This window comes from Amycolatopsis deserti, from assembly GCF_014653945.1.
GTDB lineage: Bacteria > Actinomycetota > Actinomycetes > Mycobacteriales > Pseudonocardiaceae > Amycolatopsis_E > Amycolatopsis_E deserti.
Genome location: NZ_BNAU01000008.1, coordinates 55,800 through 111,883 on the forward strand (window position 1 = coordinate 55,800; position 56,084 = coordinate 111,883).

At 73.1% G+C, this 56,084-nt stretch carries 57 protein-coding genes (2 of these 57 cut by a window edge); 20 read left to right on the forward strand and 37 right to left on the reverse strand.

Annotated elements, in window-relative coordinates; genetic code table 11:
• The 3 genes from IE290_RS29490 to IE290_RS29500 form a co-directional block, all read left to right on the forward strand.
• Window positions 1-286, forward strand: partial view of an APC family permease gene (locus IE290_RS29490; protein WP_191247968.1) — the final stretch only. The gene continues 1,745 nt to the left of window position 1, outside the view; only the last 286 of its 2,031 coding nucleotides appear in the window; its start codon lies beyond the left edge, outside the window; it ends in the stop codon at window positions 284-286.
• On the forward strand, window positions 283-1,479 hold the full coding sequence (locus IE290_RS29495; RefSeq protein ID WP_191247969.1) for a class I SAM-dependent RNA methyltransferase: 1,197 nt from the start codon (window positions 283-285) through the stop codon (window positions 1,477-1,479). The genes IE290_RS29490 and IE290_RS29495 overlap by 4 nt, the downstream gene beginning before the upstream one ends.
• A gap of 133 nt (window positions 1,480-1,612) precedes the next feature.
• Entirely contained in the window at window positions 1,613-2,755 is a 1,143-nt protein-coding gene (locus IE290_RS29500; protein WP_191247970.1) for a DUF2786 domain-containing protein, read from the forward strand.
• A gap of 681 nt (window positions 2,756-3,436) precedes the next feature.
• Here IE290_RS29500 and IE290_RS29505 read toward each other — a convergent pair.
• The 3 genes from IE290_RS29505 to IE290_RS29515 are packed head-to-tail and all read right to left on the reverse strand — an operon-like array spanning window position 3,437 to window position 6,728.
• A complete protein-coding gene (locus IE290_RS29505) occupies window positions 3,437-4,183 on the reverse strand; it encodes a succinate dehydrogenase/fumarate reductase iron-sulfur subunit (protein WP_191247971.1) in 747 nt (248 codons plus the stop codon).
• Complete coding sequence (locus IE290_RS29510) at window positions 4,180-6,108, reverse strand: fumarate reductase/succinate dehydrogenase flavoprotein subunit (RefSeq protein WP_191247972.1); 1,929 nt, start codon at window positions 6,106-6,108, stop codon at window positions 4,180-4,182. Before IE290_RS29510 ends, IE290_RS29505 begins: the two co-directional genes overlap by 4 nt.
• Window positions 6,105-6,728: a succinate dehydrogenase cytochrome b subunit gene (locus tag IE290_RS29515; RefSeq protein ID WP_229874785.1), complete on the reverse strand. Its 624-nt coding sequence runs from the start codon at window positions 6,726-6,728 to the stop codon at window positions 6,105-6,107. Before IE290_RS29515 ends, IE290_RS29510 begins: the two co-directional genes overlap by 4 nt.
• Before the next feature lie 146 nt (window positions 6,729-6,874).
• On the opposite strand from IE290_RS29515, the gene IE290_RS29520 reads away from it, so the two are divergent.
• Entirely contained in the window at window positions 6,875-7,795 is a 921-nt protein-coding gene (locus tag IE290_RS29520) for a LysR family transcriptional regulator (RefSeq protein ID WP_191247974.1), read from the forward strand.
• A 681-nt stretch (window positions 7,796-8,476) separates the two neighbouring features.
• On the forward strand, window positions 8,477-10,393 hold the full coding sequence (gene dxs / locus IE290_RS29525) for a 1-deoxy-D-xylulose-5-phosphate synthase (protein WP_191247975.1): 1,917 nt from the start codon (window positions 8,477-8,479) through the stop codon (window positions 10,391-10,393).
• Between the two features lie 97 nt (window positions 10,394-10,490).
• On the opposite strand, the gene IE290_RS29530 is transcribed toward dxs, so the two are convergent.
• Window positions 10,491-11,360 (reverse strand): NmrA family NAD(P)-binding protein, encoded by an 870-nt coding sequence (locus IE290_RS29530; protein ID WP_191247976.1) that lies wholly within the window; start codon window positions 11,358-11,360, stop codon window positions 10,491-10,493.
• Between the two features lie 69 nt (window positions 11,361-11,429).
• Between IE290_RS29530 and IE290_RS29535 the strand changes: the two genes are divergently transcribed.
• Window positions 11,430-12,239, forward strand: coding sequence for a LysR family transcriptional regulator (locus tag IE290_RS29535; RefSeq protein ID WP_191247977.1), 810 nt, complete (start codon window positions 11,430-11,432; stop codon window positions 12,237-12,239).
• 246 nt (window positions 12,240-12,485) lie between these two features.
• Here the strand turns inward: IE290_RS29535 and IE290_RS29540 are convergent, their stop codons facing one another.
• On the reverse strand, window positions 12,486-12,905 hold the full coding sequence (locus IE290_RS29540; RefSeq protein ID WP_191247978.1) for a hypothetical protein: 420 nt from the start codon (window positions 12,903-12,905) through the stop codon (window positions 12,486-12,488).
• A gap of 81 nt (window positions 12,906-12,986) precedes the next feature.
• On the opposite strand from IE290_RS29540, the gene IE290_RS29545 reads away from it, so the two are divergent.
• The 5 genes from IE290_RS29545 (at window position 12,987) to IE290_RS29565 (ending at window position 17,089) form a co-directional block, all read left to right on the forward strand.
• The gene (locus IE290_RS29545; RefSeq protein ID WP_191247979.1) at window positions 12,987-13,664 is read left to right on the forward strand and encodes a response regulator transcription factor; all 678 of its coding nucleotides are present in this window, start codon (window positions 12,987-12,989) and stop codon (window positions 13,662-13,664) included.
• Window positions 13,661-14,800 carry a sensor histidine kinase gene (locus tag IE290_RS29550; RefSeq protein ID WP_191247980.1) on the forward strand — a complete coding sequence of 380 codons (1,140 nt, stop codon included), beginning with the start codon at window positions 13,661-13,663 and terminating at the stop codon, window positions 14,798-14,800. The genes IE290_RS29545 and IE290_RS29550 overlap by 4 nt, the downstream gene beginning before the upstream one ends.
• Before the next feature lie 15 nt (window positions 14,801-14,815).
• Window positions 14,816-15,628, forward strand: a complete 813-nt coding sequence (locus tag IE290_RS29555) for an aldo/keto reductase (RefSeq protein ID WP_191247981.1) — start codon at window positions 14,816-14,818, stop codon at window positions 15,626-15,628.
• 58 nt (window positions 15,629-15,686) lie between these two features.
• Entirely contained in the window at window positions 15,687-16,115 is a 429-nt protein-coding gene (locus IE290_RS29560) for a MarR family winged helix-turn-helix transcriptional regulator (RefSeq protein ID WP_191248233.1), read from the forward strand.
• Window positions 16,116-16,177: 62 nt separating this feature from the next.
• Window positions 16,178-17,089 (forward strand): LLM class flavin-dependent oxidoreductase, encoded by a 912-nt coding sequence (locus tag IE290_RS29565; RefSeq protein ID WP_191247982.1) that lies wholly within the window; start codon window positions 16,178-16,180, stop codon window positions 17,087-17,089.
• Between the two features lie 229 nt (window positions 17,090-17,318).
• Here IE290_RS29565 and IE290_RS29570 read toward each other — a convergent pair whose 3' ends face one another.
• Genes IE290_RS29570 through IE290_RS29585 form a run of 4 tightly spaced genes read right to left on the reverse strand, consistent with a single transcriptional unit; the run spans window position 17,319 to window position 21,499 of the window.
• Complete coding sequence (locus IE290_RS29570) at window positions 17,319-18,098, reverse strand: alpha/beta fold hydrolase (RefSeq protein ID WP_191247983.1); 780 nt, start codon at window positions 18,096-18,098, stop codon at window positions 17,319-17,321.
• An 11-nt stretch (window positions 18,099-18,109) separates the two neighbouring features.
• On the reverse strand, window positions 18,110-19,288 hold the full coding sequence (locus tag IE290_RS29575) for a hypothetical protein (RefSeq protein ID WP_229874786.1): 1,179 nt from the start codon (window positions 19,286-19,288) through the stop codon (window positions 18,110-18,112).
• 5 nt (window positions 19,289-19,293) lie between these two features.
• Entirely contained in the window at window positions 19,294-20,172 is an 879-nt protein-coding gene (locus IE290_RS29580; protein ID WP_191247985.1) for a nitrilase family protein, read from the reverse strand.
• Window positions 20,173-20,182: 10 nt separating this feature from the next.
• Window positions 20,183-21,499 (reverse strand): amidase, encoded by a 1,317-nt coding sequence (locus tag IE290_RS29585; protein WP_191247986.1) that lies wholly within the window; start codon window positions 21,497-21,499, stop codon window positions 20,183-20,185.
• Between the two features lie 130 nt (window positions 21,500-21,629).
• Between IE290_RS29585 and IE290_RS29590 the strand changes: the two genes are divergently transcribed.
• Entirely contained in the window at window positions 21,630-22,640 is a 1,011-nt protein-coding gene (locus IE290_RS29590; protein ID WP_191247987.1) for a LacI family DNA-binding transcriptional regulator, read from the forward strand.
• Window positions 22,641-22,682: 42 nt separating this feature from the next.
• Here the strand turns inward: IE290_RS29590 and IE290_RS29595 are convergent, their stop codons facing one another.
• From IE290_RS29595 to IE290_RS29615, 5 genes are all read right to left on the reverse strand, one after another.
• Entirely contained in the window at window positions 22,683-24,791 is a 2,109-nt protein-coding gene (locus IE290_RS29595) for a 3-hydroxyacyl-CoA dehydrogenase NAD-binding domain-containing protein (protein WP_191247988.1), read from the reverse strand.
• Window positions 24,788-25,978, reverse strand: coding sequence for a thiolase family protein (locus IE290_RS29600; protein ID WP_191248234.1), 1,191 nt, complete (start codon window positions 25,976-25,978; stop codon window positions 24,788-24,790). Before IE290_RS29600 ends, IE290_RS29595 begins: the two co-directional genes overlap by 4 nt.
• Before the next feature lie 906 nt (window positions 25,979-26,884).
• The gene (locus tag IE290_RS29605) at window positions 26,885-28,108 is read right to left on the reverse strand and encodes a ribonuclease D (protein ID WP_191247989.1); all 1,224 of its coding nucleotides are present in this window, start codon (window positions 28,106-28,108) and stop codon (window positions 26,885-26,887) included.
• A gap of 93 nt (window positions 28,109-28,201) precedes the next feature.
• Entirely contained in the window at window positions 28,202-28,918 is a 717-nt protein-coding gene (locus IE290_RS29610; RefSeq protein WP_038532327.1) for a response regulator, read from the reverse strand.
• Window positions 28,919-29,433: 515 nt separating this feature from the next.
• Complete coding sequence (locus tag IE290_RS29615) at window positions 29,434-29,997, reverse strand: DUF3000 domain-containing protein (RefSeq protein WP_191247990.1); 564 nt, start codon at window positions 29,995-29,997, stop codon at window positions 29,434-29,436.
• Between the two features lie 87 nt (window positions 29,998-30,084).
• On the opposite strand from IE290_RS29615, the gene hemE reads away from it, so the two are divergent.
• From hemE to IE290_RS29635, 4 genes are all read left to right on the forward strand, one after another.
• Entirely contained in the window at window positions 30,085-31,164 is a 1,080-nt protein-coding gene (hemE, locus tag IE290_RS29620; protein ID WP_191247991.1) for a uroporphyrinogen decarboxylase, read from the forward strand.
• Window positions 31,164-32,531: a protoporphyrinogen oxidase gene (hemG, locus tag IE290_RS29625; RefSeq protein WP_191247992.1), complete on the forward strand. Its 1,368-nt coding sequence runs from the start codon at window positions 31,164-31,166 to the stop codon at window positions 32,529-32,531. The genes hemE and hemG overlap by 1 nt, the downstream gene beginning before the upstream one ends.
• Before the next feature lie 33 nt (window positions 32,532-32,564).
• The gene (hemQ, locus tag IE290_RS29630) at window positions 32,565-33,257 is read left to right on the forward strand and encodes a hydrogen peroxide-dependent heme synthase (RefSeq protein WP_191247993.1); all 693 of its coding nucleotides are present in this window, start codon (window positions 32,565-32,567) and stop codon (window positions 33,255-33,257) included.
• 276 nt (window positions 33,258-33,533) lie between these two features.
• Window positions 33,534-34,262 carry an SDR family NAD(P)-dependent oxidoreductase gene (locus IE290_RS29635; RefSeq protein ID WP_191247994.1) on the forward strand — a complete coding sequence of 243 codons (729 nt, stop codon included), beginning with the start codon at window positions 33,534-33,536 and terminating at the stop codon, window positions 34,260-34,262.
• A 25-nt stretch (window positions 34,263-34,287) separates the two neighbouring features.
• On the opposite strand, the gene IE290_RS29640 is transcribed toward IE290_RS29635, so the two are convergent.
• From IE290_RS29640 to IE290_RS29675, 8 genes are read right to left on the reverse strand one after another with little or no spacing between them, the layout of a single operon-like run.
• On the reverse strand, window positions 34,288-34,617 hold the full coding sequence (locus IE290_RS29640) for an SCO6045 C-terminal-like domain-containing protein (protein WP_191247995.1): 330 nt from the start codon (window positions 34,615-34,617) through the stop codon (window positions 34,288-34,290).
• A complete protein-coding gene (locus IE290_RS29645) occupies window positions 34,614-35,528 on the reverse strand; it encodes an MbnB/TglH/ChrH family RiPP precursor modification enzyme (protein WP_229874826.1) in 915 nt (304 codons plus the stop codon). Before IE290_RS29645 ends, IE290_RS29640 begins: the two co-directional genes overlap by 4 nt.
• Window positions 35,524-36,438 carry a TIGR04222 domain-containing membrane protein gene (locus tag IE290_RS29650; protein WP_229874787.1) on the reverse strand — a complete coding sequence of 305 codons (915 nt, stop codon included), beginning with the start codon at window positions 36,436-36,438 and terminating at the stop codon, window positions 35,524-35,526. Before IE290_RS29650 ends, IE290_RS29645 begins: the two co-directional genes overlap by 5 nt.
• Window positions 36,439-36,442: 4 nt before the next feature.
• Window positions 36,443-37,129, reverse strand: a complete 687-nt coding sequence (locus tag IE290_RS29655; RefSeq protein ID WP_191247996.1) for a TIGR04222 domain-containing membrane protein — start codon at window positions 37,127-37,129, stop codon at window positions 36,443-36,445.
• A gap of 55 nt (window positions 37,130-37,184) precedes the next feature.
• Complete coding sequence (gene msrB, locus IE290_RS29660) at window positions 37,185-37,607, reverse strand: peptide-methionine (R)-S-oxide reductase MsrB (RefSeq protein ID WP_191247997.1); 423 nt, start codon at window positions 37,605-37,607, stop codon at window positions 37,185-37,187.
• Window positions 37,608-37,629: 22 nt separating this feature from the next.
• Window positions 37,630-37,920 carry a hypothetical protein gene (locus tag IE290_RS29665; RefSeq protein ID WP_191247998.1) on the reverse strand — a complete coding sequence of 97 codons (291 nt, stop codon included), beginning with the start codon at window positions 37,918-37,920 and terminating at the stop codon, window positions 37,630-37,632.
• 15 nt (window positions 37,921-37,935) lie between these two features.
• Window positions 37,936-39,477, reverse strand: coding sequence for a serine/threonine-protein kinase (locus tag IE290_RS29670; protein ID WP_268246419.1), 1,542 nt, complete (start codon window positions 39,475-39,477; stop codon window positions 37,936-37,938).
• A 19-nt stretch (window positions 39,478-39,496) separates the two neighbouring features.
• Entirely contained in the window at window positions 39,497-40,225 is a 729-nt protein-coding gene (locus IE290_RS29675; RefSeq protein ID WP_229874789.1) for a TVP38/TMEM64 family protein, read from the reverse strand.
• Between the two features lie 54 nt (window positions 40,226-40,279).
• On the opposite strand from IE290_RS29675, the gene ligD reads away from it, so the two are divergent.
• Window positions 40,280-41,299, forward strand: coding sequence for a non-homologous end-joining DNA ligase (gene ligD, locus IE290_RS29680; RefSeq protein WP_191248000.1), 1,020 nt, complete (start codon window positions 40,280-40,282; stop codon window positions 41,297-41,299).
• A 101-nt stretch (window positions 41,300-41,400) separates the two neighbouring features.
• A complete protein-coding gene (locus tag IE290_RS29685) occupies window positions 41,401-42,414 on the forward strand; it encodes an LLM class flavin-dependent oxidoreductase (RefSeq protein WP_191248001.1) in 1,014 nt (337 codons plus the stop codon).
• On the opposite strand, the gene IE290_RS29690 is transcribed toward IE290_RS29685, so the two are convergent.
• From IE290_RS29690 to IE290_RS29710, 5 genes are all read right to left on the reverse strand, one after another.
• Entirely contained in the window at window positions 42,351-43,637 is a 1,287-nt protein-coding gene (locus IE290_RS29690; protein ID WP_229874790.1) for a glycosyltransferase 87 family protein, read from the reverse strand. The two genes, IE290_RS29685 and IE290_RS29690, sit on opposite strands and share 64 nt — an antisense overlap.
• A 68-nt stretch (window positions 43,638-43,705) precedes the next feature.
• Entirely contained in the window at window positions 43,706-45,223 is a 1,518-nt protein-coding gene (locus IE290_RS29695; protein ID WP_191248002.1) for an alpha/beta fold hydrolase, read from the reverse strand.
• 88 nt (window positions 45,224-45,311) lie between these two features.
• A complete protein-coding gene (locus tag IE290_RS29700; RefSeq protein ID WP_191248003.1) occupies window positions 45,312-45,965 on the reverse strand; it encodes a hypothetical protein in 654 nt (217 codons plus the stop codon).
• The gene (locus IE290_RS29705; protein WP_191248004.1) at window positions 45,965-47,038 is read right to left on the reverse strand and encodes an ATP-dependent DNA ligase; all 1,074 of its coding nucleotides are present in this window, start codon (window positions 47,036-47,038) and stop codon (window positions 45,965-45,967) included. The genes IE290_RS29700 and IE290_RS29705 overlap by 1 nt, the downstream gene beginning before the upstream one ends.
• Before the next feature lie 9 nt (window positions 47,039-47,047).
• On the reverse strand, window positions 47,048-47,803 hold the full coding sequence (locus IE290_RS29710) for a pyrimidine reductase family protein (RefSeq protein WP_191248005.1): 756 nt from the start codon (window positions 47,801-47,803) through the stop codon (window positions 47,048-47,050).
• Between the two features lie 55 nt (window positions 47,804-47,858).
• Between IE290_RS29710 and zapE the strand changes: the two genes are divergently transcribed.
• Window positions 47,859-48,887: a cell division protein ZapE gene (gene zapE / locus IE290_RS29715; RefSeq protein WP_191248006.1), complete on the forward strand. Its 1,029-nt coding sequence runs from the start codon at window positions 47,859-47,861 to the stop codon at window positions 48,885-48,887.
• Here zapE and IE290_RS29720 read toward each other — a convergent pair.
• From IE290_RS29720 to IE290_RS29765, 10 genes are all read right to left on the reverse strand, one after another.
• Window positions 48,790-49,425 carry a phosphatase PAP2 family protein gene (locus tag IE290_RS29720; RefSeq protein WP_191248007.1) on the reverse strand — a complete coding sequence of 212 codons (636 nt, stop codon included), beginning with the start codon at window positions 49,423-49,425 and terminating at the stop codon, window positions 48,790-48,792. The two genes, zapE and IE290_RS29720, sit on opposite strands and share 98 nt — an antisense overlap.
• 3 nt (window positions 49,426-49,428) lie before the next feature.
• Window positions 49,429-50,802 carry a DUF2252 domain-containing protein gene (locus IE290_RS29725; protein WP_191248008.1) on the reverse strand — a complete coding sequence of 458 codons (1,374 nt, stop codon included), beginning with the start codon at window positions 50,800-50,802 and terminating at the stop codon, window positions 49,429-49,431.
• A 49-nt stretch (window positions 50,803-50,851) separates the two neighbouring features.
• Complete coding sequence (locus IE290_RS29730; protein WP_191248009.1) at window positions 50,852-51,073, reverse strand: hypothetical protein; 222 nt, start codon at window positions 51,071-51,073, stop codon at window positions 50,852-50,854.
• Between the two features lie 92 nt (window positions 51,074-51,165).
• Entirely contained in the window at window positions 51,166-52,371 is a 1,206-nt protein-coding gene (gene rocD / locus IE290_RS29735) for an ornithine--oxo-acid transaminase (protein ID WP_191248010.1), read from the reverse strand.
• 75 nt (window positions 52,372-52,446) lie between these two features.
• Window positions 52,447-52,869, reverse strand: a complete 423-nt coding sequence (locus tag IE290_RS29740) for a type II toxin-antitoxin system VapC family toxin (RefSeq protein WP_191248011.1) — start codon at window positions 52,867-52,869, stop codon at window positions 52,447-52,449.
• Window positions 52,866-53,162 carry a type II toxin-antitoxin system Phd/YefM family antitoxin gene (locus IE290_RS29745; protein WP_229874791.1) on the reverse strand — a complete coding sequence of 99 codons (297 nt, stop codon included), beginning with the start codon at window positions 53,160-53,162 and terminating at the stop codon, window positions 52,866-52,868. Before IE290_RS29745 ends, IE290_RS29740 begins: the two co-directional genes overlap by 4 nt.
• 33 nt (window positions 53,163-53,195) lie before the next feature.
• Complete coding sequence (locus tag IE290_RS29750; RefSeq protein ID WP_191248012.1) at window positions 53,196-53,468, reverse strand: YciI family protein; 273 nt, start codon at window positions 53,466-53,468, stop codon at window positions 53,196-53,198.
• Window positions 53,465-53,947: an SRPBCC domain-containing protein gene (locus IE290_RS29755; RefSeq protein ID WP_191248013.1), complete on the reverse strand. Its 483-nt coding sequence runs from the start codon at window positions 53,945-53,947 to the stop codon at window positions 53,465-53,467. Before IE290_RS29755 ends, IE290_RS29750 begins: the two co-directional genes overlap by 4 nt.
• A complete protein-coding gene (locus IE290_RS29760) occupies window positions 53,944-54,294 on the reverse strand; it encodes an ArsR/SmtB family transcription factor (RefSeq protein WP_191248014.1) in 351 nt (116 codons plus the stop codon). Before IE290_RS29760 ends, IE290_RS29755 begins: the two co-directional genes overlap by 4 nt.
• An 8-nt stretch (window positions 54,295-54,302) precedes the next feature.
• Complete coding sequence (locus IE290_RS29765) at window positions 54,303-54,650, reverse strand: VOC family protein (RefSeq protein ID WP_191248015.1); 348 nt, start codon at window positions 54,648-54,650, stop codon at window positions 54,303-54,305.
• 103 nt (window positions 54,651-54,753) lie between these two features.
• Between IE290_RS29765 and IE290_RS29770 the strand changes: the two genes are divergently transcribed.
• On the forward strand, window positions 54,754-56,084 hold the 5' portion of the coding sequence (locus IE290_RS29770) for a S9 family peptidase (RefSeq protein ID WP_191248016.1). It continues 760 nt past the right edge of the window; the window shows 1,331 of its 2,091 coding nt (coding positions 1-1,331); it begins with the start codon at window positions 54,754-54,756; its stop codon lies off the right edge, out of view.

Below are 56,084 nucleotides of genomic sequence, written 5' to 3' on the forward strand. Positions count from 1 at the left end.
CGTGCGCGGCGACAACCCGCGTGACGTGGTGACCGTGTTCATCCCCGAGTACGTGGTGGGGCACTGGTGGGAGCAGCTGCTGCACAACCAGAGCGCGCTGCGGCTCAAGGGACGGCTGCTGTTCCAGCCGGGCGTGATGGTGACCAGCGTGCCGTGGCAGCTCGCGTCGTCGGCGAAGGCGGTCCGGCGTGCGGCGCGGAGCCGTCCGGCGGCCGGTGATGTGCGCCGTGGCTTCTTCACGGACGGGGCGGCCCGCACCGGGGCCGGCAAGGACGGCGGGAAGTGACCGGACAGGACTGGACCGGCCGGATCCTGGAGCTGGACGTGGGACCCGTGGCCCACGGCGGGCACTGCGTGTCCCGCGCGGAGGGCCGGGTCGTGTTCGTGCGGCACGCGCTGCCCGGCGAGCTGGTGCGGGCCGAGGTCACCGAGGACAAGGGCGGTTCCTTCTGCCGCGCGGACGCGGTGGAGGTGCTCCGCGCGGCTCCGGAGCGGGTCGACCCGCCGTGCCCGCTGGCGGTGCCGGGGCAGTGCGGCGGATGCGACTGGCAGCACGCGACGCCGGGTTTCCAGCGGGAGCTCAAGGGCCGCGTGGTGGCCGAGCAACTCCAGCGGCTGGCCGGGCTGGAGTGGCCGGTGGAGGTCGAGGCGCTGCCCGGGGACGTGCTGGGCTGGCGGTCGCGGGTCCGGCTGGTCGCCGGTCCGGACGGGCGGGCCGGGTTGCGGGCGCACCGCAGTCACCGGGTCGTGCCGCTGGAGAAGTGCCCGATCACGGTGCCGGGAGCGCTGGACCGGGCGTTGTCGCGGCGGTGGCGGCCGGGCACCGAGATCGAGGTGACCAGCGACGGGGACGGCCAGGTGCACGCCCGCGAGCTGGCGACCGTGCGGGGCAAGCGCCGGGCGCGGCAGCTGGCCGGCGGGGTGGCGGTGCAGCACGCGGCGGGGCGGGACTGGCGGTTGCAGGCCCACGGGTTCTGGCAGGTGCACCCGGCGGCGGCGGAGACGTTCGCCTCGGTGGTGCGGGAGTGGGCGCGGGCCTCGCCGGGAGCGCTGGCGTGGGACCTCTATTCGGGGGTCGGGTTGTTCGCGTCGGTGCTGGCCGGGCAGGTCGGGGTGACCGGGCACGTGGTGGCCGTCGAGTCGGGGCACCGGGCGGTGCGCGACGGTGAGCAGAACCTGGCGGACCTGCCGCAGGTGAGCTGGCGGGCGGGCCGGACCGAGCAGGTGCTGCGGTCGCTGTCCGGGCAGCCGGAGGTCGTGGTGCTGGACCCGCCGCGGTCCGGGGCCGGGCGGGACGTGGTGCGGGCGGTGGCCGCGGCCGGGCCGGAGCGGGTGGTGTACGTGGCGTGTGATCCGGCGGCGCTGGCCCGGGACGTGGCGACGTTCGCCGACTCGGGGTACCGGCTGGAGCGGTTGCGGGCGTTCGACGCGTTCCCGATGACCCATCACGTGGAGTGCGTGGCGCTGCTGGTCCGCTGAGGCGCCGGAAATTGTCGGTGCCCTCCGGCATGATGCGGGGCATGACATCGCTGACTCGTTCGAGGGCCGGGCGGGGGCCGCCGGCTCCGTTGCTGGTGTGTGCGTGAAACCGTTGACCGGCAAGGGAGAGCTCGTGGCGGAGTCCGCTGAGTCTGCTGGGTCCACTGGGTCCACCGGGTCCACTGTGGAGACGTTCGCCGTGCTGCTGTGCGATGCCGCGCGGCGGCGGCTGGGTGAGCTCGCGGCGCGGGAGCTGGCCGGCCCGCGCTACGACGCGGGGCTGATCGACCGGGCGGCGGAGCTGGCGCTGCGTGAGGTGCTGGCGCGGCTGTGGCGGACCGGGTGGCAGCCGCGGGACGTGCACCAGATCGCGCTGCGGCGGCTGGACCGGCGTGGGGTGGCGTTGACGTTGGACGTGGTGGCCGGGTGCGCGGGCTCTGTTTCGGCGGAGGTCTGGTGGTCGCGGGATCGGCCGTGGCTGGGGCAGTGGTCGCAGCGGCACGGCGTGGAGCGGGTGACGGCGCTGCTCGTGGTGCTGGCGGTCCTGGAGGCGTTGTTGCCGCTGCCGCGGTTGCCGGACATGCCGGCGCCGGAGGAGCGGGTGGCCGGGGTGGACGAGAAGATGCTGGCGCGGATCCGGGCGCTGCTGGCGAAGGCGGAGTCGACGTCGTTCCCGGAGGAGGCGGAGGCGCTGTCGGCGAAGGCGCAGCAGCTGATGAGCCGGTACTCGTTCGAGCGGGCGCTGGTGGAGGAGCCGGCGGCGCGGGCTGGTTCGGCGCGGCGGTTCTGGCTGGAGCAGCCGTACCTGGGCCCGAAGTCGTCGCTGGTGACAGCGGTGGCGACGGCGAACCGGTGCCGGGCGGCGTTCTACGCGAAGCTGGGTTTCGTGGCGCTGGTGGGTCACGAGGTCGACCTGGACCTGGTGGAGTTGCTGTCGACGTCGCTGCTGGTGCAAGCCAACGAGGCGATGCTGGCCACCGGCCGCGGCGCGAGAACCCGCTCGTTCCGGCACGCGTTCCTGCTGGCGTACGCCACCCGCATCGGCGAGCGCCTGACCGCGGCGGACCAGAGGGCAGGCGCGCAGTTCGCCGATCCGAGGCTGCTACCGGTCCTGACCCGCCGAGGGCAGGAGGTGGACACGCTGTTCGCGGAACTGTTCCCCCACACAACCCGCCGCACGACGACAATCAGCAACGCCGAGGGCTGGACAGCGGGCCGAGCAGCAGCCGACCGCGCCCGGCTGACGGCAGAGCACCCCGAAGTGGAGTCCCGCTAGGACGATTCGAGCCGCCCAGTTTCGGCGCGTGATCCGCACAGCGGAGTAGTGGCTTTGCCGCACGCTCCGCCCGTGCGGCACAACCAGGGCGGGACCTACCCGGGCTGGTACGTGCTGTCCGCGCCCCGGCAAGGCGCCCTGGCACCACCGCGTGCCCCTGTCGAGGCGGTCCCGCTGCGACGACAGGGCCGTGCCGCGCCCGCGGTGATTTCGCCTGCCGCGCGGCCGCAAGTCGTCGCGCCGCCGCGCTGGCGCTTCGCGCGGCGCCGCCGCAGGCCGCTTCGCGCTGCGCTGTCGCGCGGGCGGTTCCCCTCGGGCTGCCGCACGGCCGCTTCCCGCCGCGCCACCCTGCCGCGCCCCGCCGCCGTTTGGCGCGCCGCGCTCGACCCCTCCGCAGCGCTTCGCGCTGCCCTGTCGCTTCGCTTTGCCGCGCTGTCGCACTGCGCCGCCGCTTCGGGAGCGCGCCACCTCGCGCCGCGCCGCTGCTTTGCGCGGCAACGTGCTCCGCCGCCGTTTCGCGCTGCCGCTTCGCGCGCGGCCGCGGCGCTGCGCCTCGCCGCCTCGCCACGCCGCCGCTGCTTCGCCCCGCGCCGCTTCGCGTCGCCCCTCCGCCCCGCGTCGCGCCCCCGCCGCTGCACTCCGCCACACCACCCGCTCCCCCCATCTCCCCCCAACCCCACCTCACCCCAACCGCAGCGTCGCCTCCAGTGCGTCCCGGTTCAGACTCCCGATGACCTCCAGCGGGATCGCCTTCGGGCACACCGCTGTGCACTCGCCGGTGTTGGTGCATCCGCCGAATCCTTCCGCGTCCTGGGCGGCCGCCATCGCGGCCGCGCGTGGCAGCCGTTCCGGTTCGCCTTGGGGCAACGTTCCCAGGTGCGTCGCCTTGGCGGCGGTGAACAGCATCGCCGAGCCGTTGGGGCATGCGGCCACACACGCGCCGCAGCCGATGCAGGCCGCCGCTTCGAACGCGCGGTCCGCGGCGGGCTTCGGCACCGGCGTTGCGTGGGCTTCGGGTGCGCTGCCGGTCGGCGCGGTGATGTACCCGCCCGCTTCGATGATCCGGTCCAGCGCCCCGCGGTCCACCACCAGGTCCTTGACCACCGGGAACGCCCGCGCCCGCCACGGCTCGACCGTCACGGTCTGCCCGTCCGCGAAATGCCGCAGATGCAGCTGGCACGTCGTGGTCGCCTTCTGCGGGCCGTGCGCCGTGCCGTCGATCACGACGCCGCACGCCCCGCAAATCCCCTCCCGGCAGTCGTGGTCGAACGCCACCGGTTCGTCGCCCGCGGCGGTCAGGCGCTCGTTCAGCACATCGAGAACCTCCAGGAACGACATGTCCGGCGACAGGCCGTCCACTTCGTACCGCACCAGCCGGCCGCGGTCGGCCGCATCCTTCTGCCGCCAGATCTTCAACACGAGTTTCACGAGTAGCTCCGCTGACTGGGGGTGACATGATCGAACGACAACGCTTCGCGGTGCAGCACCGGCGGCTGCCCGACGCCGGTGAACTCCCACGCGGCCACGTACGAGAACGCCGAGTCGTCGCGCCGGGCCTCGCCATCCGCGGTCTGGCTCTCCTCCCGGAAGTGCCCGCCGCAGGACTCGGTGCGGTGCAACGCGTCCACGCACATCAGCTCCGCCAGCTCCAGGAAGTCGGCGACCCGCCCGGCCTTCTCCAGCGACTGGTTCAGCGACGCGCCCGAACCCGGCACCCGCAGCCGCGCCCAGAACTCCTCCCGCAGCGCCGGGATCAGGTCCAGCGCCTTCCGCAGCCCGGTCTCGGTGCGGCTCATCCCGCAGTGCTCCCACAGCACCGCACCCAGCTCGCGGTGGAAGTCCTCGGCGGACCGGTCCCCGTCCACGGACAGCAACCGCGCGATCCGGTCCTCGACCTCCGCCCGCGGCCCGGACAGATCACCCACTTCCGGGAACGGCCCGTCGGCCACGTAGTCGCCGATCGTCGTGGGCAGGATGAAGTACCCGTCGGCGAGTCCCTGCATCAGGGCGCTCGCCCCGAGCCGGTTGGCGCCGTGGTCGGAGAAGTTCGCCTCGCCGATCACGAACAGGCCGGGGATCGTGCTGCGCAGGTCGTAGTCGACCCACAGCCCGCCCATCGTGTAGTGCACGGCGGGGTAGATGCGCATCGGCTCCCGGTACGGATCGTCGCCGGTGATCCGCTCGTACATCGCGAACAGGTTGCCGTAGCGGGATTCCACTCCGTCCCGGCCGAGCCGCGAAAGCGCGTCCGCGAAGTCCAGGTACACCCCGCGTCCGCCGGGCCCGACACCGCGGCCCGCGTCGCACACGCTCTTCACCGCGCGGGAGGCGATGTCGCGCGGCACGAGGTTCCCGAACGCCGGGTACCGCCGCTCCAGGAAGTAGTCCCGCTCCGCCTCGGGGATCTCCGCGGGTGGCCGCGCGTCACCGGCCGCGACCGGCACCCACACCCGCCCGTCGTTGCGCAGGGACTCGCTCATCAGCGTCAGCTTCGACTGGTGCCCGCCGCTGACCGGGATGCACGTCGGGTGGATCTGGGTGAAGCACGGGTTGGCGAACAACGCGCCCCGCCGGTGCGCCCGCCAGATCGCGGTCGCGTTGCAGCCCTTGGCGTTGGTGGACAGGTGGAACGCGTTGCCGAACCCGCCGGTGGCCAGCACCACCGCGTCCGCAACGTGGGTGGAGATTTCGCCGGTGACCAGGTTGCGCACCACGACCCCGCGCGCCCGGCCGTCCACCACCACGAGATCGAGCATTTCGGTGCGCGGGTGCATCGCGATCCGCCCGAGGTGGATCTGCCGCGCCATCGCCTGGTAGGCGCCGAGCAGCAGCTGCTGCCCGGTCTGCCCGCGGGCGTAGAACGTCCGGGACACCTGCGCGCCGCCGAACGACCGCGTGTCCAGCAGCCCGCCGTACTCGCGGGCGAACGGCACGCCCTGCGCGACGGCCTGGTCGATGATCCGCACGCTCAGCTCCGCCAGCCGGTACACATTGGACTCCCGGGCTCGGAAGTCGCCACCCTTCACGGTGTCGTGGAAGAGCCGGTGAACGCTGTCGCCGTCGCCGCGGTAGTTCTTGGCCGCGTTGATCCCGCCCTGCGCGGCGATGCTGTGCGCCCGGCGTGGGCTGTCCTGGTAGCAGAACGAGCGGACCTGGTAGCCCAGTTCGGCCAGGGTCGCCGCGGCCGACGCGCCGGCCAGTCCGGTGCCGACCACGATGACCGAAAGCCGGCGTCGGTTGGCGGGGTTGACCAGGCGCGCGGTGAACCGGCGCCGCTCCCAGCGCTGCGCGAGGGGAACGTCCGGCGCGCGGGTGTCGGAGATCGGGGTTCCTTCGACGAACACGGTGCTCACCCGGCCAATCCGGTGACGACGGCGAACGGGACGGACAGGTACCCGGCGGTGACGGCGGCCGCCACGCCGAGCGCGACACCCCGCGCGGTGCGCCGCGCCGCGCCGGAGGTGCCGAGGCTCTGCAGCGCGCTCCACAACCCGTGCCGGATGTGGAACCCGAGCGCGACCACCGCCAGCGTGTAGACCAGCGTCACGTACCAGAGCCGGAAGTCGGCGGTGACGTTGTCGTGCACCGCGCCCGGCACGCCGTTCGGGTTGAGGTGCCCGGTGGTCAGGTCGAGCACGTGGTAGACGACGAACAACGCGAGCATCACCCCGCCCCAGCGCATCGTCCGCGCCGCGTAGTCACCCTGGACGCGCCCGCGGTGGGCGTAGCGGACCGGGCGGGCGGCGCGAGCGCGGCGCGCCAGACGAGCGGCGGTGACGGCGTGCAGCACGACGCAGACGACCAGCCCGGTGCGCAGCACCCACAGGAACCCGGAGTGCCCGAGGACGCTGTCCAGGATCGTCCGCAGCCAGGCCGCGTAGTGGTCGAAGCTCGCCGCGGAGACGAAGAACTTCAGGTTGCCCAGCATGTGCGCGATGACGAAGAGCAGCAGGAGCAGGCCGGTCACGGCCATGATCGCCTTCTGCCCGACGGTCGAGGACCACAGCCGGCGTGGTCGTGGTGGTGCGGAACGTTCGAGTAGGGCCACTCGGGCAGCGTGCGGCCCGCGACGACGAGTCGTCCAATATATCGAAGCGCTGGAGACGATAGCCTGAAGCTATGACGTTGCAGCAGCTGCTGTACTTCCTGGCGGTGGCCGAGACGCGGCACTTCACGCGCGCCGCCGAGCGCACGTATGTGGCGCAGCCCTCACTGAGCAAGCAGGTCCGCGCACTGGAGGACGAGCTGGGCGCGCCGCTGTTCAGCCGCGCACGGGGCAACGTCACGCTCACCCCGGCCGGCGAGGCGCTGCTGCCGATCGCGCGGCGCATCGTCGCCGACGTGGACACCGCGCGGCTGGAGGTCGCCGAGCTGGTCGGGCTGCGCCGCGGCCGGGTCCGGGTGGGCGCCACGCCGAGCCTGTGCGTCACCGTGTTCGCCGACGTGCTGCACCGCTTCCACCGCGAGTACCCGGGCATCGAGCTGGTGGTGGAGGAGAGCGGGTCGAAGGACCTGGTGCGGGCGCTGACGCACGGCGAGCTGGACCTGGCGGTGCTGATCGCGGCCGGGGCGGAGGCGGCCCTGACGACGGTGCCGCTGCTGCGGGAGCGGCTGGTGGTGGCCGCGCCGGCCAGGGTGGACCTGGGCGCGGCGGTCCGGCTCGAGGAGCTGCGCGACCGGCCGCTGGTGATGTTCCGGGAGGGCTACGACCTGCGGGACGTCACCCTGCAGGCCTGCCGCGCCGCCGGGTTCACGCCGGTGTTCGCGGCGCAGGGCGGGGAGATGGACGCCGTGCTCCGGTTCGTCGAGGTGGGGCTGGGGGTGGCGGTCGTGCCGACCCTGGTGCTGACCGGGCGGCCCGCCCTGCGGGGGACGCCCCTGACCGCGCCGGAGATGACGCGGACGATCGCGCTGGCCCAGCGGAGCGACGTGGCGCCCACCAACGCGGCCCGCGCGTTCCGCGACACGCTGCGCGCCCACCTCGACGACCTGCACCGGGACGGCGGCCTGCCGGCGGGGGTGGAGCTGGTGGGGCGGTGAGTGGCCTGGCCGGGATGACGGGGGTGCCGGGCGGGTGCAAGCCGGGTGGTGCGGGTGCCATTGCCGTGGATTGCCGTGGGCTGGGCAGGTGTCAGTCAGCGGTGGAGGCGGTGCATGTGGCGGTGGCGGGGGGGTGCAATGGTGCCTGACGGGCTCGTGGGCGCCCCGCCGGCGGGGGAGGGGTGAGTGAGCCGATGGTGCAGGCGCCCGCCCAAGTCGAGGCGCCCTGCCGGCGGCGGTGGAGCTGGTCAGGGCGGGGTGACTGGGTCCGCCGGAAGGGCGGGTCCGGCGCGCGGTGGACCTGACGGGCCGCCACGGCGAGCGGCATACCGGCTGCTGCCGGGGCGCACGGGCCCGCTCGGGCCTCTCGTTGCGGCCACTCACACGATCGAATCCTCGCCGCGCCGCCGCCCACATCGGTCTTGATCGGTTCACCAATCCCGTGCACTGAGTAACGCCACGCCTGGCCGGATGCGATCTCACGGGATGTCACCACCCACGCACCCCGGTGCGTCATGTCAGTGAGACCGCGTTCACACGGTTGCGGCACCGGCCGGCACGTTCTCACCACGTGATCAGTGACCCGGGACGCGCGGGGCGGCCGGGGGACTACGGTTCTCCGTAGACTGACTGGACGCGCCCTGGCGGGCAGGGCGCGGATCTATGCGGGTGAGGTGGAAAGTGACGCTGCTGGAGTCCGTGCACGGACCGGCCGACCTGAAGCGCATGGGACACGGCCAGCTCGAGCACCTGGCGGGCGAGATCCGCGACTTCCTGGTCGACAAGGTCCGCCGCTCCGGCGGCCACCTCGGCCCGAACCTCGGCGTGGTCGAGCTGACCCTGGCGCTGCACCGGGTCTTCGACTCGCCCAAGGACGCGATCGTCTGGGACGTCGGTCACCAGTGCTACGTGCACAAGATCGTGACCGGCCGGCACCCCGACTTCGACCTGCTGCGCCAGCAGGGCGGGCCGTCGGGCTACCCGTCCCGGGAGGAGAGCGAGCACGACCTGGTGGAGAACAGCCACGCCTCCACCGCGCTGTCCTATGTGGACGGCCTGTCGAAGGCGTTCGAGCTGGCCGGTGGCGGTCGGCACGCCGTCGCGGTCGTCGGGGACGGCGCGCTGACCGGCGGCATGTGCTGGGAGGCGCTGAACAACATCGCCGCCGAGCCGGGCCGTCCGGTGGTGATCGTGGTCAACGACAACGGCCGGTCCTACTCGCCGACGATCGGCGGCTTCGCCGAGCACCTGGCTTCGCTGCGGCTGCAGCCCGGCTACGAGCGCATGCTCGACGGCGGCCGCGAGCTGCTGCTCAACACCCCGGTGGTGGGCAAGCCGATCTACGCGGCGCTGCACGCGGCCAAGGCCGGAATCAAGGACGCCCTGAGCCCGCAGGAGATGTTCTCCGACCTCAAGCTCAAGTACCTCGGCCCGGTCGACGGCCACGACATCGCCGCGCTGGAGAAGGCGTTCCAGGCGGCCAAGGCGTTCGGCGGCCCGGTCGTCGTGCACGCGGTCACCGAGAAGGGCCACGGTTACCCGCCCGCGGTGAACCACGAGGCCGACCAGATGCACCAGACCGACCCGATCGACCCGGAGACCGGCCTGCCCAAGCCGAAGGGCCTGAGCTGGACGTCGGTGTTCGGTGACGAGCTGGCGCGCATCGGCGAGGAGCGCGAGGACGTCGTGGCGATCACCGCGGCGATGCTGCGCTCCACCGGGCTGCACGAGTTCGCCGAGCGGCACCCGGACCGCTGGTTCGACGTCGGCATCGCCGAGCAGCACGCGCTGACCTCGGCCGCCGGCCTCGCGATGGGCGGGCTGCACCCGGTCGTCGCGGTGTACTCGACGTTCCTCAACCGGGCCTTCGACCAGTTGCTGATGGACGTGGCGCTGCACCGCCAGCCGGTCACGCTGATCCTGGACCGGGCCGGCATCACCGGCCCGGACGGCCCGAGCCACCACGGCATGTGGGACCTGTCGCTGCTGGGCATGGTGCCCGGCATGCGCGTCGCCGCGCCACGGGACGCCCAGACCCTGCGCGAGGAGCTGCGGGAGGCGGTGGCCGTGTCCGACGGGCCGACCGCGCTGCGGTTCTCCAAGGGCAGCGTCACCGAGTCGGTGCCCGCGGTCGAGCGGATCGGCGTGGTCGACGTGCTGCGCCGCCCGCGTGAGGGCGCCGGCGCGGACGTGCTGCTGGTCGCCGTGGGCGCGTTCGCGCCGCTCGGGCTGGCCGCCGCCGAGCGGCTGGCCGACCAGGGCATCGGCGTGACGGTCGTCGACCCGCGGTGGGTGCTGCCGGTGCCGCACGAGCTGGTCGGCCTGGCGCGGGAGCACCGGCTGGTCGTGACGGTCGAGGACAGCGGTCGCCACGGCGGCTTCGGCAGCGCGCTGTCGGCCGTCCTGCGGGACGCCGAGTGCGACGTGCCGCTGCGCGACCTGGCCGTGCCGCAGAAGTTCCTGCCGCACGGCTCGCGCGAGGAGGTGCTGGCGAGCGTCGGCCTGACCGCGCAGGACGTGGCGCGGCGCGTGACGGAGTGGGCGTCGAACCTGATCGGCGAAGCCCAGCCGGCGACGGCGGACGCCCCGACCGAGTAGACACCCGCGGCGGCCGCGCTCACACAACGAGCGCGGCCACCCGCGGTCGGCAGGAGGTCGCCGCGGCAGTCCTTCGTGGACGGACGACGGCCGGGCGCTAAGCCGCGGGGCGCAGGTTCTCCTCGCACCACTGGCGGAACGTCGTCGGCGTCGTCGACTCCGGGGTCCGCGGCTCGGCGTTGTCCAGGCCCGCGTTCTTGGCCGCCATCATGTCGACCATGCCCCGCGCCATCGTCTCGGACCAGCCCTGCTGCCGCAGGCCGGCGGTCAGCGCCTCGGCCGTGACCGGCTCGAACCGCACCGGGCGGCCCAGCACGTCCGACATGATCTCGGCCATCTCCAGGTGGGACAGGTCCTCCGGGCCGAGCACCGGGACCTCGCCCCGCCCGGTCCACGACTCGTCGAGCAGCAGCCGGGCGGCGGCGTCGGCGATGTCCTTGGTCGCGCACAGCGGCCGCTTGTGATCGGGGATCGCCATGGCGGACCACACGCCGTCGCGCATGATCGACGACGCCTGCCAGAGCAGGTTGTCCATGAAGGTCGGCATCGTCAGCGCGCGGTAGCGCACGCCGGTGCGCGCGATCAGGTCGTCCATCGCCAGCGACGCCGACACGAGCCCGGCGTTGACCGCGACTCCCCGGCCCAGGGCCGACACGCCGACCACCCGCAGGTCCTGGGTGCGGAACAGCTCGCACGCCGGGCGGGTGAAGTCCAGGAACGCGCGGTCCAGGCTGTCCGCGGCGGGGTTCGGCGGGACCAGCCAGAAGACGGCGTCGGCGCCGGCGAACGCCTTGCCGACCACCTCGGGGTCGCCGTGGGAGCCGACGACGACCTCGGCCTTCTCGCGGACCCCGGGGGTGAGCCGGGACGGGTCGCGCACGATGACGCGGACCGGCGCCCCGGCGGTGAGCAGGGATTCGGTGAGGTGCCGGCCGATCCGGCCGGTCGGTGCGGTGATGACGATCATGCGACCACCCTCCGCCCGGACGGCGCCGATCGTCCAATACCTCTTTTCCGGAATTGATACCCTGCAGGTATGGATCTGGACCTGCGCAAGCTGCGGTACTTCACCGCCGTCGCCGAGCACGGGCACTTCGGCCGCGCGGCGGAGCGGCTGCACATCGCGCAGCCGGTGCTGAGCAGGCAGATCCGGGCGCTGGAACGGGAACTGGGCTGCGAGCTGCTGGAGCGCACGACGCGGTCGGTGCGGCTGACGGCGGCCGGCGAGCAGCTGTACGCGGACGCGCCCGGCGTGCTGGCCACCGCCGTGGCCGCGACGCGCCGGGCCTACGGCGCCGCGCGGGGTGCGCGCCGCCTGGTGCTCGGGTTCGCGCCCGGGCTGACCGTGTCCCCGGCGGTCCGGGCGTTCGCCCAGGCGCACCCGGGCGTCGAGGTCGAGTTGCTGCACCTCAACTGGTTCGAACAGGCCGAGGCGATGCGCGACGGCCGCGCCGACGTGGGGTACCTGCGGCAGCCGTTCGACCCCACCGGCTTGCGGACGCTGCGGGTGGGCAGCGAGCCGAAAGTGGTGTGCCTGCCCGCCGCGCACCCGCTGGCGAAGCGGCGGCAGGTGCGGTACGCCGACCTCGAGGGCGAACACGTCATCGACGCGCAGGCCAGGCGGATCAGCACGATCGAGGAGAAGCTGGAGCTGGTCGCGGCCGGCCTGGGCATCGCGATGATCCCCCGCAGCGTGGCGCGCTACTACTCCCGGCCCGACGTGGTGCACCGCCGCATCGGGGACGCCGAGGAGTTCGAGATCGGCCTCGCCGTCGCAGACGGGCACCGGCGACCGCACCTGGAGGACTTCGTGACGATCGCGGCGCGGGTGCTGTCCGGCAGGTGACCTGCGCGGGAACACCAGCGGAGATGACCACAGTGGACAGCGGCGACCCGGTGCGGCCGACGCCGGTGGCCGGGTGCCACGAGGTGGGCGATCAGCCCTGCGGTGGCGCGGCTGCCGGGGCCGGCCTTGGCCGGGACGCCCGCGCCCTCGCGCGGGCCGGGCGAGAACGCGCTGCCCGCGCGCGGCCGCTGCTGCCGGCCCGCCCAGTCGCCGGTGCCCGCCGCCGCGGCTGCGGGGGCGCCGGCCTCACCTGGCCCGGGTGTAGACCAGCTCGAAGTCCAGTTGCCAGTCCGCGTCCGGCATGCGCTTCTCCCACGCGCCGTCGATGCGGTCGCCGTCCGCGCTGAACGTTCCGGTGAACCGCTGCGCGAAGTCCAGCGGCGTGAAGTCCGCGGTCTCGCGCAGCAGCGTCCACCGCGAGCCGTCGAAGGTCATCGCGTACAGGCGGCTCACCCCGCGCGAATCGAAGTAGTGCTGGGTGTACCCGCCGTTCCCGTCCGGCCCCACCACGGCCAGGCTGTCCGGCACCTCGGGCAGCGGCACCTCGGTGCGCTGCGCCAGGTACGTCCCGTCGAGGATCCACTCGAAGACCGACCGCGCCGGCGGCGCGCCGGGGAACCCGACCGCCACGGTCCACTCGCCGGTGAAGACGTCCAGTCCGCTCATCCGGGCCACCCCCAGCCATCGGGAACGGCCAGGATACCGCCTTTGAGGTAACTCTCAGGAAACTGTGGCACGGTGGTCCGCGTGCGAATTCTGGTAGTCGAGGACGAGGCGCCGCTGGCGGACGCGATCGCGCGCGGGCTGCGCCGGGAAGGCATGGCGGTCGACGTCGCCCTCACCGGTGACGAGGGGCACGAGAAGGCGAGCATCACCCGCTACGACGTGGTGCTGCTGGACCGCGACCTGCCCGGCATGTCCGGCGACGAGCTGTGCCGTCAGATCGTCTCCTCCGACGAGCTGACCCGCGTCCTCATGCTGACCGCCAGCGGTACAGTCTCCGACCGCGTCGAGGGCCTGTCCCTGGGCGCCGACGACTACCTGGCCAAGCCGTTCGCCTTCCCCGAGCTGGTCGCCCGCGTGCGTGCCCTCGGCCGCCGCGCCACCCCGGCCGCGCCGCCGCTGCTCACCGTCGGCGACGTGCAGCTGGACCCGGCCAAGCGCACCGTCCGCCGCGCGAGCGGCCCGGTCGACCTGACCCGCAAGGAGTTCGGCGTCCTCGAGGTCCTGATGTCCGCCAAGGGCGCGGTCGTCAGCAGCGAGGAGCTGCTCGAGCGCGTGTGGGACGAGAACGCCGACCCGTTCACCACGACCGTCCGGGTCACGGTGATGACCCTGCGCAAGAAGCTGGGCGAACCTGGGATCATCGAGACCGTGGTGGGATCCGGGTACCGGGCACGCGACACCGGCCCCGCGAAGGGGTGAGCGCGCGCTCGACACGCACGCCGGTTCGCAGCCTGCGGGCGCGCATCACGCTGCTCGCGACCGGGCTGGCGGCCGGCGTCAGCCTCGTGCTGCTCTGGCTGGCCTGGACGCTGGTCGGTGACGCCGTGTCCGCGGTGCCGCAGATGCCGCCGGGCACGGTCGTGCGCGTCGACGGCGTGGACGTGGACGCCGCCGCACTGGCCGCGCACCTGCGCGACCACGCGCGCGACAAGATGCTGCTCGCCGGCACCATCGCGTTCTGCTGCGTGGTCCTGGCCACCGCGGTCCTGGCCTGGACGTTCACCTCCCGCGTGCTGCGCCCGCTGCGCGACATCACCGGCACCGCGCGGCGGCTGTCGGTCGAATCGCTGGGGGAGCGCATCGGTGACGTCGACGCGCGCGGCGAGCTGGCCGAGCTGGCCCAGACGTTCGACGCGATGCTCGACCGGCTGCAGTCGGCGTTCGAGGCGCAGCGGCACTTCGTCGCCAACGCCAGCCACGAGCTGCGCACCCCGCTGTCGGTGATCCGCACCGAGCTGGACGTCACGCTCGCCGACGACCAGGCCGACACCGCCGAGCTGCGGCGCATGGCCGGCGTGGTGCGGGATGCGACTGAGCGGGCCAACCAGCTCGTCGGGTCGTTGCTGCTGCTCGCCCGCACCGACGGCGCCGGGCTGGTGGTGACCGAGCCGGTCGACCTCGCGGCGCTGGTCGCCAGCGCGTGGCGGGCGGTGTCCGGGGAGGCCGACCAGCGCGGCCTGAAGACCACCTTCCATTGCGAGCCGGCGTGGACCACGGGCGATCCTGCGCTGCTGGAGCGCATCGCGGGCAACCTGCTGGAGAACGCGGTGCGGCACAACGTCGACGCCGGCTGGATCGAGGTCACCACGCAGGCCGGGGAGCAGTGGGCGACGCTGCGGGTGCGCTCCTCGGGCGGGCTGGTCGACCCGCAGGCGGTCGACGAGCTGTTCGAGCCGTTCCGCCGCGCCGGAGTGGCGCGCACGGCCCGGCACGGTGCCGGTCTGGGGTTGTCGATCGTGCGGGCGGCGGTGGAGGCGCACGACGGGCTGGTGAGCGCGGAACCGGTGGTCGGCGGCGGCCTCGCGGTCACCGTCCGGCTGCCCGCGACCCGCTGAGTTACGGTGCTGGGCATGGTCCCTTCGATCCGGTTGAACAACGACGTCGAGCTGCCCGCCCTCGGGTTCGGGGTCTACAAGCTGCCCGATGACGAGGTCGAGGCGGTGATGCACGTCGCGATGGAGGCCGGCTACCGCAGCTTCGACACGGCCACGTTGTACGGCAACGAGCGGGGTGTCGGCGCGGCGGTGCGCTCGTCCGGCCTGCCGCGCGACGAGCTGTTCGTCACCACCAAGCTGTGGAACACCGAGCACGGTTACGACTCGGCGCTCAAGGCGTTCGACGGCAGCCTGGAGCTGCTCGGACTGGACTACGTCGACCTGTACCTGATCCACTGGCCGGTGCCGCGGCAGAACAAGTACGTGGAGACGTGGCGCGCGCTGGAGAAGATCCTGGCCGACGGCAAGGCCCGCGCGATCGGCGTGTCGAACTTCCAGATCCCGCACCTGGAACGGCTGATGGCCGAGACCGAGGTGGTGCCCGCGGTCAACCAGATCGAGCTGCACCCCGGCCTGCAGCAGGCCGCGCTGCGCGGGTTCCACGAGAAGCACGGCATCGTGACCGAGGCGTGGAGCCCGCTCGCGCGCGGCAGGCAGCTGGACAGCGAGGTGATCACGACGATCGCCCGCAAGCACGGCAAGACCCCGGCGCAGGTGGTGCTGCGCTGGCACATCGAGATGGGGCACATGATCATCCCGAAGTCGGCCACCCCGAGCCGCATCCGGGAGAACATCGAGATCTTCGACTTCGAGCTGGACTCCCACGACATCGCCGGCCTGGCGACCCTGGAATCCGGCGACCGGCACGGCCCCCACCCCGACGCGTGAGGTAATTCGCACCGCGAACTGTTAGTCTGGTGTAATGCCCGCACAGGATGACGGCCGGATGGGGATCGTGACCGCTCTGGTGCGGTCCACGTTCCTGGTGAACGCGGTGTATTCGGAATCGGCCCGCGAGTACGGCATCACGATGCCGCAGGGGCAGCTGTTGTGCGTGCTGATGGCGCGGCCGTACGGCATGACCGAGCTGGGCGCAGTGCTGCGGCTGGCGAAGTCGAGCCTGACCGGGCTGGTCGACCGCACCGAACGCAACGGCCTGGTGCGTCGCGAACCGGATCCTCGCGACACCAGGGCGGTCCGGGTCGCGCTCACGCCGGAGGGGCAGCGGCTGGCGGGGGAGTTCTACACCGAGACGTGCCGCCGGATCGAACAGCTGCCCGCGGGGCTCGACGCCGGGGAACGGGACCGGCTCGCGAGCCTGCTCGGCCGGGTCGTGACGGACAACGAGGTGCCTCCGGTCTTCCTCGACCGTTGATCCTCTTGCGGTTCGTACTACGAACCATTATGGTTCGTAGTACGAACTTCAAGGAGGGCTTCATGACCGCATCTGAGGTGGTTTTCGGGTTCGGTGCGCACACCGGCGTCGACGAGGTGCCGGACCTGCTGCGCATGGTCCGGCGCGCGGACGCCGACGGGCTCGACCTGGTTTCGCTGTCCGACCACCCCTACTTCGGGAGCCGGCTGGACGCCTACGCGACCGTCGGGTTCCTGCTCGGCCACACCGAGCGCATCGCGGGGTTCGCCAACGTCACCAACCTGCCGCTGCGGCCCCCGGCCATGCTGGCCCGGACGGTGACGACCCTGTCGGCGCTGTCCGGCGGCCGGGTCGTGCTCGGGATGGGCGCGGGCGGGCTCCCGGACCGGATCGCCGACATGGGCGGGCGGCGGTTCGCCCCGGCCGAGGCCGTGGAGGCGTTCGAAGAGGCGATCCTGCTGGTCAAGAGCCTGGCCGGGGGTGGCGAGCCGGTGACGCACGAGGGGCGGCATTACCGGGTGCGCGAGATCGAGCCCGCGCCGGTGCCCGCGCCGCCGGTGTGGACCGGATCGGTCGGGCGGAAGTCGCTCGCCGCCACCGGTCGCGTGGCCGACGGCTGGCTCCCCGGCCACGCGGCGGACTGGCTGAGCGAGCGGTACCGCACGTCGCGACCGGTGATCGACGAGGCGGCGGCCGCGGTGGGCCGTGACCCGCGCGAGGTCCGCACGATCCTGAACTTCCCCGGCCGGATCACCGACGCGCCGCTGGCGAAGACGCGCGACGAGGAAGGCCGCTGGATCGGCGGGTCCGTGGACCAGTGGGTCGAGGAGCTGACCACGGGCGTCCTCGAGCACGGGATGAGCGGCTTCATCCTGTTCCCGCCGGGCCACGCCGCCCACGACGACGTCTCCCTCGGACGCTGGGCGCGGGAGATCGTGCCGGCCGTGCGCGAGCGGATCGCGAAGGAGGACTAGGTGGACTTGGCCGGGACTTCGGTGGCGGTGGGTGGGGGTTGAGGTTCCTCGCTGGCCACCGCCAACTTCGCCGAGCATGGCATCACTCGGATCGAGCGGTCGATGACCGGCAACCTTGGCCTACGGGCAGGTCTACACCAGCAACACCGAACGAGCCGCCGCACTTCGCACGCCGCCAGGGCGAACTCAGCGGCCACCCGCCCACCACCCACCTGGCGGCCAAGTCCAGCTAGGGCCGGATCGCCGCCGCGAGGTGCTTGGCGAGCACGTCGGGTGCCTGGGCGTGGGCGAGGTGGCCCTGCCCGGGCAGGACGACCCGCCGCGCCTGGGGCAGCGCCCGCTCGAACACCTCGAACGCCGTGCCGTAGGGCTGCACGCCCTCGTTCACCTCGCCCAGCAGCAGCGTGACCGGCACGGCGAGGTCGTGGTAGAGGTCGAAGGCCGGCTCGTGGGCGTTGAGCGCGGCGAGTTCGGCCGCCAGCGGGTGGGCCAGCGGGCGCAGCACCGGCCACACCGGGCTGTCCCGCAGCGCCGCCACGTACTCGGCGGAGAAACCCGACACGTCCCGGTTCACGATCTCCACCGCGCGGTCCAGGTCACCCTCGGCCGCGCGCAGCGGCTCGAGCGCCTGGACGCCGAACGGGCTCGACACGGGTTCGTAGGCGACGACGGACCGCAGGTCATGCCGCTGCACCGCGGTTTCCAGCGCGATCAGCGCGCCGTAGCTCCAGCCGAACAGCTCCACGTCCCCGCCGAGGGCGTCGAGCACGTGGTGCAGGTCGTCGATCTCGGTGCGCACCGAGTAGCCCTCGCCGAGCGGCCCGCTGGGCGCCCGGCCCCGCCGGTTCAGCACGACGACCGGGTTCGGCAGCGCGAGGGCCTCGACGACCGGACGCCAGGAGGCGGCGTCGGCCATCACCCCGGGCACGACGACCACCGGCGGCCCGTCGCCGTCGCGCCGCTCGGCGATCAACGTCGTGCCGTCGCGGTCGAACCGCAGAACTGTCATGGATTTTCCTTTCACAGAACGATGTCCAGCAGGGGAACCAGGGTGGCGGTGCACACCGTCATGGCGAACGTGTTGCCCGCGCAGGGATGCACGCCGAGCGGCATGCGCCGGGACGCGAACGCGGCCAGCGGGGGAGCGGCCAGCGCGCCGAGCACCGCGCCGCTCAGCACGGCCGGCCACGTCGGGCCGTAGGTGAGCACCACCGCGGGCGCGACCGACACGACCGGCACGAACGTCGGGTACCAGCCGTGCCGCGCCCACTGCCGCCGGTACACCAGCACGCCGACCGTGGCGGCGAGGACCTGCGCGGTGAGCAGGGCCGGCAGCAGGCCGCTGCCGTAGACCGGGGTAAGCGGGTTGAGCAGGTAGGTCAGCACCGTTCCGGCGAGCAATCCGAGCGAGGCGATTTCGTTGCCGTGGAAGGGAGCTTCGCTGAAGTCGGCGAGCACGCGGCGCACCACCCACACCGGTCCCTGTCGTGGCGTGGTGCCGGCCGAGGCTGGCGGCGGAACCGGCTCCGGGAGCCACGGCAGCCGGCGGCAGAGCGGGAACGCGACCAGCGCGCTGACCCACATCGCGGTCACCGAACCCACCACCGCGGGGAGCCCGAGCGGCACGCACACGAAGTTGACCAGCAGCAACGCCACGGGCGTGGTCAGTGCCGCGCCGAGGACGGCGCCGGTGACCGCGACCCGCCACCCGGCTCCGTAGGTCAGGACCACCATCGGCGGGACCGACACGAACGCCACGAACGTCGGCTGCCAGCTCCCGCTCGCCGGAAGCGTCCACCCCCACGCGATGTTCGACAGCAGCAGCCCGAGCAGGGCCGCGGCGGTGACCCACGGCCACAACCCGGTGTTACCGCTGACCGGGAACCCGGCCCAGCGGCGCCGCCGCTTCCACGCGACGTGCGCGATCCAGCCGCCGGCCAGCAGGCCGAGCCCGCCGAGCGCGGATTTGTAGAACTGCGCCTCGGTGGTGTCGCCCAGGACCCACCGCAGGAACTGCGGGATGCGGCGGTAGGCCTGCTCCTGCCACTCGTCGTAGCCGGGCAGGACGTGCGGCAGCGAGCCGGTGACGCGGGCCAGCAGCAGGGCGAGGCCCGCGGTGACCCCGAACAGCGCGGCGCCGGTCAGCCAGCGGCCGAGCGCGCCGGCGGGCTTCGTCGCCCGGCGGGTGGTGGTGAGCATCGGGGTCACCGGGGGTAGGCCTGGCCGCCGCGGTACCCGAGCAGGGGATCGTAGAGGTCCGTGCGCCGGTCCCGGGGCAGGTCGTTGAGCTCGTTCCAGATCGCCGCCGACCGGGTCGCCATGAGATCCAGCTCCGCGTAGACGATCGTGTCGCCCTCGGGGGCGGCGACCTCGCTCGCGGGCCAGCCGTTGGTGCCGGTGATCAGCGAGCACCCGAGGAACTTCGCACCGCGTTCCTCGCCGACGCGGTTCGCCGCGACGATCGGCACGCCGTTGACGTGCGAGGCGGTCATGGTCAGGTAGGCGGCCATGCACCGGCCGGCGTCGTCGAACAGCGGCGGCGGCGTCCACACCCAGTTGTTCACGCTGCAGATCACGTCGGCGCCCTGCACCGCGAGCAGGCGCGCCACCTCCGGGAACCAGATGTCCCAGCAGATCAGCAGGCCGATCCGGCCGATCCGCGTGTCGAACACCGGGAAGCCGAGGTCGCCGGGCGTGAAGACGAGCTTTTCCTTGTGCCACAGGTGGGTCTTGCGGTAGTGCCCGATCAGCCCGTCCGGTCCGATGAGGACGGCCGTGTCGAACAGGCGCACACCGTCCACTTCGGTCAGGCCGCCGACCAGGTGGATGCCACGGGAGCGGGCCAGGTCCGTCCACGCCTGGACGGTCGGTCCGGTCAGTTCCTCGGCGTGTGCGTAAGCCTCTTCCCGGGTGGCGAAGGAGTACCCGGTGTTGACCAGCTCGGGCAGCACGACCAGGTTCGCACCGCGGTCGGCAGCCGCACCGGCCAGTTCCACGGACCGGTTCAGGTTCTTGTCCTTGTTCTCCAGCCCGACCTGCGGGTCGCACTGCACGGCGGCGGCGGTGATGACACTCGTCGACATCGTTGTCCTTTCAGAGGTGTTCGGCGATCGTCAGGAGTTGGTGCTCGGAGCCGGGCGGGCCGACGAGCTGCAGTCCCACGGGCAGCTCGCCGACGAGACCGGCGGGGACGGACACCGCGGGCAGTCCGAGGACGCTCCACGGGCTGGTCAGCGACAGCAGTGCGGCACGCACGTCGCCGAGTTCGCCAGCGCGGGCGTCCAGGAGCGGGGCGGGGAACGGAACCGTCGGCAGCGCCAGGATCCCGTGCTCCCGCAGCAGGTTCAGGACCTCGCCGCGGGCCCGGTCGCGCAGCTCGCGGGCGCGGACGTACTCCCAGCCGCGGATTTCACCGCCGGCTCGCAGCCGCTCGCGGACTTCCTCGCCGAAGAGCCCGGGTGCAGCGGTGAACCGGTCCGCGTGCACCGCGTACGCCTCGCTGCCCTGGATGGTCGAGTACGCGGCGCGTAGCGCTTCCGCCTGGGGCACAGCGACTTCGGGCAGGTCGCCGAGCCGCGCGCGGACCAGGGCCGTCACCTCGGGCAGGGTCGGGTGGATCGAGTCCGGTGGCAGCCACGCCAACCGCGATGTCGCCGGCGTGGTTTCGGTTCCGCTCAGGACCGTCCACAGCAGACGGGCGTCCGCGACGGTGCGGGCGAGCGGCCCGATCGTGTCCAGCGACGGCGCCAGCGGCAGGACCCCCTGCGTGCTCAGCGCGCCGTGGGTGGGTTTGAGGCCCACCACGCCGCAGCACGCCGCCGGGATCCGCACCGAACCGCCGGTGTCGGTGCCCAGCGCGAGCGGGACGACGCCGGCCGCGACCGCGGCGGCCGAACCGCTGCTGGAACCGCCGGTCATGCGGCCCGGGTCGTACGGGTTGCGCGCCGGGCCGTTCGCCGCGCGGTCGCCGGTGGGCCCGAAGGCGATTTCGTGCGTGGCGGTCTTGCCCAGGATGATCGCGCCCGCCGCCCGGAGCCGCCGCACGCAGTCGGCGTCGTCGGTGGCGACGCGTCCCTCGAAGTGGTGCGACCCCGCCGTGGTCGGCAGGCCGCGCACGTCGATCAGGTCCTTGACCGCGACCGGAACGCCGTGCAGGGGCCCGCGGTCCACGCCGGCCGCCAGTTCGCGGGCGGCCTGCTCGGCGGCGTCCCGGGCGCCCGCTTCGTCCACCGTGACGAACGCGTTGACCACCGGCTCCCACCGGTGGAGTTCGGCGAGCGCGGTTTCCACCAGGTCGCGCGGGCCGAGCCGGCCGGCACGCAGGTCCGCGGCCAGGTCCGCGACGGAGCGGTGCGCGAACCAGCCGGCGCCGGGCGGCGGGACCAGCCGGGTCCCCAGGGATGACGACACGGGGCTCCTCTCGGTGCTCAAACGATTGGGTTCGTGTTGCGACGCGACACAAACGTTTGGGAAAATCGTTTGGGTAGTATCAAGGAGCCCGAGAGCCGCCGTCAAGGGCGGCGGGGCGAAAGGCTGGGAAGTGGGCCGAGAGGAGCGCAAGCGGCCGGCCACCCTGCGGACGATCGCGCGGAGCGCCGGGGTGGACGTGTCGACCGTGTCCCGCGTGCTCAACGGATCGCCGGAGGACGCGGCGCGCGCCGCGTCACGGGAGACGGCCGACGCGATCCGCGAGTGGGCGGCCCGGCTGGACTACCGGCCCAACCCGCACGCGAAGAGCCTGCGCACGCAGCGCAGCAACCTCGTCGGGGTCCTGGTGCCGCGGCTGTCCGACGTCGTCCTCGCCACGATCTACGAGGGCATCGAGGACGCCGCCGCGGGGCACGGCCTGGCGACGTTCGTGATGAACAGCCACGACCGGCCGGCCGAGCAGCGCTCGCGGACCGAGCTGGCGCTGTCCCGCCGCGTGGACGGTCTCATCCTGGGCGACGCCCACCACGACGGGCAGTTCACCGCCGAGCTGGCCGAGCGGCGCGTGCCGTTCGTGCTGGTCAGCCGCCACGCGGGCGGCCACCCGTCGGTCACCTGCGACGACTACCGCGGCGGACGGCTGGTGGCCGAGCACTTCCTCGACCTGGGCTACCGGCGGGCCGCGGTGATCGCCGGTGAACCCTTCGCGAGCACCGGCATCGACCGCACGGCCGGGTTCACCGACCGCTACCGCGAGGAGGGGCTGGAGGTCCCGGCGGTGCACTCCGGGTTCGACACCGCGGGCGGGCACCGGGCCGCCGAGCGGCTGCTGTCGGAGGCCGGGCCCACGGCGATCTTCGCGGTGAACGACTTCGCGGCGATCGGCGCGCTCGGCGCGGTGCGGGACGCGGGCCTGCGCCCCGGGACCGACGTCGCCGTGGCCGGGTTCAACGACACCCCGCTCGCGGCCGAGCTGCCGGTCCCGCTGACCAGCGTGCGTTCCCCGATGCACGAGATGGGCCGCCGCGCGCTGGAACTGCTGATGAAGGTCCTGAGTGGACAGCAGGCGGAGTCCGAACGCCTGGAGCCGGAGCTGATCGTCCGGGCGTCCACGATGCGCTGACGGCCCCTCACCGCCGGGGTGAGGGGCCGTCGGATCAGGCGACTACGCCGGGACGGAGGCAACGCCGGGGGCCAGGAACGGCTTGCCGGTCACCTTGGCCGACACGCCGGTCCGGTCCAGGTACGGCGTGATGCCGCCGAGCCAGAACGGCCAGCCCGCGCCGAGGATCAGGCACAGGTCGATGTCCTGCGCCTGCGCGACCACGCCCTCGTCGAGCATGATCCGGATCTCCTCGGCGATCGCGGACAGCGCCCGCTCCCGCAGCTCCTCCGCGGTCGAGGGCCGGTCACCCTGCTGCCACAGCGCCGCGACCTCCGGGTCGACCGTCGGGTTGCCCTTGTCGTCCCACTGCCACACCGCGGTTTTGCCCGACGCGACGAACTTCTTCAGGTTCTCGCTCACCGGGAAGCGCTCCGGGAACGCGGCGTGCAGCGTCTCGCCGACGTGCAGCGCGATCGCCGGGCCGACCAGCTGCATCAGCGTCAGCGGCGACATCGGCAGGCCCAGCGGCTCCAGCGCGCGGTCGGCCACGTCGAACGGCGTGCCCTCGTCGACCGCGGTCAGCACCTCGCCGAGGAAGCGCAGCAGCAGCCGGTTCACCACGAACGCCGGCGCGTCCTTCACCAGCACGCTGGACTTCTTCAGCTGCTTGCCCACCGCGAACGCCGTCGCCAGCGCCGCGTCGTCGGTCTTCTCGCCGCGCACGATCTCCAGCAGCGGCAGCACGGCGACCGGGTTGAAGAAGTGGAACCCGACGACCCGCTCCGGGTGCCGCAGCTTCGAGGCCATCTCCGACACCGACAGCGACGAGGTGTTGGTCGCCAGGATCGCCTCGGGCTTGACGTAGTTCTCCAGGTCGCCGAAGACCTGCTGCTTGACGCCCATCTCCTCGAACACGGCCTCGATCACGAAGTCCGCGTCGGCGAAGGCGGCCTTGTCCAGCGAGCCGCTCACCAGCGCCTTGAGCCGGTTGGCCTCGTCCGGCGAGATCCGCTTCTTGCCGAGCAGCTTGTCGATCTCTCCGTGCACATAGGACACGCCCTTGTCGATGCGCGCCTGGTCCACGTCGGTCAGCACGACCGGCACCTTCAGGCGCCGCACGAACAGCAGCGCCAGCTGGCTCGCCATCAGGCCCGCGCCGACCACGCCGACCTTGGTCACCTTGCGCGCCAGCGACTTCTCCGGCGCGCCGGCCGGCCGCTTGGCCCGCTTGTTGACCAGGTTGAACGAGTACAGCCCGGCGCGCAGCGTGTCGTCCATCAGCAGCTGCGCCAGCGCCTGCGTCTCGGCCGCGTAGCCTGCGTCGAGGTCGTTCGCGCGGGCGAGTTCGAGCAGCTCGACGGCCTTGGTCGCGCCCGGCGACGCGCCCTTGGTCTTGCCGTCCACGACGGCCTTCGCGCGGGCGATCGCGGCGTCCCAGCCGGCGCCGCGGTCGATCTCCTTGCGCTGCGGGGTGATCTCGCCGTTGACTACTTTGGACAGCCACAGCAGCGACTGCTCCAGGAAGTCCGCGCTGCCCAGCAGCTCGTCCACGATGCCCAGCTCGGCGGCCTGCTTCGGCTTGAGCATCTTGTTCTGGTTCAGCGCGTTCTCGATGATCACGGTGACCGCGGCGTCCGGCCCGATCAGGTTCGGCAGCAGCTGCGTGCCGCCCCAGCCCGGGAACAGGCCGAGGAACACCTCGGGGAAGGAGATCGCGGCCGCCGACTCCGACAGCGTGCGGTAGTGGCAGGACAGGGCCAGTTCCAGCCCGCCGCCCATGACCGCGCCGTTGACGAACGCGAAGGTCGGGATGGCCGAGTCGGTCAGGCGGCGGAACACCGCGTGACCGGTCTCGGCGATCTCGTGCGCCAGGTTCGGGTCGCTGATCGCCTCGACGCCGGACAGGTCGGCGCCGACGGCGAAGATGAACGGCTTGCCGGTGACCGCGATGGCGGCCGGGTCCGCGGCGAACGCCTCGTCCAGCGCGGCGTTCAGGCTCACCAGGCCCTGCGGGCCGAAGGTGGACGGGCGGGTGTGGTCGTGCCCGTTGTCCAGGGTGATCAGTGCGACCTGCTTGTCCAGGCCGGGGACCCGGATCAGGCGCGTGGTCGCCCGGGTGACGACCTCGTCCGGGAAGGCGGCCTTGGCCTGCTCAACCGTGAACGTCACTTGTCACTCCCGTCGTAGGCAGGGTTCTCCCAGATCACGGTGCCGCCCATGCCGAGGCCGATGCACATCGTGGTGATGCCGTAGCGGACCTCGGGGTGCTCGGCGAACTGGCGGGACAGCTGGGTCATCAGCCGCACGCCGGAGGAGGCCAGCGGGTGGCCGCAGGCGATCGCGCCGCCCCACGGGTTGACGCGCGGGTCGGTCTGGTCGATGCCGAAGTGGTCGAGGAAGGCCAGCACCTGCACGGCGAAGGCCTCGTTGATCTCGAAGAGCCCGATGTCCGAGATGGACAGTCCGGTGCGCTTGAGCAGCTTCTCGGTGGCCGGGACCGGCCCGACGCCCATGACCTCGGGGTCGACACCGGCGAAGGAGTAGCCGATCATCCGCATCGCGACGGGCAGGCCCAGCTCGCGGGCGGTTTCCTCGTCGGCGAGGATGGCGCCGGTCGCGCCGTCGTTGAGGCCCGCGGCGTTGCCCGCGGTGACCCGGCCGTGCGGGCGGAACGGGGTCTTGAGGTTCGCCAGCGTCTCGACGGTGGTGCCCGGGCGGGGCGGCTCGTCCTCGGTGGCCAGCCCCCAGCCCAGCTCGGAGCGGATCGCGACCGGGACCAGCTCGGGGCCGATCTTGCCGGCCTTGACGGCGTCGGCGTAGCGCTCCTGGCTCTGCGCGGCGTACTCGTCGGCGCGGCGCTTGGTGATGGCCGGGAAGCGGTCGTGCAGGTTCTCCGCCGTCTGGCCCATGACCAGCGCGGACGGGTCGACGAGCTTGTCCGCGACGATGCGCGGGTTGGGGTCGACGCCCTCGCCCATCGGGTGGCGGCCCATGTGCTCGACACCGCCCGCGATGGCGATGTCGTAGGCGCCGAAGCCGATCCCGCCCGCGACGGTGGTGACGGCGGTCATGGCGCCGGCGCACATGCGGTCGATCGCGTAGCCCGGGACCGAGCGCGGCAGGCCGGCCAGGAGGGCGGCCGTGCGGCCGATCGTGAGGCCCTGGTCGCCGGTCTGGGTCGTGGCGGCGATGGCGACGTCGTCCACCCGCTCCGGCGGCAGCTCCGGATGCCGGCGCAGCAGTTCGCGGATGACCTTGACGACGAGGTCGTCGGCCCTGGTGTTGGCGTAGATGCCCTTGTCACCCGCCTTGCCGAACGGGGTGCGGACCCCCTCGACGAAGGCCACGGTGCGCACCGCCCGCGCGGTCGGCGCAAGGGGGGTTGCGGCCACGATGTGCTCCCTCTGTCAGTACTGGGACCGCCGGTTACCCGGCGGTAATGACGCCACTCTAACCCTGGTTACCCGCGGGTAACCAGGGTGGTGGGAGAGACCACCTTTTCGAGCGGCGCGCCAGCGCCGCGCAGTGAACCAAAGCGGAGCTGGGTGGTCATCCCGTCGCCTGACACCGGAACGATCACCTTGAGCCAGGGCCGCAACCCAGGCCGCCAACCGCAGGCCGACCATGCCAACCTTGCGGCCCTGGCTCAAGGTGATATGCACAAACCGGAAGGCGACGGGATGACCACCCAGCTCCCACCCACCCGAGGCGAGACGAGGGGCTTTTCTGTCATCCCGGAGCCTGCCCGTCCGGCGAGGACATCTTTTGATCTTTAAAGCTGCGCCTTGGGCAGGCGGGGAGTCCGCCCTGCGGGCGGGTTCAAAAGAGCGCCTCACGGCGCCGAACGGTCACCTTGCGACCACCCCCGCCCCCGATGCCTGATTGTGTTTCAGTCGCCGAGCAGCCGTGTCAAGGCGGGAAAGAGTACCTTGACACGCCTGATCGGCGACCAAAAGCAGGCTGTGGATCGGGGGCGGGGGAGGTCTGGTTGGGGTAGTCGGTCCGCTTGCGCCGCCGGCTTGCGTTTTGTGATGTGAGTTCACGCGCGCAGGGCCCACCCGCCGCCGCAATGGCGCTCATCCGCCGCGAGCGGCGCCGAACTCAGCATCCCGCGCGGCGACCCCGGCACTTGCGCGCCTGCGGGCGGCGCAGCCGGCGGCGGTCTGCCCGCTGCTACGGCCGTCCGTGGCGGCTACTGCCGCGTGCCTGCGGCTACCGCTCCCTGGAGCTCACTGCGGCCGCCTACCCGCCGACGTGCCGCCTCAGGCCGTTGCCTGCAGTGCCTCCACCAGCACCGGTGCCGTCAGCTCCACCTGCCACGGCCGCGCGCCTCCCGCGGTGAGTGCTGCCGCCACGGCCTCGAGACTGCGATCCTCCGGCGGCCGCCAGCAAGTGCGGCGCAACAGATCCGGCAGCAGCAGGTTCTCCACTGGCAGCTGGTGGTGCTCGGCGATCTTCGCCAACCCGGCACGGGCCGCGGCCAAGCGTGCCGCCGCGTCGGGGTCCTTGTCCGCCCACCGGTTCGCCGGGGGTGGGCCGTCGTTGGGCTGCGCCGGGTTGGGCAGCTGGTCCCGCGGCAGCTGACGGGCAGCCTGCAGGTGCCGGAACCAGTTCCCCGTGTACCGCCGCTGCACGCGGCCCCCGAACACCGGCAGCGCCTGCAGCTCGGCGACCGTCTTCGGGTCGGCCAGCACCGCGTTCACGATCGCGCTGTCCGGCAGCACGCGGCTGGGTGCGCGGTCGCGCTTGCGGGCCAGCTCGTCGCGGGCCTCCCACAACGCTCGCACCGCCGCGAGGCCCCGCGCGGTTCGCACCTTGTGGATCCCGCTCGTGCGCCGCCACGGCTCGCTCCGCGGTGGCGGCTGGGGTGCGGTCCGCACGGCCTCGAACTCCTGGCGCGCCCAGTCCAGCTTGCCCTGGGCGTCCAGCTCCGCCTCGAGCTTCTCGCGCAGCGGGATCAACAGCTCGACGTCCAGCGCCGCGTAGTTGAGCCAGTCCACCGGCAGCGGCCGCTTCGACCAGTCCGCCGCGCTGTGGCCCTTCTCGAGGTGGTAGCCGAGCAGGCGCTCGACCAGCGTGCCCAGCGCCACGCGCTCGTAGCCGGCCAGCCGACCGGCCAGCTCGGTGTCGAACAGGCTCCCGGGCACCAGGTCCAGCTCGGCCAGGCACGGCAGGTCCTGCGAGGCGGCGTGCAGCACCCACTCCTGGCCGTTCAGCACGTCCTGCAACGGCCCCAGCCTGCCCGCGAGGGCGATCGGGTCCACCAGGACCGTCCCGGAGCCCTCGCGGCGCAACTGCACCAGGTAGGCCTTGGGCCAGTAGCGGTAGCCGGACGCGCGCTCGGTGTCCACCGCGATCGCACCCGTGCCCGCCGCGAGCCGTGCGCAGGCGCGCGCCAGCCCCGGCTCGTCCGCCACCACGTCCGGCGTCCCGTCGGCCGGCTCCTTGAGCGTGACCGGGTCGGCCGGTTCGCTGGTATCAGGCACTTGATCTGCGGTTTCCACGTCGGTCAACCCTACGGGACGGGCGCACCGTCACCGGTACGCCCGTCCGTTGGGGTCGTGCGATTCGGCAGGGGATCAGCGGATGACGCCGGCTCGCATCGCGAGCGCCACCATCTGCGCCCGGTCGCCGGTGCCGAGCTTGCGCCCGATCCGGGACAGGTGCGACTTGACGGTGAGCGCCGAGAGGCTGAGCTCCTCGCCGATCTCCTTGTTGGACTGGCCGTCGGCGACCAGCTGCAGCACCTCGACCTCGCGCGCGGACAGCTCCCGCGGCGTGTTGTCGGTGCCCGGCACCCGCGTGCCGGTCGCCAGGACCGGGGCCACGCTCGGGTCCGCGTACACCCCGCCGTCCAGCACCCGGCGCACCCCGTCGGTCACCACCATGGGCGAGGCCGACTTCAGCAGGTACGCCTGGGCACCGGCCTGGAAGGCCGAGCGCACGGCATACGGGTCGTCGGACGAGGCGAGCACCACGATCCGGGGCCAGCCCTGGCTACGGAGCTCCGTGACCAGGTCGATCCCGCTCCCGTCCGGCAGCCCGAGGTCGAGGATGGCCAGGTCGCACGGACCCGTCGCGGTCGCCCGCGCCCTCGCCTCGGCTACCGAGGCAGCTTCGTGTACGGTGCCCGCACCCATCTGTGCGAGTCGTGCGGCAATCGCCTCCCTCAGGAGCGGGTGGTCGTCGACCACCAGCACCGAAAACAGCTCTTCCCGCGGGTGCGGGACCATGCTCGCCGGCAAAGCACCGGCTGGCGTGGATCTGACGGCCTGCGACAAGCCGACGGCAGCCACGTCACTACCTCCCTGGAGTCGGTCGTGCCCCCCGACCGGCACCGGGTACTTTCGGCCGATCAGCCGCGCCAGCTCTAGACCGAAAGTGGTATCGTCGAAGAGGCACTCTAGCCGCCGATCGCCCTCCGCGGGGGGATCGAACGGGTATCTATCTCGATCGGGTAGTTACTAGCTGGCATCCCTGTAGCACGTTCGGAGTAATACACAGGACGTGGCTAACGCATCGCGGAGCGCCAGCGATAAGCCCTTCTCGGGGACAGAGCGCTGCGCGTGCATACGGGCCGTGCATCTGCTCACGCGCGGTGCCGCCCGGCGTTGACCGATCGGGGGAGCGCTGTCATCGGATCGACGTAACCGGTCACTTCGCGCAGCGTAAGCGGCCTGTACCGCACCCGGGAGGGTGCCCCACGGCGGAATTCAGGGTGGCCGGCGACCGCCCGACCGAACTCTAGCGCTGTCGCCCGCGAGCCTCTGAGTGAGGTCTGCGTCACATCCGGCGCGCCGGAGTACCGGTGTCAGCCGCTCTGGCGGTGGCCGAACAGCGAAACGCCGACCGGCGGCAGGCCGGCCACGCTCGACATCAGCTGGCAGAACGCCTCGCCGTGCGGGCGCAGCTGCTGGTCGGCCGGCGTCCAGGACGCCCGCAGCTCCAGGTCGTCGGTGCGGGGCGGGCCGCTGATGTCGCCGAAGCGGGCCGACGAGGTCTCGGTGACCGTGCCGCCCAGCGCGGTGAACGCCGCCCCGGACTGCTCCAGTGCGTCGGTGAGCCACGACCAGCCGACCGCCGGCAGGAACGGGTCGCTGGCCAGTTCCCGGTCGATCTCCGCGCGCACGTAGACGACCACCCGCAGCACCCCGTTCCAGGCCTCCTGGCCCTCCGGATCGTGCAGCAGCACCAGCCGGCCGGTGGCCGTCACGTCCGCGGGACCCGTCGCGTCGCAGCTGAGCGCGTAGGACCAGGGCGCCAGGCGCTGCGGCGCGCGCATGGGTTCGAGGGTCATCTCCGGCCGGGGCCGGATCGCTTGCAACGCCGCGACAGCTTCACGGAACATCTCGGGCGCATGAGTCATCGCGGTCACAGCCCGACTGTAGGACGGGGAGCGGGTGCCGGGCGGCAGACGCGCCGAGGGAAGGCGCCGCCGGGCCGCGTGGCACCATGGTTGACGATGTCCACTCCTGCGCAGTCGCGGCCACGCACGGCCCACCGGGACCTCACCGGGTCCCCCTTCCTCGCGGCCGCCCGCGGCCACCGTCCCGCGCGGCTGCCCGTCTGGTTCATGCGCCAGGCCGGCCGCTCGCTGCCCGAGTACCGCGCGCTGCGCGAGGGCGTGCCGATGCTCAAGGCGTGCTTCGACCCGGAGATGATCGCCGAGATCACGCTCCAGCCGGTCCGCCGCCTCGGCGTGGACGCCGCGGTCTTCTACAGCGACATCGTGGTCCCGCTGGTCGCCGCGGGCATCGACGTCGACATCGTGCCCGGCACCGGTCCGGTGGTCGCCGAGCCGGTGCGCGACGCCGCGGCGGTCCGCCGTCTGCCCGCGCTGGACCCGGAGCGGCTCGAGCCGGTGCTGGACGGCGCCCGGCTGCTGGTCGAGCGGCTGGGGCAGACCCCGCTGATCGGGTTCGCCGGCGCGCCGTTCACGCTCGCCTCCTACCTCATCGAGGGCGGCCCCAGCCGCAGCTTCGAGCGCACCAAGGCCCTCATGCGCTCCGAGCCGGAGGTGTGGCACGACCTGGCCGGACGGCTCGCCGACATCGCGGTGACCTTCCTGCGCGGCCAGATCGAGGCCGGCGCCGACGTCGTGCAGCTGTTCGACTCCTGGGCCGGCGCGCTGACGCTGCGCGAGTACCGCGAGTTCGTGCTGCCGCACTCGGCGCGCGTGCTCGGCGCGGTCGCGGACCTGGACGTGCCGCGGATCCACTTCGGTGTCGGCACCGGCGAGCTCCTGACCGCCATGCGCGAGGCCGGGGCCGACGTGGTCGGCGTCGACTGGCGCGTCCCGCTGGACGAGGCCGTGCGGCGGCTGACCGCGCACGGCGAGCCGGTGCCGGTGGTACAGGGCAACCTGGACCCGGCGCTGCTGCAGGCGTCCTGGCCGGTGATCGAGTCCGAGGTGCGGCGCATCGCCGCCGAGGGCCGCGCCGCCGCCGCGCACATCTTCAACCTCGGCCACGGCGTGCCGCCCGGCACCGATCCCGACGTGCTGGCCCGCGTCGTCGAGCTCGTCCACAGCCTGGAGGGCTGATGCACGTCGCGGTCGTCGGCGGGGGCGTCTCGGGCGCGGTCGCGGCGTACCGGCTGCGTGCCGCGCTGGGCGACGGCGCGGCGATCACCGTCGTCGAGGCCACCAGCGCGCTCGGCGGCAAACTGCGCACCGCGGAGATCGCGGGCGTGCGCTACGACGTGGGCGCCGAAGCCTTTCTCGCCCGCCGCCCGGAAGGCGTCGGGCTGGCCGGGGAACTGGGCCTGGAGCTGGTCCACCCGACGAAGGCCCGCTCGACCGTGCGGGCCGGCGGACGGCTCGCGCCGCTGCCCGGCCGGACGCTGATGGGCATCCCCGGCTCGCCGGACGCCGTCACCGACGTGCTTTCCGACGCGGGCCGCGCGCGGGTCGCGGCCGAGCCGGAGCTGCCCCCGGTGACGCTGGAGTCCGACACCGCGCTGGGCGCCCTGCTGCGCGAGCGCTTCGGCGACGAACTGGTGGACCGCCTGGTAGACCCGCTGCTCGGCGGCGTCTACGCGGGCGGCGCCGACGGCCTGGGCCTGCGCGCCACCGTCCCCGCCCTCGCCACCGCGATCGACCGCGGCGCGCCCTCGCTGACCGCGGCCGCGGCCGGGCTGATCCCCGCCACGCCCAGCACCGCGCCGGTGTTCGGCACCCTGCCCGGCGGGCTCGGCACGCTGATCGACCGGCTCGTCGAGCTGGCCAAGCCGGACATCCGCCTCGGACAGCCGGTGACCGCGCTGCGGCGGCGGGAGAACGGCTGGCGACTGGAGGTCGGTGACGAGTCGATCGACGCCGACGCCGTCCTGCTCGCGGTGCCCGCCCCGGCGGCCCGTCGGCTCCTGGCTGACGTCGTGCCGGCCGCGTCGTCCGCGCTCGGCGAGGTCGAGCTGGCGTCGATGGCGGTCGTCGCGATGGCCCTGCCGCCCGGCACCGAGCTGCCGGACGCCTCCGGGGTGCTGATCGGGGCGCGCGAACGCCGCTCCGACGGCGAGCCGTTCGCCGCGAAGGCCTTCACCTTCTCCTCCCGCAAGTGGTCGCACCTGGACACCGGCCCGGTGCTGGTGCGTGGTTCGGTCGGCCGGTTCGGCAAGCCCGGCGCGCTGCGGCGCGACGACGACGAGCTGGTCCGCCTGGTCCGCGACGACCTGGCCGAGCTGACCGGGATCACCGCGCAGCCGATCGACGTCGCCGTCCAGCGCTGGGGCGGCGGGCTGCCGCAGTACGGGCCGGGTCACCTCGACCTGGTCGAGCGGGCCGAGCGGGCCGTCGCCGCGGTGCCGGGGCTGGCGCTGGCCGGGGCCGCCCTGCACGGTGTCGGCGTGCCGGCGTGCATCGCGACGGCCACCGCGGCCGCGACCCGCATCACCTCACAGCTGGTGCGCTAGCAGCGGCTTTCCGGGCAGTGCCAAGATGGGGGCATGGCGCGGCTGAACTATCAGGAGCTCAACGACACCATCCGCTACACCGCCTGGTCGGTGTTCCGGGTCGAGCCAGGGCGGCTGCCCGAGGACCGCGGCCAGGCCGCGACGGAGACCACCGAGTACCTCGACGCCCTGGAGGGCAAGGGGGTCGTGGTGCGCGGCGTCTACGACGTCGCCGGGCTGCGCGCCGACGCCGACTACATGATCTGGTGGCACGCCGAGACGCCCGAGCAGGTGCAGGCCGCCTACACCGGGTTCCGCCGCACCCCGCTGGGCCGGGTGTCGACGCCGGTGTGGAGCCAGTTCGCACTGCACCGCCCCGCGGAGTTCAACCGCAGCCACATCCCCGCCTTCCTGGCCGGAGAGGAGGCGCGGAAGTACATCTGCGTGTACCCGTTCGTGCGCTCCTACGAGTGGTACCTGCTGCCGGACGCCGAGCGGCGCAAGATGCTCGCCGACCACGGCAAGGAGGCCCGGGACTACCCGGACGTCCGGGCGAACACGGTGGCGTCCTTCGCGCTCGGCGACTACGAGTGGATCCTCGCCTTCGAGGCCGACGAGCTGCACCGCATCGTGGACCTGATGCGCCACCTGCGCGGCACCGAGGCGCGGCGGCACGTGCGGGAGGAGATTCCGTTCTACACCGGCACCAAGGTCGTGCCGGCCGAGCTGATCCTGAACCTGCCGTAGGTTTTCGACGCGCCCGGCCCCGGTCGAGTTTCACCAGCGCGGAGGCCATGCCGGCCGTTCGGGAGGTGGCGGCCGCGGGGGATCGATCCCAGGGTGACCGGTAGTGGGTTCGGGTTGGTGCGTCACGTGACTTGTCCGGGTGAGTCGTGCCGAGTCCGATGTGGACTACCGGGCCGCCGCTGCCGGGGAGTTCGGTCCTGGGAGTAGTGCACCCTGGTTGGCCCGCTCATGTCGCCGCACGATGGGGAGGTGGTGGCAGCGGTAGGAGGGAGCGGGATGCCGGGACGGCTGGACGGCAAGGTCGCGTTGATCACGGGCGCGTCGGGTGGGATCGGGGCGGCCACAGCGGCCCTGTTCGCCCGGGAGGGGGCGCGGCTGGTGCTGGGTGATGTCACCGGGAGCGGGCCGGAGCGGGAGGACGTGCTGCGCGTGCACCTCGACGTCTCCTCGGCGCGGGATTGGCAGGCGGCTCTGGCCAGGACGGCGGAGCGCTTCGGCCGGCTGGACGTGCTGGTCAACGTCGCGGGAATCGTGGACTGGCCGGGCATCGAGGACACCACCGAGTCCGGCTGGGACCAGGTGATCGCGGTGAACCAGAAGGGCACCTGGCTGGGCATGAAGACCGCGATGCCGTTGCTGCGCGCGAGCGGGAACGCGTCGGTGGTCAACGTTTCCTCGATCCTGGGCATCATCGGCGGCGGGTCGGCCGCGGCGTACCACGCTTCGAAGGGCGCGGTGCGGCTGCTGACCAAGACGGCGGCCGTCGAATACGCGACGAGAGGGGTGCGGGTCAACTCCGTGCATCCCGGCGTCATCGCGACTCCGATGATCCAGGACATCCTCGACGCCGAGGGCGACCAGCAGGCCGACATCCAGCGCACCCCGATGAAACGGGCAGGCACACCGGACGAGATCGCCGCGGCGATCCTGTTCCTCGCCTCCGATGAGTCGTCCTTCGTCACGGGCGCGGAGATCGTCGTCGACGGCGGCATCACGGCGCACTAGCCAGCCGGTCGACGCCGTGAGCTGCTCAGCGCGTGGAGCGGGACCACCAGCGCCGCCGGGGCAGTTCACCGCGGTCGGCGAGCCACGCGGCGAAGTTCGCGGAGTCCTGGCGGTAGCCGGTGCCGTCGGAGCGGGGTGCGGCCTCGGCGTAGGCGTCGAACAGGGGGTGGAATCGGTCGCCGAGCATCCGGAAGAGGTCGGGCCTGAGGTCGGCGACGATGGAGCGGCGCTTGGCCCGCAGGGCGAGCACCTCGGCGGCCAACCGGCCGGGGTCGAAGCCCGCCGGGGGAGCCCCGCCGGCCAGCAGCGCGCGCAGCAGCTCGGCTTGGCGGGCGGCGAGCTCTTCGCGGCTCACAGCCGCTCCCGGGTCGCGCCTGGCTCGGCCTGCGGCACTGGCCCGCGGATCGCGGGTGGCTCGGCGGCGCCCAGTCGCTCCTGGGGGCGTTTGGCGTGGTGCAGCGGCTCCGCGCCGCCCAGCCGCTCCCGGATCGCGGCCAGTTCCGCGGCCAGCTCGGCGTCCGGGGGATACGCACCGTCGCGCTCCAGGAGGGCTCCCGGGGGCTCCGTCCGCCGGCGCAGTTCGCCCAGCAGGTCCAGCACCTCGGGCAGCACCGGGTGCGTGTGCGTGTCGTGGTAGAGGCCGTCGACCTCGATGCCGCCCGCCACGTGCACGTACGCCACCCGCTCCAGCGGCACCTCGTCCAGGAACTCCACCGCATCGGCGCCCAGGTTCCGCGCGTTCGCGTACAGGTTCGCCACGTCGACGATCAGCAGGCACCCGGTCCGCGACGTCAGCTCGGCCAGGAACGCGGCCTCGCTCATCTCCGCGTCCGGCCACTCCAGCAGCGCGGCGATGTTCTCCAGCGCGAACGGCCTGCCCACGATCGACTGCGCCAGCCGCACGTTCTCCACCAGCACGTCGAGCGCCTCCCGCGTGCGGGGCAGCGGCACCAGGTGCCCCGCGTCCAGCCCGCCCGCGCGCACGAAGCACACGTGGTCACTGGCCAGCGGCGCGTCCAGCTCGTCGGCGACCGCCGCCAGGTGCTCCACCCGCCGCGTGTCCAGCGGCTCCGCGCCACCCAGCGACAGCGACACCGCGTGCGGCAGCACGGGCAAGCCGCGTTCGCGCAGCTCCACCAGCGACCCGGGCAGGTGCCCCGGGTGCAGGTTTTCCGCGATCACCTCGACCCACTCCACACCCGGCAACCGGGCGATCGACAGGTCGATCTCGGGCCGCCACCCGATCCCCACGCCCAGCCGCTCAATCACCGCCGCCACCGCCGCAACCACCGCCGCCGCACGAGCTGCCGCCGCCACACGAGCTGCCACCGCAGGAGCTGCTCCCGCACGAGCTGCCGGAGGACCCGCAGCCGTAGCCGTACGCGCCTCCCGAGGACGAACCGGACCCCCAGCGGCGTCGCGGCTTCTGCGGCGGTGGCGGCGACAGCAGGGCCTGCGCGATGCCCGCGTCCGGGTACCGGCTCAGACCGCCCAGCGCCACGTCCCGCGCGGCCCCGCCCGGGGTCACGCTCGCGGCCCGCAGCGCCGCGTCACCCGTCGTCGTCCGGGCCGGCCCGCGCGCCGGGCGGTCGGTGAGCGTCCAGAGGAGCCCGGCCGGCAGCACGGCGAGCACGAACGTGCCGTGCGGGAACGTCACGAACGCGATGACCACGACCGCGACCAACAGGACCATGGCCAGCCGCCGGACGACGCGCATCGGGCCCCGTTCGACCAGGAGCCCCTCCCCGGTGAGGCGGTCGCGCAGCTGCTCGAACTCGGCGCGGCCGAGCATCTCGGTGCGCACCTCGTGCACGGTCCAGGTGCCGCGACCGAACTGCACGCTGGTCCAGACCGCCCCGGTCAGGTCGTCGGCCGGGGCACGGCCACCGGTCGTGGACAGCCGCCCGGAGCTGCTCACCCGGACCCGCCCCTGCTCGAGCAGACCGGCCAGCGCGGCGTCGGTCGCCCGCGCCGGACCGCCGGCCAGAAAGCCCAGCTCGACCGGCCCCGGCGGCCGGTGCGGGCCGCCGTCGCGCCGCTTCAGCAGCCGCGAGCCGAGCGTGCGCACCAGGACGGGGAGCACCACCAGCACGGCGAAGACCGGCAGGAACGTCGAAGCGGGCAGACCCCAGAATGCGGGCCCGTCACCGAGTGAAAGGAGCACTGGTCCGGCCACCCCATCACCTCCAAGTCCCCCACGGGCGCGTCGGCGATTCGACGAGCGGCACGTGCCCCCGGTTCCCCGGCGGCCGGGAAACCCGGCGCAGCAGCCGGGACCCCGCGATCGTCCGCCGCGGCGGCGGCACGAGTTCGGCCAGCCCGAGGACGAGCACGCCGCCCAGCATCACCGGGATGGCCGCCACCGCGTAACCGCCGGCGAACGTGCTGGCCACGACCCCGACCAGCAGGACCCGGCAGGCGATCCGGATGCCGGCGGCGTCACCGGGCGCCACCGCCAGGCCGCGGGCCGCGAGGCCGCCGACGAGCTGCTCGAACGGGGTGCCTTTCGCCAGGTAGACGCGCAGGGTGCGCGCGGTCGCCAGGCCGCGCCAGAACGAGACCGCCAGCACGACGGCGACGGCCAGCGGATCGTCCGGAGCCCGCTGGCTCGTGGTGGTCAGCCGCCCGGTGCCGTCCACCCGGATCCACTGGCGCGCGACCAGGTCCGCGAGCACGAAGTCGACCGCGCGCTCCGCCCCGCCGGCCAGGGCGGCCAGCTCCGCCGGGGTGACCCGGTCGGCGCCGATCCGGATGCGGCGGCAGCGCAGCAGCACCGGGCCGAGCAGCCGCACCACCGGCGGCACCAGGATCAGCGCCGCGTAGAGCACCACCAGTTCCCGGGCGGACAGTCCCCAGTACGCCCCCATGCGCCCGCAGCGTAACCGGCGGGCGTCCGCCGCGGTGGCGCGGTGCGGGATTTCGTCACTCGGCGGGGACCAGCCGCAGGGAGATCGAGTTGATGCAGTACCGCTGGTCGGTGGGGGTCGGGTAGCCCTCGCCCTCGAAGAGGTGGCCCAGGTGGCTGTGGCAGGTCGCGCACAGCACCTCGGTGCGCACCATGCCCAGCGACCGGTCCTCGCGCAGCAGCACGGCGTCGGAGGAGGACGGGTCGAAGAACGACGGCCAGCCGCAGTGGCTTTCGAACTTGGTGTCGCTGCGGAACAGCTCCGCACCGCAGGCGCGGCACTCGTAGACGCCGGTGGTCTTGGTGTCGGTGTACTCGCCGGTGAACGGCCGCTCGGTGCCCGCCTGGCGCAGCACGGCGTACTCCTCGGGGGAGAGCTGCTCGCGCCACTCCTGGTCCGACTTGACCACCTTCGGGGTGGCTCCCACGACGGGTTCCATGCGAGGTTTCATATACGTCAGGCTACTCGGCGAGCCACTGCACGGCCCGTACCACGATGTCCCACGAGGCGACGATCACGCCCAGGACCAGCAGCACCACGATGGTCGCGGCGATCCACCAGCGCAGGCCGCCGACCCGGGCGCTGGACTCGGCGAACTCGGCCACGTTGTGCAGGGTGCCCTCGACGGTGAACCCCGGCTCGCACCGCTGCATCCGGTCCAGGTGCCTCGCGAACGCCTGGGCTTCCGGATCGTCGGGGTCGAGCCCGACCAGGTCGTCGTCGAAGCGCGGGTTGCGGCCGCTTTCGGTCATACCGACCAGGGTAGGTCAGCCGAGCTTGGTGTCGGAGTCGATCCGCAGTCCCCCGGAGGTGCTGACCACCCGCCAGGAGATGCGGCCGACCCCGTCGATCGAGACGTACATGTCGGCGGAGCCGTCGGCGTTGGCGCCGTTGTCCGCGCGGATCGAGCTGTAGCCCTGGATCTTGTGCTCGCTCCAGTACTGCTGGAAGGCCTGCTGGCTGCCGAACACCTCCTGCGCGGCCGGGGTGAGCAGGTTCCACGCCTGGGCCGATCCGGAACCGTCCAGGTAGGCCTTGACCACCTGGCCCGCCGAGCCGAAGTCGACCGATCCGGTGTTGGCCGTCTTGCCCAGGTCCGCCGGGGCGGCGCTGCTGGAGGTGCTGGACGGCGCCGACGGGGTGGGTGTGGGGCCGCCGACGTTGGCCTGCGACGTGCCGCCGTTCGCGGTGTCGCCGCCGTTGAGCGCGACCAGCAGGACCACGACGAGCACCGCGACCACGGCCACCGCGGACCCGATCAGCACGCCCTTGCGCTTCAGCGGCGATGGCTTGGCCTGCTGGGGCGGCTTCGGCGGCGGGATGAACGCGGCCGTCGGGTTGCGCGGGCTGCGCTGCGGCGGGGCGGGCGGCGCGGCGGTGGCGGCGCCGGTGCGCTGCCACGGCGGCCGCTCGGCGGGCGCGGGGGCTTCGGCGGGCACGGCCGCGGGCTGGCGGCCGGAGCTGAACAGCGGCGGCGACACCATCGTGCCGCCCTTGGTGTCCTTCTCGCCGTTGGCGAGCGCGGCCAGCCGGTCGCGGGCCTCCAGCATGGTCGGCCGCTCCTCCGGCTCGACCCGCAGCAGGCTCATCAGCAGCGCGGTCGCCTTGCCGGAGCTGCGCGGCGGGATGACCTGCCCGTTCGCCGCCGTGTAGAGCAGGGCGAGCTGGTTGGAGCTGTTGCCGTAGGGCGGCTGGCCCTCCAGCGCGTGGTAGAGCGTCGCGCCGAGGGAGAAGACGTCGGAGGCCGGCGCCGGGTCCGAGCCGCGCGCCAGCTCGGGCGCGAGGTAGGCCGGGGTGCCGCCGATCAGGCCGGTCTGGGTGAGCGTGAGGTCGCCTGCCGCGCGCGAGATGCCGAAGTCGGTGATCTTCGCGGTGCCGTTCTCGTCGATCAGGATGTTCGCCGGCTTGATGTCCCGGTGCACGATCCCGGCGCGGTGCGCCACGACCAGCGCCGAGGCGACCTGGTGCCCGATGCGCGCGACCTCGGCCAGCGGCAGCGTGCCCTGCTCGGCGATCACCGCGGAGAGGCTGCGCGAGGGCAGGTACTCCATGACCAGGCACGGATCGCCCCCGTGCTCGGCGATGTCGAACACCACGATGGCGTTCGGGTGCTGGAACCGCGCCGCGTTCTTCGCCTCGCGCATCGCTCGCTGGCGCATGCTGTTGCGCTCGGCCTCGGACATGCCCGGCTGGGCGAGGATCTGCTTCACCGCCACCGAACGCTCGAGGCGCTCGTCGACCGCGCGCCACACGACGCCCATGGCGCCGCTGCCGATGTGCTCAACGAGGCGATAGTGCCCTGCGATCAGCTGACCGGTGTCGATGGGACTACTCCTCGGAAACTCTCCGCATGTGCTGGCTTGGCTCAGCGCGAACGATCTCCTCGCGCACCGGGTCGAGTGTAGCGGGCTGCCTGATACGCCCGGCGTTAGCTGTCCCGCGGGCGATTCGCGCCAGTCCGACGGCGCCGGCGACCGCGAAGGCACCGTAGCAGGCCAGCAGCGCGGGCGGTGTGCTGCCGGTGAGCGCGTCGCCCAGCACCACCACCGCGATCGTGCCCGGCAGGCTGCCGAGGACGGTCCCGATCAGGTACGGGCGGAACCGCACCGAGAGGATGCCGCAGCAATAACCCAGTGGTGCGAAGGGAACCAGCGGGATCAGCCGCAATGAGGCGACCGCCAGGATCCCGCCGTCGGCGAGCCGTTCGTCGACCGCACGCACGACTTTCCGTTCCAGGTGGCGGGCCACGAGGTCGCGCCCGACCAGACGGGCCAGGCCGAACCCGAGCGCGCCGGACACCGCGGTCGCCGTGATGGCCACCACGATCCCGAGCACGTCGCCGAGCAGCAGGCCGGCCGCGAGGTTGAAGACGGTGCGGGGGATGGGGGCGACGGTGAGCACCGCGTACGCGGCCAGGAACACCAGTGCGGTCACCGCGCCCGCGCCGGCGGCCCAGTTGCGCAGTTCCGCGGGGCTGGGCACCGGAAGTGTGAACGCCGCCACGACCGCCCCGGCGAGCAGGACGAGCGCGACGATCAACTTCAGGCGGCGGGACACGACGTCCACGGTAAGGCACGCGCGGAACCGGCCCGGCGGGGCTACGGTGATCCGGTGGCAGGACGCGGTGAGGCGGTCGAATACCAGGTGGGCTCCCGAACGGTGCGGGTGTCCAATCCGGACAAGGTGTACTTCCCGGAGCGCGGGATCACCAAGCGGCAGGTCGTGGAGTACTACCTCGCGGTCGCGGAGCCGTTGCTGCGGGCGGTGGGGGAGCGGCCGACGACGCTGAAACGGTTCCCCGACGGCGTTTCCGGTGAGCCGTTCTACGCCAAACGGGTTCCCAAGGGAGCACCCGTTTGGGTGCAGACCGCGCGGATCACCTTCCCCTCCGGGCGGACCGCGGACGAGGTCTGCCCCACCGAGGCGGCGGTGTTCGCGTGGGCGGCCAACCTCGGCACGCTGGACTTCCACCCGTGGCCGGTGCGGCGGTCCGACGTGGACCACCCGGACGAACTGCGCATCGACGTGGATCCCGCGGACAGCTCCGGGTTCGGCGACGCGGTGCGGGTGGCGCTCGTGGTGCGCGAGGTGCTCGCCGACGCCGGGCTGACCGGGTACCCGAAGACCTCCGGCGGGCGCGGAGTGCACGTGCTGGTCCGGATCCGGCCGGAGTGGGACTTCATCGACGTGCGGCACGCGGTGATCGCGCTGGGCCGCGAGGTGGAGCGGCGCGTGCCCGACCTCGCCACGATCGCGTGGTGGAAGGAGGAGCGCGGCGGCCGCGTGTTCCTCGACTACAACCAGGCGGCGCGGGACCGGACGGTGGCCTCGTCGTGGTCGGTGCGCGGCACGCCCCGGGCGACGGTGTCGACGCCGGTGACGTGGGAGCAGCTGCCGGAGGTCGACCCGGACGACTTCGACGTGCTCACGGTGCCGGACTGGCTGGCCGAGCACGGCGACCCGCACGCCACCCTCGACGACCGGGCGTTCGGCCTGGAGACGGCGCTGGAGTGGTACGCCCGCGACGAGCGGGACCACGGCCTCGGCGAGATGCCGTACCCGCCGGACTACCCGAAGATGCCCGGTGAGCCCAAGCGCGTGCAGCCGAGCCGGGCGCGGCCGGAGGACTGATCGGTCCGCGCCGGGATGGCGGTGATCGGCGCGATCCGGGTGGTGACCGCGACACTGGCCGCAGCTGGAACAGGCGGCGGGACCAGCGTGTTGACCAAGGCGTGAAGCTGTCCGTGCTCGACCGGTCCCGTACCCGCCAAGGCGGCACCCACGCCCAGGCCCTGCGCGACACCGTGGCGTTCGCGCGGCAGGCCGAGGAGCTGGGCTACCACCGCTTCTGGGTGTCCGAGCACCACAGCGTGCCGGGGGTGGCCGGGTCCGCGCCCACCGTCCTGGCCGCCGCCGTCGCCGGTGCCACCGAGCGCATCCGGGTCGGCACCGGCGGCGTGATGCTGCCCAACCACCAGCCGCTCGTCGTGGCGGAGCAGTTCGGCGTGCTGGAGGCGCTGCACCCGGGCCGGATCGACATGGGACTGGGCCGCTCGGTCGGGTTCACCGGCGGGGTGCGGCGCGCGCTCGGCCACGACAAGGACGACGCCGACCGCTTCGGCGAGCAGGTCCGGCTGCTGCTCGGCTACCTCGACGGCACCCAGCGCGCCTTCCCCGGGGTGCACGCCTTCCCGGCCGAGGGGCAGCCGATCCCGGCGTTCCTGCTGGCCACCGGGGCGGGCGCGGACCTGGCCGCCGAACTGGGGCTGCCGCTGGTGATCGGCGCGGTGCGCGGCGAGGCCCGCATGATCGAGGCGATCACCCGCTACCGCGACGGCTTCGTCCCGTCGTCGCGCTGCCCGATGCCGTACGTGATCGTCTCGGCGACGGTCGCGGTGGCCGGGACGCGCGTGGCCGCCGAGCGGTTGCTGGTGCCGGAGGCGTGGTCCTCGGCCTGGTCGCGCACGCACGGCGTGTTCCCGCCGCTGCGCCCGGCGGCGGAGATCCTGGCGACCCCGATGACCGACCGCGAACGCCGGTACTTCGACCAGGCCCGTGAGGGGCAGATCGCCGGCACCCCGGACGAGGCGGCCGCGGCACTGGCCGGCCTGGTGGAGCGCACCGGCGCCGACGAGGTCCTGGTGACCACCAGCACCTACGACCGCGCCGAGATGCTGGACTCCTACCGGCTGCTGGCCGAGTCGGTGTCCGCGGGCAGCGCCGCCGGGTCCTTCGGGGTCCGGTAGTACAGCGCGACCGCCACGAACACCGCGAACGTCAGCCACAGGTAGGCGTTCTGGAACAGCCACGCCAGCCCGGCCGGCTGGAAGCCCAGCACGGTGTCGGCCTCGAAGCCGATCAGCGGCAGCACCCCGCCGGAGGTGATCAGCGCGGCCCCGGCCAGCCCGATCCACCCCAGCACCGACCCGCGCAACGCGACGTTGACCAGGCAGATCAGCAGCATCGCCAGCCACACCCAGTGGTGCACCCAGCTGTAGGGCGACACGGCCGTCGTCGCCAGGCCGCACAGCGTCGCCGCCACCAGTTCCTCGCCGCGCGCGGCCAGGCGGCGCGCCAGCAGCAGGCACACCACCGCGGTCGCGGCCGCGACGAGCAGCCACACGATCTGCATCCCGCCGGTCACCCCAGTGGCCCGCGCGAAGAACCCGCGCAGCGACTCGTTCGCCGGGTTCTCCGGCACGCCGACCCGCGTCGGGTCCATGAACGCGCCGGACCAGAACGTCACCGAGTCGTGCCACAGGAACGCGAACCCGACCGCCACGGTCACCACGAAGGCGACTCCCGCGACGATCGCCGCCCGGTAGCGCCGCGTCACCAGCAGGTACAGCACGAAGAACGCGGGCGTCAGCTTGATCCCGGCCGCGACGCCGATCAGCACGCCCTTGACCTTCGACGAGTCCGGCAGCGCCAGGTCGAGCAGCACCAGCGTCATGAGCAGGATGTTGATCTGCCCGAACGCCATCGTCTCGCGCACCGGCTCGCACCACATCAGCAGCGCCGCGACCGGCAGGCTGACCAGCACCAGCCGCAGATCGCGCCGGAACCGCAGCAGCGACAGCGCCGCCCACACCCCGACGGCCAGCATCGCGTAGTCACCGAGCGCGCCCACCCATGTGAAGAGTTCACCCTTCAGGTGGGCCAGCGGCACGAACAGCAGCGCCGCGAACGGCGTGTAGACGAACTCCCACTGCCCGCGGATGTTGCCCAGCAGCGGCGTGTCGTAGACGGACACGCCGCCCAGCACGCGCTCGCCCGCGATCCGGTAGACGCCCAGGTCGAGCAGGTGCAGCAACGTGGGCAGCTGGGCCAGGACCTGTCTGACGTAGAAGAAACCGGCGACCGCGCCCAGCAGGAGGACGGGCCAGACGGCGATCCAGGGAATCGGTCGTCGCGCGCTGTCCCGGGGCGCCGGCGCCACAGCCGGCGTCTCGACCGCGGAAGACGGCACAGTTACTCCCAGTACTCAGTGGTCCGGCGGATGGAGGACAAGCCTAAACGGGTGCCGCGCCGGGCCCCCTACGCGGGGCAGAGCGTGCCGTCGGCCGGGACCTTGCCGTCGACGAGGAACGCGCGCACCGCCTCGGCCGCGCACGGCGAGCCGAGCGCCCCGTGCCCGGTGCCCTGCCACGCGACCCGCACCGCGCTCGGGATCTGCTGCGCCGCGCGCACCGTGCCGGTCTCCGGGGTGACCGGGTCGGTCAGCGTGCTGGTGACCAGGATCGGCGGCAGCCCGGAGGTGCCCAGCGTCGGCAGCGACTCGGTCCGCGCCGGCCACGGCAGGCACCACACGAGCCGCTGCGTCACCAGCCCGCCGAAGACCGGGTAGCGGCCGCGCAGTTGCGTGGTCAGCCCGGAGATCTGGTCGGCGGGCATCCGCGCGACCGTGTCGTTGCACCCGGTGGCGAGCGTGCCGTCCAGGCGGGACGGCGAGACGTCCGCGCCGTTGAGCATCGGCGAGACGAACGCGGCGAGCCCGCGGACGTCGCCCGCGCGCCCGGCTTCCAGCGCCTGGGCCAGCTCGGGCCAGCGGGCGCGGTCGGCGAGCCCGGTGACCACCGCCCGCAGCGCGGTGCCCGCGCCGAACACCGACCCGCCGGCCAGGACCTGCGGCGCCGCCCGCAGCCGGTCCATCACCGCGGTCACCGTGGCGGCCGCGTCCTGGCCGACCGCCCGGCCGTAGGCGTCGAGGGTGGTCTGCTGCGCGGCGGCCAGGTCGCCGAGCACGGTGGCCGTGTCGCTGGAGGGGTCCGGGATGCCGTCCATCACGAACCGCCCGACCCGCTCCGGGAACCGGGCCGCGTAGGAGATCAGCACCTGCGACCCCTCGCCGTGGGCGAGCGCGTGCAGCTTCGGCACGCCCAGCTCGCCGCGGATCTCCTCGAGGTCGCCCGCGGTGCGCCAGCTGTCGAAGGCCTGCTGCGCGCCGCCGAGGTCGATCGCGCACTGCTGCCCGGCCTTGCGGGCGGCGTCCAGCAGCGGTTCGAGGTCGTCCTCGGCTGGGTCCTGGTTGAGCAGCTGGCCGCGGGTGTCCTCGGGCACGCACGACAGCGGGTCGGATTCGCCGGTGCCGCGCCGGTCCACGCCGATCAGCGAGAACCGCTGCAGCAGCGCGGGCGGCAGCGCCGACGCGAGCCGGGCCGCGTAGAGGGTGCCGGATTCCCCGTCGATGTCGTTGACCACGACCAGCGGGATCGCGCCGTTGCCCGCCTTGAGCACGGACACGCGGGTCTGGACGCGGCCCGGCAGGGCGGGGTCGTCCAGTGTGGACATCACCGTGCCGCAGCTGAACCGCAGGTAGGCGGGCGCTTCAGCGCCGAGGCGGCCGCGGGTCTGCGCGTCGCAGTCGGCCCAGTCCAGTGCCGGCGAGCGTGGTTCGGTCAGCGGCGGCAGCGGCACGTCCGTGGCGGAGCTGGCCGGCGCGGAGGACACCGGCTCGTCGTTCTCCACGACCGGCGGCCGTTTCGACGGTCCCGCCGTGCAGCCGGCGAGGAGGGCCGGCAGCAGCACAGCGAGCACGAAACCACGGCGCGGCACGACGTTCCTCTTTCCCTTGGTGCGTCTTCACCCCCGAGGTTCGCACGAGGCCCGTTCACCCGTGGTGAGCGGGGTCGGTGCGGTGCGCTTACACGCCGTGGACGTTGAACCCGCCCGTGCTGAAGCCGCCGGAGCCCGCGGTCCCGGTGCCGCCGGGGGCGTCGTGGCGGGCCCTGGCCTTCCGGTGAGGTTTCCGCTGGGGTGGCGGGGCGGGCTCGGGAGGCGGGTACCGGGCGTCGGCGACCGCCGCGGCGGCTTCCAGGTCCCCTCGCGCGGCCTGCTCACGGACCACCTCGACGGCCGGGCCCGGGGGCAGTTTCCGCAGGACACGGCGAACAGCGGCCGCCACGTACGGCGCCTCGGGCACCGGCACCGTGCCGAGCAGTTTCCGGGCCAGGTCGCGCTGGTCGTAACGGGTGACGAGCTCGGGCCGGACGTCCACCAGCGCCACGATGGCCACCCACGGCAGCTGCCGGCCGTCGCGGGCCAGCCGGTCCGCCTCGGCGGCCAGGACTGTGCGGAGGGCGTGCCAGATCTTCTCCCGCCACAGCGGGCTGCGGTCCCACGAGCTCTCCAGTGTGGTCCGCGCCCGGTGCGCCACCTCGTCGTCCCGGGCCTGGCACATCAGCCGCACCAGCGGCTCCGGTGAGCGGCGGTGGCGGCGGCACAGGTGCGCCGTCGCCAGCAGGGCCAGGCGTCCCGAGCCCGCGAGCGCGCGTCGTTCCGCCCAGCCGGCGGCCATCAGCGGGTCCGCTTCACTTCGCCGTGGAAGACCGCGTCCAGGTCGTAGCGGGCGACCTCCTCGAGCTGGGCGTAGGTGCACGAGTCCGGTTCGCGGTCCGGGCGCCAGCGGATGAACTGCGCGGTGTGCCGGAACCGCGACGGGTGCCCGCCCTCGGTGTGCTCGTAGGCGACCTCGACGACCCGCTCCGGCCGCAGCGGCACCCATGGCTGCTCGGTCGACCGCCACCGCGTGATGCCGCCGGGCAGGCGCTGTCCCTCGACGGTGCCGTCCAGCCAGGGGTGCCCGGCGCCGTCGGTGATCAGGTCGGCGAACTCGGCCGCCAGCTCCTTGCGCCGCTTGACCGGGAACGACCCCACCACACCCGGGTGGTGCAGCACGCCGTTGTCGTCGTAGAGCCCCAGCAGCAGCGATCCGACGGCCTCGCCGGGGGTGGAGTCCTTGTGCCAGCGCAGCCCGGCCACCACACAGTCGGCGGTGCGCGAGTGCTTGTACTTGATCATGATCCGCTTGCCGGGCTCGTACCCGGCGTCCAGCGGTTTGCCGATGACCCCGTCCAGCCCGGCGCCCTCGAACAGCTCGAACCAGTGCCGCGCGGTCGCCGGGTCCGTGGTCGCCGGGGTGATGTTCAGCTCCTGCCCGGCGAGTTCGGCCAGGCGCTCCCGCCGCGCGCTGGTCGGCTCGTCCAGGAACGCGTCGGCGCCCAGGGCGAGCAGGTCGAACGCGACGAAGGTGGCCGGGGTCTGTTCGGCGAGCAGCCGGACGCGCGAGTCGGCCGGGTGGATCCGCTCGGTCAGCGCGTCGAAGTCCAGGTGCCCCTCGCGGCCGACGACCAGCTCCCCGTCCAGCACCACGCGGTCCGGCAGCAGCGGCGGCAGCTGCGCCAGCACCTCCGGGAAGTACCGGTTCAGCGGCTTCCCGGCGCGGGACTGCAGCGTCAGCTCGTCGCCGTCGCGGAAGACGAGGCAGCGGAAGCCGTCCCACTTGGGTTCGAACAGCAGCTCGTCGGAGTCCGGGATCGACTTCGCCGGCTTCGCCAGCATCGGCTGGATCGGCGGGGTGAGCGGCAGCATGGACCCACTTTAGGGGCGACGGCGGTACCGCAGCATCGTGAAACCGTCTTCGACCAGGATCGACGCCAGCTCCATGTCGCGGGCCTCGCTGGCCATCCGGCCGATCGCGATGCGGTCCGCGCCGCCGCCGGCCAGCAGCGGCGCGACCGTCAGGCACAGCTGGTCGACCAGGTCCTCGGCGACCAGCTCGCCGAACAGGTGCGGCCCGCCCTCGCAGTTGACCCGCATCAGGCCGCGGTCGGCGAGCTGGTCGAGCGCGCTGCGCAGGTCGATGGTCTCCACACCGGCGATGAGGATGTCCCCGCCCGCGTCGGCGAGGGCCTTGCGCCGGTCGGCGGGGGTGTGCTCGGTGGTGATGACGATCGGCGGCACCGTGGTGTCGGTGAACAGCGGCGCCGACGGATCGAGCCGGGCGCTGCCGGTGACCACCGCGATCGGCGGGACCTCGGCGAGCCCGAGCCGCTTGCGCGCCTCCCGCCGTTCCGGGGTGGTGCGGGCGCCGCGGTAGTTCTCCGCGCGCACGGTGCCGGCGCCGGCCAGCACGACGTCGGCCAGCAGGCGGCCGTGGAAGAAGATCCGCTTGTCCGCCGGGCCGGACAGGCCCTCCGACCGGCCCTCCAGGGTCGAGGCGCCGTCGGCGGAGGAGGTGAAGTTGGCCTGGACGAACGGCCGGTCCAGCTCCGCCGGGTAGCCGTAGATCCGGTCCAGGTCGTCGTCGGTCACGTCGTCGAGGGGTTCGGGCCACAGGCTGCGCACGATCTCCATCACATCACGCGGCCGTCACCGGGGCCGGGCGACCGGGTCCGGATACCCTCGGGAAATGCCCGCGCACCTCACCGACCGGCAGCCCGAGCTGGGAGCGGACGAGCTAATCGCCGCCCTGGTACCGCCGCCGCGCTTCGACGCCGTGCGGTTCTCCACGTACGTGCCCAACCCGGACGAGCCGAGCCAGGCCCAGGCGGTCGAGTCGTGCTCGGCGTTCGCGGCGCGCATCGAGAAGTCGGTGCCCAAGAAGTCGAAGCTGCGGTCGCTGTTCGGCGGCGGTTCCGCGCCCGCGCCCGGCAAGCCGGGCCTCTACCTGGACGGCGGGTTCGGCGTCGGCAAGACCCACCTGCTCGCCTCGACCTGGCACGACGCGCCCTCGCCCAAGGCCTACGGCACGTTCGTCGAGCTGACCCACCTGGTCGGCGCGCTCGGCTTCGGCGAGGCGGTGCGGCGGCTGTCCGAGCACCGGCTGCTCGCGATCGACGAGTTCGAGCTGGACGACCCGGGCGACACGATGCTGGTCACCCGCCTGCTGCGGGAGCTGACCGACGCCGGCGTGTACGTCGCGGCGACCTCGAACACGTTGCCGGACAAGCTCGGCGAGGGCCGGTTCGCCGCCGAGGACTTCCTGCGTGAGATCCAGTCGCTGTCGTCGCGGTTCTCGGTGGTGCGCGTGGACGGGCCGGACTACCGGCACCGCGGCCTGCCCGAGGCGCCGCCGCCGGTGGACGAGGAGACGCTGCTCGCCTCCGCCGACAGCCGCGAGGGCGCGACGCTGGACGACTTCGACGCGTTGTGCGCGCACCTGGCGAAGCTGCACCCGTCCCGCTACGGGCGTCTCGTCGACGGCGTCTCGGTGGTGCACATCCGCGATGTCCGGCCGGCGCCGGACCAGAACGTCGCCCTGCGGCTGGTCGCCTTCGCCGACCGGCTCTACGACCGGGCCATCCCGGTGGTCGTCTCCGGCGAGTCGCTGGCGGCGCTGTTCACCGAGGAGATGCTGCAGGGGGGCTACCGGAAGAAGTACCTGCGGGCGGTGAGCCGGCTGACCGCGCTGGCGCGAGACGCCGCGTCGGTGAGCTGAGCGCGAGCACCACCGCGACGGCGAAGCACGCTCCGCCGGCCACGTCGGTGGGGTAGTGGTAGCCCAGGCCGACCAGCCCGAGGCCGGCGATCACCAGGACCACCGTGCTCACGCTCGCCGTGACGGCTTTCGCCGTCCCGGGCCGCGCGAGCAGCACCAGCACGGTGAGCGTGGCGACCATGCTCACCGTGTGCCCGCTGGGATAGGCGAGGTAGCCGGTCTTCACCCGGTCGAACAGCGGCTTGAGCACCCACGTGTTGAGCACGACCGGAACCGCGACCCCGAGCACCGCCAGCGCCACGCCGTCCCAGCGGCGGCCGAGCACGCAGGCGAGCACCACGATCGCGAGCAGCGGCAGCAGCACGACCGGTTCGGTGGGCAGCACGAACAACCGAAGCAGCGCGGGCTGCCCGCCGAAGGTGCCGTCGATCCAGGCCGTGATCGTCGCGTCGAGCCCGCTCGCGCCGGTGTCCCCGGCGAACGGGACGCCGATCGCCAGGGCGGCCACCGCGCAGACCGCCGCGACCGCCCACCTCACGCGTCAGTCCGTGATCGCCGGGAAGCGGCCGTTCCCGACCGCCTTGACCAGCTCGGCGTGGTCGGCCTCGGTCTGGTCGGCGTACCGGACGGCGTAGCGGCCGATCGCCTCGTCGAGCTGGTCGTCACCGTCGAAGTATCCCGCCAGCAGCCGTGGGTGGACCGAGCGGATGTGCGCGCGGGCGAGCAGCGCGCCGGCGAGGCGGCCGTAGTCGTCGAGGTCCTTGCCACCCAGCTCGGTGGGCTCGATCTCGCCTTTCATGTTGCGGAACTGGCGCACGATGAACGGCCTGCCCTCGACGGTGGTCCAGCCGAGCAGGATGTCGGTCTCGGCCTGCACCAGGCGCGCGCCGTGCACGATCCGCTGTCCCTCGTGCTCGGTGCGGTGCTCCGGCAGGTACGGCGTGAGCGCGGACGGCCGGGCCTCCTTGACCTGCAGCACCAGGTCCTCGTCGGTGTTGCCGTGCAGCAGCACCAGGTAGCTGCGCAGCCCGACGCTGCCGGTGCCGACCACCCGGAAGGCGACGTCCGCGATGCGGTAGCGGGCGATCAGGTTGCGCCGCGACTCGCGCAGCGTGTGCACATAGGACACCAGCCCGTCCGCGACGGCGTCCGCGGTGGTCTCGTCGACGCGCCGCAGCACGGGCGGGTCCTCGACGAACCGGTGGCGGCTCAGCCCGGTGGTGTGGTCGTCGATGCGCTCGGTCCACTTGGCGGACACGCGGGCGCTGGTGTTGCGGCGGGCCTTTTCGGCGGCCTCGCTGAACTCGTCGGCCAGGTCGTGGGCCTTCACTTTGGACAGTGCGTCCGCGTCGCCGAGCGCGTTCCACGACCGCAGGAACGACGCCTCGCCGAGCTGGCGCACCACGCGCCGGTAGGACTTGACCGCGTCCTCGGCCGCGTCCCGGCAGTCCTCTTCGGACACCCCGCCCTCCCGCCCGGCGAGGACCAGGCTCGCGGCGAGGCGTTTGAGGTCCCACTCCCACGGTCCGCGGATGGTCTCGTCGAAGTCGTTGATGTCCATCACGATCTGCCCGTCCGGCGTGCCGTACAGGCCGAAGTTCGCGGCGTGCGCGTCACCGCAGATCTGGGCGGACAGTCCACTGTGCGGGGTGCCGGCCAGGTCGGCGGCCATCAACCCGGCCGCGCCACGGAAGAACGAGAACGGGGAGGCGATCATGCGCCCGATCCGCAGGGGCACCAGATCGTCCAGCCGCCCGGAGTTGCTGCGCTCGACGAACTCGGCGACGCTCGGCCGGTGCTCCCCGGCGGCGGCGTGGTCGTGCGCCGCCGGCGGGGTGCGTTCGCCCAGCTCACGGCCCCGCGCGTGCAGCTCCTCCGGGTCGCTCAGCTCGCCCGGCACCAGTGCCCGTTCCATCCCCTGCCCCTCTCCTCGCCTGCACAACGTACGGCAGGGGCGAACGGTTTCAGCGGACCGGCTTCGCCGACGGCGAGACCCGGCCGGTGTCGACCGCGAACGTCGCGAGGAAGTAGTTGGCCGTGGCGCAGTTGACGTTCTCACCGCCCACCAGGTCCGCGGTGATGCGGTCGTCGCGGATGTCGAGGACGGCGCCGGTCTCGGCGCAGCCGGGCAACACGAAGGCGAACCCGCGGCGTCCCTCGCCGACCGGCCGCGCCAGCAGGGCCACGGCGGTGTCCCGGTCGGGCCGCCAGCGCCAGGTACCTCATGGTGCTCGGATGGTTGCCGGTGCGCGGCGGTTCCGGTCAGCGGCGGTTCCGGTCAGCGGCGCAGGACGTCCTCCAGGATGTCCAGCCCGCGGTCCAGGTCGGCCTCGGAGATGGTCAGCGGCGGCGCCAGGCGCAGCGTCGCGCCGTGGGTTTCCTTCGCCAGCAAACCCTTTTCCGCCAGGGCCTCGCACGCTTCGCGGCCGCTCAGGCCGCCCGGGGTGATGTCGATGCCCGCCCACAGGCCGCGCCCGCGCACCTCGGCCAGACCGTGCCCGACCAGCGCGTTCAGCCGGCCGTGCATGCGGGCCCCGAGCTCCGCCGACCGCCGCTGGAACTCGCCCGTGGACAGCAGCTTGATCACCGCCCGGCCGACCGCGCACGCCAGCGGGTTGCCGCCGAAGGTGGAACCGTGCTCGCCGGGCTTGAGGACCCCCAGCACGTCGGCCCGGCCGACCACCGCGGACAGCGGCAGGATCCCGCCACCCAGCGCTTTGCCCAGCGTGTACAGGTCGGCGCGCACCCCGGTGGGCTCCAGCGCCAGCAGCGTCCCGGTGCGGGCCAGGCCGGACTGGATCTCGTCGGCGATCAGCAGCGCCCCGGCCTCGTCGCACAGCCGGCGCGCCTCGGCCAGGTACCCCTCCGGCGGCACCAGCACCCCGGCCTCGCCCTGGATGGGCTCCAGCAGGACCGCCGCGGTGCGCTCGGTGATCGCGTCCCGCAGGGCCGCCGCGTCGCCGTACTTCACCACCGTGAACCCCGGCGTGTACGGGCCGAACCCGGCGCGCGCGGACTCGTCGGTGGAGAACGAGATGATCGTGGTGGTGCGGCCGTGGAAGTTCGACCCGGCGACCACGATCTCGGCGCGCCCGTCCGGCACGCCCTTCACCTCGTAGGCCCACTTCCGGGCGACCTTCAGCGCGGATTCGACGGCCTCGGCGCCGGAGTTCATCGGCAGCACCATCTCGGTGCCGGTCAGCCCGGCCAGCTCGCGGCAGAACGCGCCCAGCTGGTCGTGGTGGAACGCGCGTGAGGTCAGGGTGACCCGCGCCAGCTGCTCCTGCGCGGCGGCGATGAGCGCGGGGTGCCGGTGCCCGAAGTTCAGCGCCGAGTAGGCGGACAGGAAGTCGAGGTACCGGCGGCCCTCGACGTCGGTCACCCAGGCGCCCTCGGCCTCGGCGATCACGACGGGCAGCGGGTGGTAGTTGTGCGTGCTCCAGCGCTCGTCGAGCGCGATGAACTCGGCCGCGGAGGTCGTCATGCCCTTCAGGCTAAGGGCAGTTCGCGCCCGGAATCATCCGTTGATCGTTGCTGCGACCCGCTGATCGTTGCGCAATTACCCGCGTTCCCGGCGGTTCGTTGCGCCCGGGGCGAGAACGGGCAGACCCGCGTCGGCCGCGGCGCCGGCCAGGCGGTCGTCGTAGGTGACGAAGCCGTCGAGGTCGTGGGCGAGCACGCGTGCCGTGGCGAGGTGGATCGCGTCCAGGGAGCGCAGCGCGCGGTCCGGCTCGTTCACGGCCGCCTCGACGATCTCCTCGTCCATTCCGATGTAGTCGAACGCGGTGAGCAGTTCGCGCGCCTCCGGGAGCACGGCGGGCCACCGCCGCAGGACCGCCCGGGTCAGTTCGATCCGCAGCAGGCTCGAACTGACCCAGGAGGCGGCCGGCCGCTCGTCGTAGAACGCGGCGAAATCCTTCGAGTGGGTCTCCTCGGCGAGGAGTTTGACGGCCGCGGACGTGTCGACGTAGTACAGGCTCACCAGCGTTCCTCGTCGCGGAGCTCGCGGACGGCGTCACCGAGCCGGTCGGTGCCGTCGCCGGCGCGCATCCGCGGGCGGTACCCGGGCCGGGTGGCGGGCCGCGCCCGGCCCGAAGCGAGCAACCGCGCCATGACCGGGGGGGTCTCGCGTTCCTCGACCGGCACGATGCGGGCGATCAGTTTGCCGTATTCGGTGATGTCGACGGTCTCCCCGTGCCGGACCCGCGCGAGCACCTCACTGGTATTGTGCCGCAGCTCGCGCAGCCCCACGCTGTGGTCGTCCAGTGCCGTCATGCCGAAAGGTTACCACAATTTTGTGGGCACAAATCACGGCGCCAGGACCTCGTCCCACTCGCGGACGTACCAGTTCTTCACCACCCCGTTGCGCACGAACGGGTCACCGGCCACGAACTCCTCCGCGGCTTCCCGGGTGCGGAACACGCTGAGCGACCCGTTCTCCTGCGGGTTCTCCAGGGTGCCGACGAGCAGCAGGTCGCCGCGGGCGTGGAACTCGCGGAGCCGCGCCGAATGGTCGGCCATGTGCGGGGCGCCGCGCTCCAGGACGTTGTCGGCGGGCTCGTAGAACAGCAGGTACTTCATGCCGCACGCTCCGCTTCCCCGGCGAGCCGGCCCAGGATCCGTGCCCAGCCTTCGGTGAACGCGCCACCGGCGTAGCCGCCGTCGAGTGCGCAGGCCGCCCGGAGCTGCTCGTCGTCCAGCGCCTCCCAGCCGCGGTGCTCCACCGCGACCCGGGTCAGCGCCGGGCCCAGCGCCCGGAAGGTCAGCTCCACCTCGGTCGGCGCCGGGGTGACCAGCCAGCTCATCGTGAACCGCTCCGGCGGCTCCCACGCGAGCACCTCGCCCCAGTCGTGCTCGGTGCCGTCGTCCCACGTCTCGTAGACGCGGCCGCCCGGGCGGCGTTCGAAGGTCACGTCCCGCACCCGGTCGCCGCCCCGGGAGAACGGCTCGACCGGCCACCAGACGCCGATCGTGCGGACGAACGTGTCGAAGGTGTGCGCGGCGTCGCTGCGCACCAGGGTCGCCTGCCGCACCGGCGGGCGGCTCAGGATTTCGGTCATGCCGATCCTCTCGCCGTGTCGTCTTCGCCGATCCCCCGCTCAGCTTCGACCAGGCGTCGCGCCGTGTCGAGGGATGAGGCCCACATGTCGTCGAGGAACCGCCGCAGGCCGTCGAGTCCGTCCGGCCGCGCCCGGTAGAGCCGGCGGGTGCCGTCGCGGCGCTCGTCGAGCAGTCCCGCGTTCTTCAGGACGGTCAGGTGCTGGCTGACCGCCGTGCGGCTCACGTCGAAGGACTCCGCGATCTCGCCGGCGGCCAGCTCGTCGCGGGCGACCAGCCGGAGGATCGCGCGCCGCCTCGGCTCCGCGAGCGCCCGCAGCGCCTCGTCCGTCCGCTCGTCGTCCGTCATGTCTACTCCTACGCCCAGAGCCCGACCTGGTTGCCGTCCGGGTCGGTGAAGATGGCGAACCGCCCGAAGTCGCCGGGGAGGTCGGTCGGCGGCACCAGCCGCTTCCCGCCGAGCCGCTCCGCCCGGTCCAGGTACGCGTCGAGGTCGTCGACCCGCATGTAGATCTTGACGCCGGTGTCGCCGGGCGCCGTCGACGGGCCGATCCCGCCGCCGATGCCCGCGCCCGTGTCGACGAGCGCGTAGCCGCCCATCTGCGGATCGGCCTGGACCTGCCAGTCGAACAGCTCCGCGTAGAACTTCTGGGCTCGATCCGCGTTCGCGCTGGTCACTTCGAAGAACGCCACCTGCTGTCCCATGACTCGCTCCCTTCTGTCAGTGTCCGCTAACGTTAGCCATGACTGACAGAGAAAGTCAACCATCGCTCGCCAAGACGGGGCGTCGTTTGACAGAGTGCGAGGCGTGACCGACGAGCAATCCTTCCTGCGCCGGCAGGCCCGCACCCAGCGCTTCACCCTCGGCACCCCACGCGAGTTCCGCGTCGCGCCGGATGGGGGTCGGCTGCTGTTCCTGCGTTCGGAGTCCGGCACCGACCGGCGCAACAGCCTGTGGGAACTCGACCTCGCCACGGGTGCCGAGACCAAGGTCGTGGACGCCGCCGAGCTCCTGCCCGGCGAGGAGGAGCTGCCGCCGGAGGAGCGCGCCCGCCGCGAGCGCATGCGGGAGAGCGCGGGCGGCGTGGTCGGCTACGCCGTCGACGACGAGTTCCGGCTGGCCGCGTTCTCCCTGTCCGGCAAGCTCTACACCGTCGACCTGACCAGTCGCGAAGTGTCCGAACTGGTCGACACCTCCGTCGTCGACCCGCGTCCGAACCCCACCGGCACGCACGTGGCCTACGTCCGCGACCGCAAGCTCCGCGTCATCGACCTCGCCACGGGCCAGGACAGGGTGATCGCCGGGGAGGAGGGCGACGGTGACGACGTCGCCTGGGGGCTGGCCGAGTTCATCGCCGCCGAGGAGCTGGGCCGCGCCCGAGGCTACTGGTGGTCGCCCGACGGCCGGACCCTGCTCGTCGAGCGCACCGACCGCGCGGACGTGCCCCGCTGGACCATCTCCGACCCGGCCCACCCCGAGGCCGGCGCGAACACCGTCGCCTACCCGGCCGCGGGCACCACGAACGTCGACGTGTCGCTGTCCTTCTTCGGCCTCGACGGCACCCGGGTGGACGTCGAGCGCGGCGACTGGGAGTACCTCGTCGCCGTGCACTGGTCGGCCGGCGGCCCGCCGCTGCTCGCCGTGCAGCCGCGTGACCAGCGCGAACTCGCCGTCTACGCGGTCGACCCGGCCGACGGCTCCACCAAGCTGCTGCACACCGAGACCGATCCGCACTGGGTCGAGATCGTGCCGGGCGTGCCGGCCTGGACGTCCGACGGGCGCCTGGTGCACGTCAGCGCCGCCGACGGCAGCTACCGGCTGGTGATCGACGGCGACCCGGTCACCGAGCCCGGCCTGCAGGTCCGGTCGGTGCTGCACGTCGGCGCCCAGGTCCTGTTCAGCGCGAGCGAAAGTGACCCGACCCAGATCCACGTCTACCGCACCGGCCCGGGTGGCGTGACCCGGCTGTCCGACAGCGACGGCGTGCACGTCGGCGCGGGCACCGCCGAGGTCACCGTGCTCTCGTCGTGGAGCCTGCGCCGCAGCGGCCCCGAGGTCAGCGTGCTGCGCGACGGCCGCCCGCTCGCGAAGGTCGACTCCTACCCGGCCGACCCGGGCCTGGAACCCGACCCGGAATG

Excerpts from the sequence above, each read along its gene's own strand:
- hemE (WP_191247991.1), top strand. The coding sequence starts at position 30,085 with ATGTCCACTCCTGCGCAGTCGCGGCCACGCACGGCCCACCGGGACCTC.
- IE290_RS29750 (WP_191248012.1), bottom strand. The coding sequence starts at position 53,468 with ATGAAGTACCTGCTGTTCTACGAGCCCGCCGACAACGTCCTGGAGCGC.
- rocD (WP_191248010.1), bottom strand. The coding sequence starts at position 52,371 with ATGACGACCTCCGCGGCCGAGTTCATCGCGCTCGACGAGCGCTGGAGC.
- IE290_RS29535 (WP_191247977.1), top strand. The coding sequence starts at position 11,430 with ATGGATCTGGACCTGCGCAAGCTGCGGTACTTCACCGCCGTCGCCGAG.
- msrB (WP_191247997.1), bottom strand. The coding sequence starts at position 37,607 with ATGGAACCCGTCGTGGGAGCCACCCCGAAGGTGGTCAAGTCGGACCAG.
- IE290_RS29765 (WP_191248015.1), bottom strand. The coding sequence starts at position 54,650 with ATGGGACAGCAGGTGGCGTTCTTCGAAGTGACCAGCGCGAACGCGGAT.
- IE290_RS29515 (WP_229874785.1), bottom strand. The coding sequence starts at position 6,728 with ATGGCCGTGACCGGCCTGCTCCTGCTGCTCTTCGTCATCGCGCACATG.
- IE290_RS29700 (WP_191248003.1), bottom strand. The coding sequence starts at position 45,965 with ATGGCCGCCGGCTGGGCGGAACGACGCGCGCTCGCGGGCTCGGGACGC.
- IE290_RS29540 (WP_191247978.1), bottom strand. The coding sequence starts at position 12,905 with ATGAGCGGACTGGACGTCTTCACCGGCGAGTGGACCGTGGCGGTCGGG.
- hemQ (WP_191247993.1), top strand. The coding sequence starts at position 32,565 with ATGGCGCGGCTGAACTATCAGGAGCTCAACGACACCATCCGCTACACC.
- IE290_RS29560 (WP_191248233.1), top strand. The coding sequence starts at position 15,687 with ATGGGGATCGTGACCGCTCTGGTGCGGTCCACGTTCCTGGTGAACGCG.
- IE290_RS29575 (WP_229874786.1), bottom strand. The coding sequence starts at position 19,288 with ATGCTCACCACCACCCGCCGGGCGACGAAGCCCGCCGGCGCGCTCGGC.
- IE290_RS29570 (WP_191247983.1), bottom strand. The coding sequence starts at position 18,098 with ATGACAGTTCTGCGGTTCGACCGCGACGGCACGACGTTGATCGCCGAG.
- IE290_RS29745 (WP_229874791.1), bottom strand. The coding sequence starts at position 53,162 with ATGACGGCACTGGACGACCACAGCGTGGGGCTGCGCGAGCTGCGGCAC.
- IE290_RS29665 (WP_191247998.1), bottom strand. The coding sequence starts at position 37,920 with ATGACCGAAAGCGGCCGCAACCCGCGCTTCGACGACGACCTGGTCGGG.
- IE290_RS29520 (WP_191247974.1), top strand. The coding sequence starts at position 6,875 with ATGACGTTGCAGCAGCTGCTGTACTTCCTGGCGGTGGCCGAGACGCGG.
- zapE (WP_191248006.1), top strand. The coding sequence starts at position 47,859 with ATGCCCGCGCACCTCACCGACCGGCAGCCCGAGCTGGGAGCGGACGAG.
- IE290_RS29710 (WP_191248005.1), bottom strand. The coding sequence starts at position 47,803 with ATGGAGATCGTGCGCAGCCTGTGGCCCGAACCCCTCGACGACGTGACC.
- IE290_RS29755 (WP_191248013.1), bottom strand. The coding sequence starts at position 53,947 with ATGACCGAAATCCTGAGCCGCCCGCCGGTGCGGCAGGCGACCCTGGTG.
- IE290_RS29635 (WP_191247994.1), top strand. The coding sequence starts at position 33,534 with ATGCCGGGACGGCTGGACGGCAAGGTCGCGTTGATCACGGGCGCGTCG.
- IE290_RS29725 (WP_191248008.1), bottom strand. The coding sequence starts at position 50,802 with ATGGAACGGGCACTGGTGCCGGGCGAGCTGAGCGACCCGGAGGAGCTG.
- IE290_RS29655 (WP_191247996.1), bottom strand. The coding sequence starts at position 37,129 with ATGGGGGCGTACTGGGGACTGTCCGCCCGGGAACTGGTGGTGCTCTAC.
- IE290_RS29565 (WP_191247982.1), top strand. The coding sequence starts at position 16,178 with ATGACCGCATCTGAGGTGGTTTTCGGGTTCGGTGCGCACACCGGCGTC.
- IE290_RS29530 (WP_191247976.1), bottom strand. The coding sequence starts at position 11,360 with ATGATCGTCATCACCGCACCGACCGGCCGGATCGGCCGGCACCTCACC.
- IE290_RS29705 (WP_191248004.1), bottom strand. The coding sequence starts at position 47,038 with ATGCTGCCGCTCACCCCGCCGATCCAGCCGATGCTGGCGAAGCCGGCG.
- hemG (WP_191247992.1), top strand. The coding sequence starts at position 31,164 with ATGCACGTCGCGGTCGTCGGCGGGGGCGTCTCGGGCGCGGTCGCGGCG.
- IE290_RS29555 (WP_191247981.1), top strand. The coding sequence starts at position 14,816 with ATGGTCCCTTCGATCCGGTTGAACAACGACGTCGAGCTGCCCGCCCTC.
- IE290_RS29760 (WP_191248014.1), bottom strand. The coding sequence starts at position 54,294 with ATGACGGACGACGAGCGGACGGACGAGGCGCTGCGGGCGCTCGCGGAG.
- IE290_RS29580 (WP_191247985.1), bottom strand. The coding sequence starts at position 20,172 with ATGTCGACGAGTGTCATCACCGCCGCCGCCGTGCAGTGCGACCCGCAG.